The following is a 57671-nucleotide window of genomic DNA, read 5'->3' as shown; positions in this document are numbered from 1 at the left end:
CGCCTGCTCGACGTGGTCACCGTCGACAACATCATCGACATGGCCTACTTCCGCGACTTCCTGCCCCGGGTGGCGGCCAGCGGCTGGGACCTGCGGCTGCACTACGAGGTCAAGTCCAACCTCACCCCCGCCCAGCTCCGGCTCCTCGGCGAGTCCGGCACCGTGCACATCCAGCCCGGCATCGAGAGCCTGGGCAGCCGCGTCCTGGACCTCATGGCCAAGGGCGTCACCGGCGCCCGGAACGTGCGCACCCTGCGCGAGTGCGAGAACCACGCCCTGACCTGCTCCTGGAACCTGCTGTACGGCTTCCCCGGCGAGCGCGCCGACGACTACACGCCCGTCATCGACCAGCTCCCCGCCCTGGTCCACCTCCAGCCGCCCAGCGGCGCCCACCGCATCCAGCTGGAGCGGTTCAGCCCGCACTTCACCGACCCGGACCTCGGCTTCGGCAAGCGCCGCCCGGCCGCGATGTACCAGCACGTATACGACCTGCCCGAGAACGAACTCACCGACCTGGTCTACCTGTTCGACGCCGAGCCGGCGGGCATCGGCGGCCCGGTAGAGCGCCGGCTGCAGGAGGCGGTGGCCGCCTGGCGGGCCGGGCACGCGCACTCCCGGCTGCTGTTCGAGGAGGACGGCGCCCGGCTGCTGGTGCACGACCGCCGGCACGGCCGGCCCCCCGCCACCCACCGCTTCACCGGCTGGCAGGCGGCCGCCCTGCGCCACCTGGAGGACGGCCGGACCGTGCCCGCGCTGCACCGGCTGCTGACCGCCGACGGCCACGGGATGCCGGTGGCGGTCCTGGAAGCATGGGTGCAGGAGGCCTTCGAGCTGGGCCTGTTGTTCCGCGACGGCGCCACCTTCGTCTCCCTGCCGACCTGGGGCGAGCCGGTCCGGCTGCCCGAGGGGGCCGGATGAGCGGGCTGCCCGGCACCGTGCCGCACCGGCGCAGCGGGCGCCGCGTCGAGGCCGCCGTACCGCTGGACCTGAGCGGCGCGGGGCGGGCGACGGCGGAGGCGGTGCGGTTCCTGCGCGAGTGCCAGGGCCTGGGCCTCGGCGTGAGCTGGCGGGCGACGGGCACACCGGCGTACGACCCCCGCATGCTGCGCCACCTCCCTCCGCCCGCCGAACTACCCGGCGATGCAGGCCTGTTGGCGTCCTGGCGGGCCGGCCACGCCCACGGCGCCCTCTACCACCGGCGCGGCCCGGACTTCGTCACGGTCCTGGACCGCCGGGAGCGGGGCACGGCCGTCCGGCTGACCCTGGACCACCCCGCCCTGCACGCCACGTTCCTCCGGCTCCTTGAGCCCACGCCCGTCGCGGCACTGGACGCCGTCGAACAGGAAGCGCTGGGGCTGCTCACGGCCGAGCGGCTGGTGCTCTCCTGCGGCGGCTGGGCGGTGACCCTGCCCCCGCGCATCCGGCAGTGGCCGGTGCCCTGCACCGCCATCTGAACCCCTGCCCGACGCACCCCCCGGCGCGTGGGGGATCGGAAGCGCATCGGAAGCGCGAAACCTGCTCCAGCCCGACGGATGTCGGGCAGAGTGACTGTCGTCATACCGACGGAACAAGCGAGATCCCGGACACCTGCCGGGAGTTGCGAGGACCCATGAACCACACCTACGAGCCGCCGAGCCTCTTACCCGCCGGCGGTAGGGAGCGGACGTTCGCACTGCTCATCGGCGGTGTCCCCTTTCTGTTGATCCTGCTCATGGGCATCGCGCCCCACCTGGGCTCCGAGGACGACGGCGGCTACTCCGGCGGCTACTCGGACGGCTACTCCAGCGGCTATTCCGGCGGTGCCGGCCCGTCGCTCCCGGACACGCCGGCACCGGACATCTCCACGGCGTACGAGACGCCGACCTGGGCGCCCACCGACAGCGCCGACCCCACGGACACCGCTTCCACCCCGGCCGGCACCGGGAGCACCGAGGCGGCCGACGGCCCCGCCGGCACGGTGACCCGTTTCTTCGACGCCGTCAACCAGCGCGACTTCGCGACCGCCTGGGACCTGGGCGGCAAGAACCTCGACGCGTCCTACACCTCCTTCGTGTCGGGCTTCGGGACCACCGAGCGGGACGACGTCACCATCGCGTCCGTCCAGGGCGACACGGTCTGGGTGCAGCTCGTCGCCCGGCAGACCGACGGCACGAGGAAGTCGTACAGCGGCCGGTACACCGTGGCCGACGGTGTCATCACCGACGCCTCCATGACCCCCACCGGCTGAGCAGAGCGGAGCGAGAAGACAATGGCGAGTGACTTCCTCACCGTGCCCGCTCCGGCGCCGGAACCGGGCGGCCCGGGCGCGGCCCGCCCGGCCCCGGACGCGACGAGCAACGCCACCCGGCTGCTGTGCGCGGGCACCTACCTCGACCCGGTCTACCGCGCCGGTGTCATCCGCGAGCTGCTGACCCACCGGTACCGGGTGGTGGCCCCGTCGTACGGCTACGACGCGGTGCCCGTGCTCGCGCACGCACTGGCGGCACGCCGTCTGCAACGCATCCGGCTGGCCGTGCTCGCCGCGGGCGCCGCGGTCACGTTCTTCCTCATGGCCGTCGGCGCGCTGAACGGGTTCACCGCGCTGCTGGCGGTGCTCTGGCTCATGTGGATCACCGCGTTCCTGCGGCGGGTCGTCACCCTGCAGACGCTGACGCGCCGGCTGGCCGCGCCCACCGGGGAGGGACGCCGGGGCCGGGGGTTCGACGGTTCGTACCCGGAACACCCCGAGCTGACGCCCGAGCTGGTGTCCAAGATCAAGCGGGAGCAGACCTCGGACGGCACCGTGATCCGCTACGGCGGTTACAAGCCGTTCGTCGGCGCGGGCGCGCAGGTGCGCCGCTGGTCCAACGCGGAACTGCTGATCGGCGCGCCGCTCGGGGTGTTCGACGGCCGGCCCGGCACGGGCCCGCACCCGGCACCCGGCGCCACCGGACAGGAGCCCAAGCGCAAGGAGGTCGTCCCCTTCACCGTCGAGGAATTGACCGCCTACGTCGCCGACCGCATGACCGCCCGGCTGCGCGCCCAGGCCCGCCCGTCACAGCGGATCGAGGGCCTCGCCGTCGAGCGGAGCACCTTCACCACGGCCGTCACGACCCTCCGGGGCGTGGCCGAGCCGACCCCCGAGCAGCTCGACCGGCTCGACGGCCGGTGGGAGGACGCCCACGACACGGGACGCACCTATCTGTGCATCCGGGTGGGCTCCTGGGACCAGGAGCTGGTCACCACCGCGTTCATCGGCTTCGACCTCAAGGGGAACACCCTGCACACCGAGTTCTACTCGTACGTGCTGGCGCCGGTCCGGGCGAGCTTCCAGCTGGTGGACCGGCTCCCCGCCGCCCTGGACGAGCGGCTGCTGCTCAAGCTGGCCTGGCACACCGTGCGCGGCACGCCCCACTCCGCGGTGCGGTCGGCCGCGGCCAAGGCGGCGGGTGCCCGGCTGCTGCCGCGGCTGCCGTGGACCAAGGAGCGGATCCGGGTGCCGCAGCCGGCCGACAGCAGCGAGTTCGGCCTCGGCCGCTACGCGGACGCCGTGCTCAACCGGGGGGCGGTCACCAGCGTCCGGGAGATGGCGACCAGCCCCCACTTCCACGTCTTCTTCCAGGAGACCGACACCATCAAGTACACGCAGATCGTGGAGCGCCAGTTCCTCCACGTCGTCCGTGACTTCCTGTACGAACACAACGTGGACCTGACGGAGCACGAGGCCCGCCAGACGAACATCCTCAACAACTACGGGCACAACAACAGCTTTGTCAGCGGGGACAACAACACCACCAACTCGGGCACGCAGAACTTCGGCGGCCCGGCCGGCGGTCAGGGGGCGGGAGCCGCATGACGCACACCTCCACGGGCGGCAACAGCAGCGACTACGGAAGCAGGAACGACTTCGGGCGCAACAACAGCTTCGTCACCGGGAACGACAACACCACCAACTCGGGTACGCAGAACTTCCACGTCCCCGCCCCCGCCCGCCCCGTCCGCCCGGAGAAGGGCGACTCCGCCCCGGCCCCGGACCGCCGCCGCAACGTCTTCGTCGTCCACGGGCGCGACGAGGAGGTGCGGCTGCGGATGTTCGACCTGCTGCGCCTGCTCGATCTGCGACCGCTGGAGTGGGAGGACCTGGTCGAGGCCACCGGTAAGACGGCACCCTTCCTCGGCGAGGTCGTCGCCGGGGCCCCCGCGCTGGCCCAGGCGGCCCTCGTGCTGCTCACCCCGGACGACATCGTCCAGCTCCACCCGGACCTGCGCGGCCGGAACGAGCCGCCGTACGAGACCGAGCCCACCGGGCAGCCCCGGCCCAACGTGCTCATCGAGCTGGGCATGGTGCTGATGGCCTACCCGGAGCGCACCCTGATGGTGGAGGTCGGGGAACTGCGCACCATCGCCGACATCGCCGGCCGGAACGTCATCCGGTTCGACGGCACGGAGGCCGCCCTACGCAAGATCGCCGAGCGGCTGAAGCTGGCGGGCTGCGCGGTCGACGACACCCGCTCCGACTGGCTCCAGACCTGGCCGTACCGCCACCTGTCGGCGTACGGCCGCACCGGGCGGGCGACACCGCCGGCCCGCTGAGCCGCGGTACGGGCCCGGTGGTCGTCCACGGTCGGGGGACGGGCCCGTACCGCTTCACGCCCCGCCACCGGGGCGGGGCCGCCCGGGGTCAGACGTGGCGCCGGGCGCCCGCCGCCAGGCCGGCCAGGAACGCGCCGGTCTCCGGCAGGTCGATCCGCCCCAGCTCACCGGGGCGGATCACCACATGCAGCTCGCGGCAGATCCTCCGCTCCCACGAGTGCACGACGAAGGACAGCAGGATCAGCCGCAGCAGGCTGTCCTCGTCCATGTCGTGCAGCCGGGCCAGGCCCGCGCCGGTCAGCGGCATGGTGAGGCGTTCCAGCTGGCCGTGCCGGTGGACGGCGTCCCACAGCCGGTCCAGGCCGAGCCACAGGTCCTGCACCTTGGAGGAGGCGACGCAGTCGTTGCCCATCCGGCTGTAGGCGACGGCGAAGACCAGGTCGGGGCGGGTGCCCAGGACGGCGACCGTGCCGACCGGATACCGGGCCCGTTTGCCCCGCGGCTTGTCCCGCACGCTCTCCCACGCCACCGGAGTCACCCCCGCCAGCGCGGCGGCCAGCTCCGCGTCCAGCCGGCGGGCGTCCCCCGCGTAACGGCGGGCGAGCAACTGGCCCTGCACACTCGCGTCGTTGATGACGACACCGTCGTCGACGACGGTGTCGAAGGTGTCGGTGAACCCCACCACCAGCTGGCCGGGCTGGTCGAAGAGATCGCCCTCCTCCACCACCACCGTCATCCCGGGGCGGCTGAACTCCTGCCGTACGGCGGCCTGCGGGCGGGCCCGGGCCAGCCCCCAGGCCAGGCACAGGGTCACGGAGCCGGCCAGCACCAGCCCGGGGCGGGACACGACGCCCGGGAACAGCTGGCCGGCGAACTGCACGACGGCCGACACCCCGCCGAAGGCCGCCAGCACGCTGCCCGCGAACACCCGCCGCCCCCGCCACGACCGCAGGGGACGGAGCCGCGCGGGCCGGGGCGACGGGCGCGGACCGGTCAATCGCATGCTTGCCTCCAGGGCGTCTTGCTACGCTGACCACACTGTTGACGGGACGTCACGCGGCGGAGGGGGCGAGGCGCGTGCAGACCCGTGCACCGTGCATACGGGTGAGCGTTCTGGGCCCCGTCCGGCTGGACGTGAACGGTACCGCCGTACGCCTCACCCCGCTGACCGCCCGGCTGCTGGCCCGGCTGGTCGCCGCCGACGGCGAGGCCGTCACCGCGCGCCGGCTGTACCTGGACGTCTGGCAGCCGACCGTGGAACTGCCGCACCAGGACCTGCGCAACCGCAACGAGGTGCAGAAACGGATCCTGGAGCTGCGGCGCGCGTTCGACCGGGCCGGCCCGGGACACGGCGCCCGGATCGTGCGCACCGACCGGCTGCCGACCGCGCGCGGCGCCGAGAGCACCTACCGGCTCGACCTGTCCGACGACGAGCTGGACAGCGCCGAGTTCACGCGCCTGGTGGGCGACGCGCTGCGCGCGGCACCGGCCTCGGCCGTCCGGCTGCTCACGGACGCCCTGCGGCTGTGGCGCGGCCGGCCGCTGACCGAGGTGCAGGACGAGGAGTTCGCGCGCGTACCGGCCCGGCGGCTGACCCGGCTCAGGGAGATTGCGCAGCGGGAGCTGATCGCCGGCCACACCGCGCTGGGCCGCTACGACCTCGCCCTCCCGGTGGCCGAACAGGCCGCGCGGGAACGGCCGGAGGACCCCGAGGCCGCCGCCGTCCTCACCCGGCTGAACGCCCGGCTGCGCGAGCGGCACGGCGACGAACTGCTGCGGCACACCCTGCGCGGGCTGCGGGTGGACGTCGTCGTGGTGCGCGGCGACCTGTTCGACCAGGAGGACGCCAACCTGGTCGTGGGGTTCACCGACACCTTCGACACCTCCACCGACGACATCGTCATCAGCCGGGAGAGCGTGCAGGGCCAGCTGGTCGACCGTCTCTTCGAGGGCCGGCACCGGCTGCTGGACGACCACCTGCGCCGCGGGCTCAAGGAGGTCACCCCGCTGGCCACCGAGAGCGTCCGGGCCAAGCCGCGCGGCCGGCGCACCCGCTACCCGATCGGCACGGCCGTGCCGGTCCCGGTCGGCAAGCGCCGGGTCTTCGCCCTCGCCTACTCCCGACTGGGCAACGACCTGCGCGCCCGGTCCGCCCCGGCCGACCTGCGGCTGAGCCTGGAACGCCTGTGGCCGTCGGTCGCCCTGCACGGCTTGTTCAAACCGGTGGCGGTACCGCTGATCGGCGCCGGCCTGGCCCGCCTCGTCGAACTCGACCACACCCAGCTGCTGACGCTGATTGTCGAGACCTTCACCGAGAGCCTGCGCCAGGACCCGGCCGTCTGCCCCGAGCTGCGGATCGTCGTCCGGGACGAGGAGCTGGAGCGGACCGACCTCTCGGCGGTGGAGGCGTTCCTGCGCGGCGCCGACGAGCGGGGCCCGGCGCTGCCGCCGACCGGCCCGGGCTGACCTGTTCACACCCCCAGCAAAGCTCCGCACCCGCTTCCGCCGACAGTCACCGCCCGCTTCCGGAGCGCTTCCGGGCTGCGCCCGCCGTCACCGGGGCGGAAATCGGCGGGTGCGGAAACCGGCGAGCAGAGGGTGAAGCGCGGCCCCGGTGGTCAGGATGGAGGCATGGGATTCCATGTCGACTCCGAGGCCGGGCGGCTGCGCCGCGTCATCCTGCACCGGCCGGATCTGGAGCTCAAAAGGCTCACCCCCAGCAACAAGGACGCCCTGCTCTTCGACGACGTGCTCTGGGTGCGCCGGGCGCGCGCCGAGCACGACGGGTTCGCCGACGTCCTGCGCGACCGCGGGGTCGAGGTCCACCTCTTCGGGGACCTGCTCGCCGAGACCCTGGCGCTGCCCGCGGCCCGCACGCTCGTCCTGGACCGGGTCTTCGACGAGAAGGAGTACGGCCCCCTCGCCACCGACCACCTGCGCGCCGCCTTCGACCGGATGCCCCCGGGCGAGCTGGCCGAGGCCCTGGTCGGCGGGATGACCAAGCGGGAGTTCCTGGCCGCCCACGCGGAGCCCACCTCGGTCCGCTTCCACGTCATGGAGCTGGACGACTTCCTGCTCCGCCCGCTGCCCAACCACCTGTTCACCCGGGACACCTCCGCGTGGATCTACGACGGCGTCTCCATCAACGCCATGAGATGGCCCGCCCGGCAGCGGGAGACCGTCCACTTCGAGGCGATCTACCGCCACCACCCGCTGTTCCGTGACGAAACGTTCCACGTGTGGTCCCGGGGGCAGGCGGACTACCCCTCCACCATCGAGGGCGGTGACGTCCTGGTGATCGGCAACGGCGCCGTCCTGATCGGCATGAGCGAGCGCACCACCCCGCAGGCCGTGGAGATGCTGGCGCACAAGCTGTTCGCGGCCGGCTCGGCGCGCACGATCGTCGCGCTCGACATGCCCAAGCGGCGCGCCTTCATGCACCTGGACACGGTGATGACCATGGTCGACGGCGACACCTTCACCCAGTACGCCGGCCTCGGCATGCTCCGCTCGTACACCATCGAAGCGGGCGACGGCGAGCGCGAGCTGAAGGTCACCGACCACCCCCCGGAGCACATGCACCGGGCGATCGCCGCCGCGCTCGGCCTCGGCGAGATCCGGGTGCTGACCGCCACGCAGGACGTGCACGCGGCCGAACGCGAGCAGTGGGACGACGGCTGCAACGTGCTCGCCGTCGAGCCCGGGGTCGTCGTCGCCTACGAGCGGAACTCCACCACCAACACGCATCTGCGCAAGCAGGGCATCGAGGTGATCGAGATCCCGGGCAGCGAGCTGGGCCGGGGCCGGGGCGGCCCGCGGTGCATGAGCTGCCCCGTGGAGCGGGATCCCGTATAAGATCGCATAGAAATGTCAAAGGTCGTATAGACTTCCACAGTCCCCGTAGTCCTCACCTCTGGAGCGCCCCGACATGGCGACAGTCCCGACCGCCCTCGCCGGCCGCCACTTCCTCAAGGAGCTGGACTTCACCGAGGAGGAGTTCCGCGGCCTGGTCGAGCTGGCCGCCGAGCTGAAGGCCGCCAAGAAGGCCGGGGCCGAGACCCGGTATCTGCGGGGCCGCAACATCGCGCTGATCTTCGAGAAGACCTCGACGCGCACCCGCTGCGCGTTCGAGGTCGCCGCGGCCGACCAGGGCGCCCACACCACCTACCTCGACCCGGTCGGTTCGCAGATCGGGCACAAGGAGTCGGTGAAGGACACCGCCCGCGTGCTGGGCCGGATGTACGACGCGATCGAGTACCGGGGCGACAGCCAGGCCAAGGTCGAGGAGCTGGCCGCACACGCCGGCGTGCCCGTCTACAACGGTCTCACCGACGACTGGCACCCCACCCAGATGCTCGCCGACGTGCTCACCATGACCGAGCACAGCGCCAAGCCGCTGCGGAAGATCGCCTTCGCCTACCTCGGCGACGCCCGCTTCAACATGGGCAACTCCTACCTGGTCACCGGCGCCCTGCTCGGCATGGACGTCCGGATCGTCGCCCCGAAGACCTACTGGCCCGCCCAGGAGATCGTCGACCGCGCCCGCGCGCTCGCCACCGACAGCGGCGCCCGCATCACCCTCACCGAGGACGTCGCCGAGGGCGTGCTGGGCGCCGACTTCGTCGCCACCGACGTCTGGGTCTCCATGGGCGAACCCAAGGAGGTCTGGACCGAGCGGATCGCGGCCCTCGCCCCGTACGCCGTGACCATGGACGTGCTCCGTGCCACCGGCAACCCGGACGTGAAGTTCCTGCACTGCCTGCCGGCCTTCCACGACCTCGGCACCGCCGTGGGACAGCAGATCCACGAGGCCCACGGCCTGGCGTCGCTGGAGGTGACGGACGAGGTCTTCGAGTCCGCCCACTCGGTCGTCTTCGACGAGGCCGAGAACCGGCTGCACACCATCAAGGCGGTGCTGGTGGCCACACTCGCCCGGGAAAGCCTTGCCTGACCCGCCTCACCAGGCCTTATCCTGACCGGCGGCCCGGAGCCACCCCTTCCGCGGCCGTCGCCGCGCCCCTACTACGGGCGCCCGCACCACCAGAAACGAGCACCACCCGCATGCCCGCTCCCCGCATCAAGTCCCCGCACCTGCTCGTCGCCGAATCCGGAGCCGACCGCGAGGGACACGGCCTGAAGCGCACCATGGGCCTCTTCCAGCTCATCTGCTTCGGGGTCGGCGCCATCGTCGGCACCGGCATCTTCGTCGGCCTCTCCGACTCCGTCGCCCAGGCCGGCCCTGCCGTCGTCGTCTCCTTCGTCCTCGCCGCGATCACCTGCGTCTTCACCGCTCTCTCCTTCGCGGAGCTGGGCGGCGCGATCCCGGTCTCCGGCTCCTCGTACTCCTTCGCCTACGCCGGCCTCGGCGAGTCCACCGCCTTCCTCATCGGCTGGTGCCTGCTGCTGGAGTACGGCATCTCCATCTCGGCCGTCGCGGTCGGCTGGAGCCAGTACGTCAACGAGCTGCTGCACAGCCTCACCGGCCTCCAGCTCCCGGCCGCGCTCTCCGCGGGCCCCGGCGACGGCGGCATCGTCAACCTCCCCGCCGTGATCGTCATCGCCCTGGCCTCCGTGCTGCTGGTGCGCGGGGTGCGCGAGAGCGCCCGGGCCACGGCCGCCATGGCCGCCGTGAAGCTCGCCATCCTGCTCGCCTTCTGCGCCATCGGCTACAGCGCCTTCAAGGACGGCAACCTCACCCCGTTCTCCCCGGCCGGCCTCGGCGGCATCGGCGCCGGCACCACCGCCGCGTTCTTCTCCTACATCGGCTTCGACGCGATCACCACCGCCGGCGAGGAGGCGAAGAACCCCCGCCGGGACATCCCCGTCGCGATCCTCGTCTGCATGGGCCTGGTCACCCTGCTGTACTGCGCGGTCGCGCTCGCCGCGATCGGCGCCATCGGCGGCGACCAGGTCGCCGGCCGCCCCGCCGCCCTCTCCTACGTCGTCAACGAGGTCACCGGCTCCGCCGTCGGCGGCGGGGTCATCGCCTTCGGCGCGGTCGTCGCCATCGCCTCCGTGGTCCTCGCCGTGATGTACGGCCAGACCCGCATCCTGATGTCGATGGCCCGGGACGGCCTGATCCCGCGCGTCTTCGAGAAGGTTTCCCCGCGGACCTCCACGCCGGTCGCCGGCACGCTGATCGTCGCGGTCGTCTTCGCCGTCCCCGCGGCCTTCGCCTCCCTCGACGCCGTGATGAACCTGTGCACCATCGGCACGCTGGCCATCATGGCCGTCGTCAACATCACGGTGATCGCCCTGCGCCGCCGCGAACCGGGCCTCGCCCGCAGCTTCCGGGTGCCGCTGTACCCGGTGGCCCCGCTGCTCGGCGTCGGTTTCTGCCTGTACCTGATGTACGAGACCGGCTGGCAGACCTGGCTGCAGTTCGCCGTGTTCCTCGCGGTGGGCCTGCTGGTCTACGGCGTCTACGGCCGCCGGCACTCCACGCTGGCCCGGCCGTCGGCCGGCGAGGTCACACCGGCCGGCGCTGAGCGGGAACCACAGGCAGTCTGAACCACACCGCCTTGCCCGACGGGGTGGGGCGGTGCCCGCAGGACGAGCTGAGGGCGCGGATCAACAGCAGTCCGCGCCCGCCCTCCTGCCAGACGTCGGGCTCCTCGAGCACCGGCCGGGTCAGCTGGCCCGGCGGCGCCGGGTCCGGGTCGTGCACCTCGACCTGGCAGCCGGTCGGCTGCAGCTCCACCACCAGCTCGATCGGGCCGCGCCCGGTGGTGTGCTCCACCGCGTTGGCCACCAGTTCGGCCGTGAGCAGCTCCGCCGTGTCGCAGTCGGCCACGTGCTCCACCTCGGTGAGAGCCGAGCGCACCAGGGCGCGAGCCACCGGCACCGCCGCGGCGGTGTGCGGCAGCGCGATGCGCCAGGAGGCCGATTCGGCAGCGCGTTCGTGCAAGGCGAGTCCGTTCATGGAGCAGGCTGTCCTGCTTTCGACTGTAGGAATGGTACGGGCCCGGCCACCGCGGACGGTCGGGGGGCTTCGCCCGGGAACCTCCCGGCCCCGGTACCGGGCGGCTTACCCAGGCGGCCGGCCGGCCTCGCCCGTCCTGGCCCACTGTTACGCCGCTGTCGACAACCGGTGACGGACGTGACCGAAAACAGCCGGTCGGAGCCTGGTGTGTCGCGCCCGCGTGACGACAGTCACAAACAGGTGATAACTTCATGGGACAGAGCAACGTACGGCACCGCCGCGCTAGGAGGCCGCACGTCATGAGTCCCTTCACCGGCTCCGCCGCCCGCACCGCCGACTGGACGCACCTGCGGGTCCGGATCGCCGACGGGGTGGCCACCGTCACCCTCGCCCGGCCAGAGAAGCTCAACGCCCTCACCTTCGGCGCCTACGCCGACCTGCGCGACCTGCTCGCCGAACTGTCCCGGGAGCGCTCGGTGCGCGCCCTGGTCCTGGCCGGCGAGGGCCGCGGCTTCTGCTCCGGCGGTGACGTGGACGAGATCATCGGCGCCACGCTGGCCATGGACACCGCCCGGCTGCTCGACTTCAACCGGATGACCGGCCAGGTCGTCCGGGCGATCCGCGAGTGCCCGTTCCCGGTGATCGCCGCGGTGCACGGCGTGGCCGCGGGCGCCGGAGCCGTCCTCGCCCTGGCGGCCGACTTCCGCATCGCGGACCCCTCGGCCCGGTTCGCCTTCCTCTTCACCCGGGTCGGCCTGTCCGGCGGCGACATGGGCGCGGCCTATCTGCTGCCCCGGGTCGTCGGCCTCGGCCACGCCACCCAGCTCCTCATGCTCGGCGACCCGGTCCGGGCCCCCGAGGCCGAGCGCATCGGCCTGATCAGCGAGCTGACGGAGGAGGGCCGGGCCGACGAGGCGGCCGCCGCGCTGGCCCGCCGCCTGGCCGACGGTCCGGCCCTGGCGTACGCCCAGACGAAGGCGTTGCTGACGGCCGAGCTGGACATGCCGCTGGCCGCCTCGGTCGAACTCGACGCCTCCACCCAGGCCCTGCTGATGAACGGCGAGGACTACGCGGAGTTCCACGCGGCCTTCACCGAGAAGCGCCCGCCGAAGTGGCGGGGGAGGTGAGGTCCGGTGCGCGTGGCGATCATCGGCGGGGGCCCCGGCGGGCTCTACGCCGCAGCCCTGCTGAAACGCCTCGACCCGACCCGCGACGTCACCGTCTGGGAACGGAACGCCCCCGATGAGACCTTCGGCTTCGGCGTGGTCCTCTCCGACGAGACCCTCGGCGGCATAGAACACGCCGACCCGGTCGTCTACGAGGCGCTGCGGCAGGACTTCGTCCGCTGGGACGACATCGACACAGTGCACCGGGGCACACGCCACCGCTCCGGCGGCCACGGCTTCGCCGCGCTCGGCCGGCACCGGCTCCTGGCGATCCTGCACGAACGCTGCCGCTCCCTGGGCGTGGAGCTGCGGTTCTCCACCGAGGCGCCGCCCGTCGACCGGCTCGCGGCGGACCACGACCTCGTCATCGCCGCCGACGGTGTCCACAGCACCACCCGCGACACCTACTCCCCGGTGTTCCGCCCCCAGGTGTCCGCACACCGCTGCCGCTACATCTGGCTCGCCGCCGACTTCGCCTTCGACGCCTTCCGCTTCGAGATCGCCGAGACCGAGCACGGCGTGATGCAACTGCACGGCTACCCTTATGCGGCGGACTCCTCCACGGTCATCGTCGAGATGCGCGAGGAGGTCTGGCGGGCGGCCGGCTTCGACGAACTCGACGAGCAGGAGTCGGTGGCGCGCTGCGCCAAGATCTTCGCCGAGGCGCTCCGCGGACGCCCGCTGCGCTCCGGCACGTCCGCCTGGACCACCTTCCGCACGGTGGTCAACGACCGCTGGTCGCACGGCAACGTCGTCCTGCTGGGCGACGCCGCGCACACCGCCCACTTCTCCATCGGCTCCGGCACCAAGCTCGCCGTGGAGGACGCCCTCGCGCTGGCCGCCTGCCTCGCGGAACAGGACACCCTGGAGCAGGCCCTCGCGGCCTACGAGGAGGAGCGCAAACCCGTCGTCGCCTCCACCCAGCGGGCCGCCCGGGCCAGCCTGGAGTGGTTCGAGAACCTGCCGCTGTACCTCGGCCAGCCGCCCCGCCAGTTCGCCTTCAACCTGCTCACCCGCAGCCGCCGGGTCACCCACGGCAACCTGCGGCTGCGCGACTCCCGCTTCACCGAGTCCGTGGAGCGCGAGTTCGGCTGCCCGCCCGGCACCCCGCCGATGTTCACGCCGTTCCGGCTGCGCGGCCTGACCCTGCGCAACCGGGTCGTCGTGTCGCCGATGGACATGTACTCCGCCACCGACGGCGTCCCCGGCGACTTCCACCTCGTCCACCTGGGCGCCCGCGCCCTCGGCGGGGCCGGCCTGGTGATGACCGAGATGGTGTGCGTCAGCGCGGAGGGCCGGATCACCCCCGGCTGCGCCGGCCTCTACACCGGCCGGCAGGCCGAGGCCTGGCGCCGGGTCACGGACTTCGTGCACCGCCAGTCCCCGGGTACCGCGATCGGCGTCCAGCTCGGGCACTCCGGCCGCAAGGGCTCCACGAAGCTGATGTGGGAGGGCATGGACGAGCCGCTGGCCACCGGCAACTGGCCCCTGGTCGCCGCCTCCCCGCTGCCCTACAAGCCGGGCGGCCAGACCCCGCGCGAGCTGTCCCGCGCCCAGCTCACCGACCTGCGCGAGCAGTTCGCCGCCGCGGCCTGGCGGGCCGCGCGGGCCGGCTTCGACCTGCTGGAACTGCACTGCGCCCACGGCTATCTGCTCTCCGGCTTCCTCTCCCCGCTCACCAACCGGCGCACCGACGCCTACGGCGGCTCGCCGGAGAAGCGGCTGCGGTTCCCGCTGGAGGTCTTCGACGCCGTACGCGGGGTGTGGCCGGCCGAACGGCCGATGACCGTCCGGATCTCGGCCACCGACTGGGCGGAGGGCGGGACGAGTGCCGAGGACGCCGTCGAGATCGCCCGCGCCTTCGCCGCGCACGGCGCCGACGCCATCGACGTGTCCACCGGGCAGGTGGTGGCCGAGGAGCGGCCGGAGTTCGGGCGGTCGTACCAGACGCCGTTCGCCGACCGGATCCGGCACGAGGTCCGCATCCCGGTGATCGCGGTCGGCGCGATCTCCTCCTGGGACGACGTCAACTCGCTGATCCTGGCGGGCCGTACGGACCTGTGCGCGCTGGCCCGGCCGCACCTGTACGACCCGCACTGGACCCTGCACGCGGCGGCCGAGCAGGGCTACGACGGCCCCGGCGCCGTCTGGCCCGCCCCCTACCGGGCCGGCAGCAGGCGCCCGCAGACCGGCCGCACGGACGCCCCGAAACCACGCTTGTCGCTCGGCGGCTGAGACACCGCGCCCGCGCCGGGCCCGCCTCAGGCCCCCGCGAACTCCGCCCCCGCGTCCCGCAGCCGTTCGTGCAGACCGCGGAAGACCTCCGCCGAGCGGACCCCGGGCCAGTCGGCCGGGAGGAGGTGGGTGGGCAGGCCCGGGTCGCTGTAGGGGAGGTGGCGCCAGGAGTCGAGGGCGAGGAGGTAGTCGTGGTACGCCTCCTCGGGCGGGGTGTCGGCGCGCTCCTCCCAGGCGTGCAGGACCGGCGCGTGCGCCTCCAGGAAACGCTCGTGCTCCTTGGCGATCGCCGCCAGGTCCCACCAGCGGGCCACCGCCTCGGCCGTGGCCGCGAACCCCAGGTGCTCGCCGCGGAAGAAGTCCACGTACGGATCCAGGCGCAGCCGGCGCAGGGTGTGCTCGGTCTCCTCGTACAGGCGGGCCGGGGCGATCCACACCCCCGGGGCCGCCGTGCCGAAGCCCAGGCCGGCCAGCCGGGAGCGCAGCACATGCCGCTTCTGCCGCTCCGACTCCGGGACCGAGAACACCGCGAGCACCCAGCCCTCGTCCGCGACGGGCGCGCCCGCGTAGATGCGCCGGTCGCCGTCGTCCAGCAACTGGCGTGCCTCGGCGGAGAGTTCGTACCCGGCGGCGCCGGACTCCGTGCGGGCAGGCAGCAGCAGCCCGCGCCGTTTGAGCCGGGACACCGAGGAACGCACGGACGGCGCGTCCACGCCGACGGCGGCCAGGAGCCGGATCAGCTCGGCGACGGGCACCGGGCCGGGCATGAAGCGGCCGTACGCGCCGTAGAGCGTGACGATGAGGGACCTGGGGGCGTGCTGCTCGGACACGTTGATCATTTTAGGTCGTCGGCATCACTGCTGGTCACCTCCGGTGCGCAGCCGGAACCGCTGGAGCTTGCCGGTGGCCGTGCGGGGCAGCGCGTCGAGGAAGACGAACGCGCGCGGGCATTTGTACGGCGCCAGCTCGGCGGTGAGGAACGCGCGCAGCGCCTCCGGGTCGCGCCGGGCGCCCGCGCGCAGCACCGTGTAGGCCACCACCACCTGGCCGCGGGCCTCGTCGGGACGGCCGACGACCGCCGTCTCGGCCACGTCCGGATGGCGCAGCAGCGCCTCCTCCACCTCCGGTCCGGCGATGTTGTACCCGGCCGAGATGATCATGTCGTCGGCGCGGGCCACGTAGCGGAAGTAGCCGTCGGCCTCGCGTATGTAGGTGTCGCCGGTGATGTTCCAGCCGTCCCGGACGTACTCCCGCTGCCGCGGGTCGGCGAGGTAGCGGCAGCCGACCGGGCCGCGTACGGCCAGCAGCCCGGGCTCGCCGTCGGGCACCGGCTTGCCGTCGGCGTCCTGGACCCGCGCCTGCCAGCCCGGCACCGGCACGCCCGTGCTGCCGGGCCGGATCCGCTCGTCGGCGGCCGAGATGAAGATGTGCAGCAGCTCGGTGGCGCCGATGCCGTTGATGATGCGCAGGCCCGTGCGGTCGTGCCAGGCCCGCCAGGTGGCCGCGGGCAGGTTCTCGCCGGCCGAGACGCAGCGTCTGAGGGACGTCACGTCGTGCCCGTCCAGCTCCTCCAGCATGGCGCGGTAGGCGGTCGGCGCGGTGAAGAGGACCGAGACGCGGTGCTCGGCGATCGCGGGGAGCAGCTGGCGGGGGCCCGCCTGTTCCAGCAGCAGGGCGCTCGCCCCGACACGCAGGGGGAAGATCACCAGCCCGCCGAGACCGAAGGTGAAGCCCAGCGGGGGACTGCCGGCGAAGACATCGTCCTCATGGGGGCGCAACACATGCCGTGAGAAGGTGTCGGCTGTTGCCAGCACATCGCGGTGGAAATGCATGCACCCTTTCGGGCGACCCGTCGTGCCGGAGGTGAAAGCGATCAGGGCGACGTCGTCGGCCGCGGTGTCCACCGCCGGGTAGGGGCCGCCGGGCGCCGGGCGGCGCAGCAGGTCGTCGGGTGTGTCAGCGCCGTAGGTCGTGATGCGCAGCCCGGGTACCGAGGCCTTCGCCAGGTCGTCCACCACACGGATGTCGCACAGAGCGTGCCCCACCCGGGCGATCCGGCACAGGGTGGCCAGCTCGTGCGGGCGCTGCTGGGCCAGCACGGTGACCGCGACCGCGCCGGCCTTCAGCACCGCCAGCCAGCAGGCGGCGAGCCAGGGCGTGGTGGGGCCGCGCAGCAGCACCCGGTTGCCCGGGACCACACCCAGGGAGCCGGTGAGCACGTGCGCGATCCGGTCGACCCGCGCGCGCAGCTCCCCGTAGGTCCAGACGGCGCCGCCCGGGGTGCGGAACACCGGGCGGGCCGGGTCGGCGTGGTCCAGGAGTTCCGCGGCGCAGTTCAGCCGATCGGGGTAACGCAGTTCCGGCAGGTCGAACCGCAGCTCGGGCCACTCGTGCGGCGGGGGCAGATGGTCGCGCGCGAACGTGTCCACGTGGGCCGAGAGATGCATGGCGGTCCGCCCCCTTGCCGTGACAGATGTCCGGGACAGATGTCCGAACGGGCTACCTGGTGGGCTCGCGCCTTGAGCGTATCGTGTTGGTGACGGCAGTCAACTGCACGCGATAACGTCAGGAGGTGGGGTGCGGAAGGGGGCGAGGAACCGCCTCGGAACGTGACCCCGGAGGGAGGACCGGCCGTGTCCGCATTCTCACTCGGCCCCGAGCAGACCGCCTGGTGTGCCGAGCTGCGCGAGCTGGCCGCCCGGCGGCTGCGCCCGCTCGCCGACCGGGGCGCACCCGGCCGCGTCAACCGTCCGCTCCTCGCCGAACTCGGCCGACTGGGCCTGCTCGCACGGCTGTTCGTCGCCGGAGCGCTCGACCTGTGCCTGATGCGGGAGTCCCTCGCCCAGGCCTGCACCGAGGCGGAGACCGCGCTCGCCCTGCAGGGCCTGGGCGCCCACCCGGTGCACGCCCACGGCACCCCGGACCAGCGCGCGCGCTGGCTGCCCCGGGTCGCCGACGGCAGCGCGGTCGCCGCCTTCGCGCTGAGCGAGCCCGGCGCCGGATCCGACGCGGCGGCGCTGGCCCTCGCGGCCGAGCCCGACGGCGACGGCTGGCGGCTCACCGGCGCCAAGTGCTGGATCTCCAACGCCCCCGAGGCCGACTTCTACACCGTCTTCGCCCGCACCACCCCGGGCGCCGGGGCCCGGGGGGTGACCGCCTTCCTGGTCCCGGCCGGCCGGCCCGGACTCACCGGCAGCGCCCTGGAGATGATCTCGCCGCACCCCATCGGCGCCCTCGACTTCGACGCCGTGCCCGTCACCGCCGCCGACGTGCTCGGCGCACCCGACCGCGGTTTCGCCGTCGCCATGGGCACCCTCAACCTCTTCCGTCCCAGCGTCGGCGCGTTCGCGGTCGGCATGGCGCAGGCCGCGCTGGACGCCACCGTCGGCCACACCCGCCGGCGCGAGGCCTTCCACGGCAAGCTGATGGACCTTCAGGCCGTGTCCCACCAGGTCGCCGAGATGGCCCTGCGCACCGAGGCGGCCCGGCTGATGGTGTACGCGGCCGCGGCGGCGTACGACGCGGGAGCCGCCGACGTCCCCCGGCGCGCCGCGATGGCCAAGCTGCTCGCCACCGAGACCGCGCAGTACGTCGTCGACACCGCCGTCCAGCTGCACGGCGCCCGCGCCCTGCGCCGCGGCCACCTCCTCGAACACCTCTACCGCGAGGTGCGCGCGCCCCGCATCTACGAGGGCGCCAGCGAGGTCCAACGGGGCATCATCGCCAAGGAGTTGTACACCGCCGCACTCAAGGAGGACCGGTGACGACCGAGCGCGTCAACCCGCCCGGGCTGGCCCCGCCCACGGGCTTCTCGCACGCCGTCGTCGCGGCCGGTTCCCGCGTGGTGTTCCTCGCGGGCCAGACCGCCCTCGACGGTGACGGAAAGATCACCGGCGAGACGCTGCCCGAGCAGTTCGAGAAGGCCCTCGGCAACCTCCTCACCGCCCTGCGTGCGGCCGGCGGCACCCCCGCCGACCTCGCCCGGGTCACCGTCTACGCCACCGACGTCGCCGCGTACCGCGCCCATGCCGCTCGACTCGGCCGGATCTGGCGGGAGTCGGCGGGCCGTGACTATCCCGCGATGGCCGTCGTGCAGGTCGTACGGCTGTGGGACGAGCGGGCGCTGGTGGAGCTGGACGGGTTCGCCGTACTGCCGTAGCCCCCCCCGGCACCCTCCGGTCGCACCGCGCGTGACCTGGACCGTTCGGTTTCATGACGCGCCACCGATGGGGTGACGGTCACGTCCGGCGGCCCGGTTGCCCGGTACCAGTGGAGACCCTCGATCCCTGGAACCGGGAGGTACCCCATGCCCCTGCGCCCCGCCCTCGCCACGGCCCTCGGCGCCGCCGCGCTGCTGTGCGCCGCCGTCGGCCCGGCCGCCGCCGACCCCGCCGACCCCGCCGAGCTGGTCACCGTCGACCCGGTCGGCCGGCTCGCGTCCGACGGCACGGTGACGCTGTCCGGCACCTACCGCTGCACCGGCGGCACCGGACCGGTGCTCGTCAGCTCCGCGGTCATCCAGGGCGACCCCGGCCTCCAGCACGGCATCGGCGGCAGCGTCGCCCAGTGCGACGGCGCAGAACACCGATGGGAGCACTCCGGCAAGGCTGCGCCGGAGGTGCTGAAGGCCGGGGCGGCGCAGGTGGAGGCCACCCTCACGGAGCTGCGCCCCTCCGGCATCGCCGTGCTGCCGTCCTTCCACGCGATGTCGCACCAGGACATCGAGCTCGCTCGGAACGACACGCCCTCGCCGTCGCCGAAGAAGCCGGGCAAGAAGTCGCCCAAGACGCCGGGCAAGTCCTCGGCGAAGGCGCCGGGCAAGTCGTCACCGAAGGCGCCGGGCAAGTCGTCGCCGAAGGCGCCGGCCGTGCCCGCTCGCTGATCCGCGACTCCGCCCGCGCCCCTGCTTCAGACGCGGCCGGTCCCGTCCCGGTCCGGCGGAGCCGTCCTCCGCCGGACCACCGGGGCGTCCGGCCGGCGCAGGGCGGCCACGAACTTGTAGCGGGAGCCCCGGTACACCGAGCGCACCCACTCCACCGGTGAGCCCTGCGCGTCCCGCGAGTGCCGGGACAGCAGCAGCATCGGCAGGCCCACGTCGGTGGCGAGCAACTGCGCCTCGCGCGGGGTCGACAGCGAGGTCTCGATCGTCTCGTCGGCCTCGGCGAGATGGACGCCGTACACCTCGGCGAGCGCCGTGTAGAGCGAGGGGTACGTGGCCAGGGACCGGCGCAGGCCGGGGAAGCGCCGTACGGACAGATGGGTCGTCTCGATCGCCATCGGGTCGCCGCCGGCCAGCCGCAGCCGCTCGATGCGCAGCACCTTCTCCCCGATCCCGATGCCGAGCAGGGCCGCCAGCTTCTCGTCCGCGGGCATCTCCCCGATGTCCAGCATCTGCGAGGCCGGGGTGAGGCCCTGGGCGCGCATGTCCTCGGTGTGCGAGGTGAGCTGGAGCGTGCGGTACAGCTTGGGCTGGGCGACGAAGGTGCCCTTGCCCTGGATCCGGTCGAGCCGGCCCTCGCCGACGAGTTCCTGGACTGCCTGCCGGACGGTGGTCCGCGAGGTGTCGAACCGTACGGCGAGCAGACGTTCCGCGGGCATGGCCGAGCCGGGCTGCAGGGCCTCGGCCATGGTGAGCAGCTGTTGCTTGATCCGGTAGTACTTCGGCACGCGCGCGGTGCGGCCGGAGGCCCCCCTGTACGGCTGGGCGCTGCTGACGTCGGTGGTCATGCCTGCCTTCCCGGCTGTGTCGACGGTCTCCCGTTATAGCGACCAACTGCCTTATGGTCTAGTCCAAATGAACGCTCCGGGCGAAAGGGGCGGAATGCGGACGGACGCGCTCCGGTGACTTTCTCGTAACGGCCGGGACCGGCTTTCCGAACCACCCTTGACACTCCAAAAGGTCTAGGCCAAGCTCCACCGTACTGGTCTACACCATTAGTGGCCAGGTCCCGAGCCCTACGTGCAACAGCGTCGTACGCAGGTCACCGCCGAGGGCGTGGGGGGTTAGTGGCATCCCTGAGGAGGGTGGCGTGAAGCGCAAGCTTGCGGCCGCGATCGTGATCGCGGGCATGATGGTCTCCGTGTCGGCGTGCGGCGGGGACGACGGCGACGACAGCGGCAAGAACGCGGGGCCGGACAGCTTCAAGGGTCAGACCCTGACGGTCTGGGCGATGGACGGCTCCACGCCGGACCAGTGGGTCAAGGACGTCACGGCCGCGTTCGAGAAGAAGACCGGCGCCCAGCTGAAGTTCGAGACGCAGAAGTGGGACGGGATCCAGCAGAAGATCACCACCGCCCTGTCCGAGTCCACCCCGCCGGACGTGCTGGAGGTCGGCAACACCCAGACCCCGGCCTACGCGGCCACCGGCGGTCTCGCCGACCTGAACGACCTGAAGAAGGAGATCGGCGCCGACTGGACCCCGTCGGTCTCGCAGTCCTCGGTCTACGACGGCAAGCAGTACGCCGCTCCCTGGTACTTCGCCAACCGCGTCGTCATCTACAACAAGAAGATCTGGGCCAAGGCCGGCATCAAGGACACCCCGAAGACCCGGGACGAGTTCTTCAAGGACCTGGAGGCGATCGGCAAGAAGACCGACGCCGAGCCGATCTACCTGCCCGGCCAGAACTGGTACTTCTTCGACGGCCTGACCATCGGCCAGGGCGCCGACCTGGTGAAGAAGGAAGGCGACACGTACGTCTCCAACCTCGGTGACCCCAAGGTCGCCAAGGCCATGGAGATCTACAAGAAGTACGCCTCCTACTCCAAGGCCCCCAAGGACAAGGACGAGGCCACCCCGCAGCAGGCCGAGGTCTTCGCCAAGGGCAGGACCGGCGCCTTCATCGGCATGGGCTGGGAGGCCGGTACGGCCGTCCAGGCCAACAAGGCCATCGAGAAGGACCTCGGCTACTTCACCATCCCCGGTGAGACCGCGGACAAGCCCGAGGGCGTCTTCCTCGGCGGCTCCAACCTCGCCGTCGCCGAGGGCAGCAAGAAGCAGGCCCTGGCCAAGGAGTTCCTGAAGATCGCCCTGTCCGACCAGTACGAGGGCGAACTGGCCAAGCTCAACGGCGTCATCCCGAACAAGCAGGCCCTGGAGTCCCACCTCAAGGGCAACGCCGTCGCCGAGGCCGCCGCTCCGGGTGCCGCCGTCGGTGGCACCACCCCGCTGATCCCCGAGTGGGGCGCGGTGGAGAACAACCCGAACCCGATCAAGTCGTACATGACGGCCGTGCTGAACGGCAAGTCCCCGGCGGACGCCGCCAAGCAGGTCGAGGGCGAGATCAACAAGCGCCTGGCCCAGCAGAACTGATGACCGCGCCGGGGGCGCCGCACTCGCGCCCCCGGCTCACCTGTGTCGTCCGTACGGCCACGGAAGAGATGGCAACTCATGTCAGTGCAGACCGAAGGCACGGACACGGCCGGTAAGCCCGCTGTCCGCAAGGCCCGGGTGCCGGCCCCGCCGCGCGGTGACAGCCGCACCGGCGGCGCCCCGTCCCGGCGCCGCGCCACCGCCCCCTACCTGCTCCTGCTGCCCGCGCTGCTGGCCACCGTGGTGCTGCTGGGCTGGCCCCTGGTCAAGAACGGCATGCTGTCGTTCCAGAACCTCAATCCGCGCCAGCTCATCCAGCACCTCACCGAGTGGAACGGCGTCGACAACTACCGGGAGGTGCTGAGCGGCGGCGACTTCTGGCACGTCGTCGAGCGCTCCGTCGTCTTCACCGCCGCCAACGTCGTACTGATCATGGTGATCGGGACGCTGGTCGGGCTGCTGCTGGCCCGGCTCGGCACGAAGATGCGGCTGCTGCTCATGGTGGGCCTCGTCCTCGCCTGGGCCATGCCGGTCATCGCGGCCACCACCGTCTACCAGTGGCTGTTCGCCCAGCGCTTCGGCGTCGTCAACTGGGTGCTGGACAAGCTCGGCTGGCACTCGATGGCCGACCACAACTGGCTGCAGACCCAGTTCTCCACCTTCGCCGTGGTCACCCTGCTCATCGTCTGGCAGTCCATACCCTTCGTGGCGATCAACCTCTACGCCGCCACCACCACGATCCCCAAGGAGCTGTACGAGGCCGCCTCCCTGGACGGCGCCGGCTCCTGGCAGGGCTTCACCTCGGTGACCCTGCCCTTCCTGCGGCCGTTCCTGTACGCCACGACGTTCCTCGAAGTCATCTGGGTCTTCAAGGCGTTCGCGCAGATCTTCGCGCTGAACGAGGGCGGCCCCGACCACCTCACCGAGACCCTGCCGATCTACGCCTACGTCGAGGGCGTCGGAAACCAGCACTTCGGGCTCGGCGCGGCGATCTCCTTCCTGACCATCCTGGTCCTGCTCGCCATCACCTCGTACTACCTGCGCATGGTGCTCAAGCAAGAGGAGGACGAGCTGTGAAGCGCTCGCTCTTCGGCCGTATCTGGCCCAACGCGACCGCCGTCGTCCTCTTCGTCGGCTTCGTGTTCCCCGTCTACTGGATGTTCGCCACGGCCTTCAAACCGACCGGCGACATCATCGCCGACGACCCGGTGTGGTTCCCGACGAACGCCACCCTCGACCACTTCAAGAAGGCCGTCGACGCCGACCACTTCTGGACCCTGGTCCTCAACTCCGTCACCGTCACGGTCCTGTCGGTCGTCTTCTCGCTCGTCATCGCCCTGTTCGCCGCCTTCGCCCTGGCGCGGATGCGGTTCAAGGGCCGGCGCGGTCTCATCGTGACGTTCATGCTGGCGCAGATGGCCCCCTGGGAGGTCATGATCATCGCCATCTACATGATCGTCCGCGACAACGACATGCTGGACAGCCTGGTCCCGCTCACCGTCTTCTACACGATGATGGTGCTGCCGCTGACCGTCCTCACCCTGCGCGGCTACGTCGCCGCCGTGCCCAAGGAGCTGGAGGAGTCGGCGATGGTCGACGGCTGCACCCGCCTCCAGGCCTTCGTCAAGGTGATCTTCCCGCTGCTCGCGCCCGGCCTGATGGCGACCTCGCTGTTCGGCTTCATCACCGCCTGGAACGAGTTCCCGCTCGTCCTGATCCTCAACAAGGACGTCGAGAAGCAGACCCTGCCGCTGTGGCTGTCCCAGTTCCAGACCGCCTTCGGCGACGACTGGGGCGCCACCATGGCCGCCTCGTCCCTGTTCGCGCTGCCCATCCTGATCCTCTTCATCTTCCTGCAACGCAAGGCTGTCAGCGGTCTGACCGACGGCGCCGTGAAGGGATGACGCCCCGATGACCACCATCGCCACCACCGCGTCCGGCAGCGGTTCCGCCGCGGGTGACACCCTCACCCGGGACGCCCTCGCGGTGCTGCAGCCGGGGTTCGACGGCACCACCGCCCCGGACTGGGTGCGCCGCCGCATCGGCGAGGGCCTCGCCTCCGTCGCCCTGTTCGGCCGCAACGTCGTCAGCGAGGAGCAGGTCACCGCGCTCACCGGGCAGTTGCGTGCCGAGCGCGACGACCTGCTGGTCGCCATCGACGAGGAGAGCGGCGACGTCACCCGCCTCGACGTGCGCACCGGCTCCTCCTTCCCCGGCAACCACGCCCTCGGCGCCGTCGACGACCCCGATCTCACCCGGGCCGTCTCCCGCGAGCTGGGCCGGCGCCTGGCCGCCTGCGGAGTCACCTTCGACTGGGCGCCCTCCGCCGACGTCAACGCCAACGCCGACAACCCCGTCATCGGCGTCCGCTCCTTCGGAGCGAGCCCCGGCCTGGTGGCCCGGCACACCGCCGCCTGGGTGGAGGGCCTGCAGTCCACCGGGGTCGCCGCCTGCACCAAGCACTTCCCCGGCCACGGTGACACCAACGTCGACTCCCACCACGCCGTACCCCGCATCGACGTCGACGCCGACACCCTGTACGCGCGCGAGCTGCCTCCGTTCCGCGCGGCGATCGCCGCCGGCACCCGGGCGATCATGAGCGCGCACATCCTCGTGCCGGCGCTCGACCCGGAGCGCCCCGGCACCCTGTCCCGGCGCATCCTCACCGAGCTGCTGCGCGGCGAACTCGGCTACCAGGGCCTGATCGTCACCGACGGCATGGAGATGCGCGCCATCTCCGGCACCTACGGCCTGGAGCACGGCGTGGTCCTCGCCATCGCGGCCGGCGCCGACGCCATCTGCGTGGGCGGGGGACTGTGCGACGAGGGCACCGTGCTGAAGCTCCGGGACGCGCTCGTGGCCGCCGTACGCTCCGGGGAACTGCCCGAGGAACGGCTCGCCGACGCGGCGGCCCGGGTCCGCGACCTGGCCGCCTGGACCGTCGCGGCCCGCGACGACGCCGAGAAGACCCCCGCCGACCCGGAGATCGGCCTGGTCGCGGCCCGCCGCGCGCTGACCGTGACCCGCGCGGGCGCCGCCGCACCGGTCACCGCACCTGCGTACGTCGCCCAGTTCAACCCGGCCCCGAACATCGCCGTCGGCGACCAGACCCCCTGGGGCGTCGCCGCCGAGCTGGAGCGGCTGCTGCCCGGCAGCACCGCCGGCTCCTTCACCGGCGAGGGTGCCGGTGCGGCCGTCCTCGCCGCGGCCGAGGACCGCCGGATCGTCGCCGTGGTCCGCGACGAGCACCGGCACGACTGGATGCGCTCCGCGCTCGACACCCTGCTCGCCGCCCGGCCCGACACCGTCGTGGTCGAGATGGGCCTGCCACAGGCCCCGCCGCGCGGCGCCCTGCACATCGCCACCTACGGCGCCGCCCGGGTCTGCGGTGTGGCCGCCGCGGAAGCCGTCGTCGCGGGCTGACCCACGGGCTCACCGGCCGCCCGCCGCAGCGGGCGGCCCGCTCCATCGTGCTCTTTTCCCGGATCCACCGCACTTTGTGTACCAGTTCCAGAGGAATCGCATGCAGACGCCCCACCCGTACCTGCACCGCGCGGCGACCGGCCGCCCCTACTTCAGCACCGACGGCGAGACCTACCTCACCCCGACCCCCCTGCGCGACCTGCAGAAGACCCAGCCGCTGCGCGTACTGTCCGAGGAGGACTTCGCCTTCTGGCAGACGTACGGCTACGTCGTCGTCCGCGAGGCCGTCACGCCCGGCGAGGCCAAGGCCCTGCTCGACTTCGCCTGGGAGTTCCAGGGACTCGACCCCGACCGCCCCGACACCTGGTACGAGGAACCGGAGTTCCGCTCCGAACTCGACCGGCACCTGTTCATCTACGGCTTCGTCGAGGCCTACCACCACCAGCTCCTCTGGGACAGCCGGCAGAACCGGCGCGTCTACGACGCCTTCGTGGACGTCTGGGACAGCCCGGAACTGTGGGTCACCCTGGACCGGCTCAACCTCAACCCGCCCAACATCCGCACCCGTTCCCGCTCCCTGATCGAACCCACCGACGAGGGCTTCGACATCGAGCTGCACTGGGACGTCGACACCACCCTCGCCGTGCTCCCGCAGCGCGTGCAGGGCATCGTCGCGCTCACCGACACCCGCCCCGGACTCGGCGGCTTCCAGTGCGCGCCCGAACTCTTCCGCCGCTTCGAGGAGTGGCGCCTCGCCCAGCCGCCCGGCCGCGACCCGGTCCGCCCGAACACCGACCGCGCCGAGTTCCCGGTGGTCCGCCCCGACCTCCAGGCCGGCGACCTGCTGATCTTCAACGGGCTGCTCGCCCACGGCGTGGCGCCGAACCTCTCCGACAACGCTGTCCGAGCCGTCCAGTACCTGTCGATGATGCCGGCGCTGGAGGAGCACACGGCCCTGCGCGACTCCCGCGTGGAATCCTGGCGCACCCTCGCCACCCCCGACTGGAACGCCACCCTGCTGGGCGACGCCCGCGAGCCCGAAGCCCTCCGCTACGGCCCCGCCGAACTGAACGACCTCGGGCGCAGGCTGCTCGGCCTGGACTCCTGGGCCGGCGCGGAAGGTGCCCGGTGAACCGCGTCTGCCTCACCCTGCCCACCAACCGGCCCTGCTCCGCCACCCTCACCGCCCTGCACGCCGAAGCCGCCTACGCGGCCCGGCACTTCGGAGCCGACGTCCAGCTGCTGATCCTGGACTCCGCCGACGCCGCCACCCGCGCCGGGCACACCCGCACGGTCGCCGCGCTGCCCCCGGAGCCGGGCGTGACCGTCCACCACCTCGACGAGGAAGCCCAGCGGGACTTCCTGCGCCGGGTCATCCGTAAGGCCGGCCTGCCCGGACCGGAGCGCCTGCTCCGCCTGATGCTCCCGCCCGCCGTCTCCTACGGCGCCTGCACGAACCGCGCCTTCCTGCTGGCCGCCGCCCTCGGCTGCGACTCGGTGCACCGCCGCGACTCCGACAGCACCTACCAACTCCACGCCGGCCGACCGGTGTTCCCCGTCCACCACGAACTGCCCTGGCTCGGCCGCCCCGCCGCCGAGGCCGCGGGCGCCGTCACCCGCACCGACCTCGACCCGGCACTGTCCCACCGCCCGGTCTCCCTGGCCGGCGCCTCCTTCATCGGTGAACTCTCCGTCGACATCGGGGAGATACGACGCCTGGACGAGGCCGTCCACCACGACGTGGTCAGCCTCTGGGCCCCCGGCGACTGGCCGGAGGACCGCACTCGCGCGCTGGTCGAGGAGTCCTTCACCGGCGCGGGCACCGCCCCCTTCACCGGCGACCACGCGACCCTCACCGTGGTCGACCCCATGCGCGTGGACATGTGCAACATCGCCTTGGACCGCGCGGTGTACGAGCGCGTCCCCCTCCCACCGGCCACCGACACCATCGGCAGCGACTACTTCCTCCTCCACCTCGTCCATGACGCGGGCCTGCCCGGCATCCTGCACAACCGCAACATCGAGAACTTCCACACCCCCGAACGCCGCACCACCACCGGCTTCCCGGCCTACCAGCGCCGGTTCGTGAAGTTCCTGCTGTCGATGCTCTACTTCCACGACGTGTACGACCGGATGGCCGCCGAGGGCGCGGGCCTGCTGGACGCCCGGCATCAGGTCCGCCCCGACCGGATCGTGGACCTCCTGCGCGAGAGCACGACTCTGGACCGCACGGAGAACGTCTGGCGCCTGGACCGCATCGACACGGCGTACCGCAAACTGGGCGGCCGGTATGCGAAGTTCGTGGACGAACTCGCGTCGGACCGCTCGGAGCTGCTGGACCAGGCGCAGCGGGACATCGAGGCCTTCGCAGACCTGACCGAGGCCTGGCCGGCACTTGTGGAGGCGGCCCGCCCATGAGCGCCCGCACGACGGACCGCCTCACCTACGACCTCACCGGCATAGAGCGCCGATACGACACGCTGCTGAGCGAGTTGCCCGGAACCCGCATCCGCTTCGCCCTCAAGGCCTGCCCCGTCGACGAGGTCCTGCACTGCCTGGCCGCCCGCGGAGCGGGATTCGACGCGGCGAGCCCCGCCGAGATCGAGCAAGCCCTGCACGCCGGGGCCCACCCCGGCCACATCCACTACGGCAACACGGTCAAGTCGGACCACGACATCGCCAAGGCCCACCGCCTGGGTGTCCGCACGTTCGCCACCGACAGCATCGAGGACGTCACCGCCATCGCCGCGCACGCGCCCCGCGCCCGCGTGTTCTGCCGGCTGGCCACCAGCGGGGAGGGCGCCCTGTGGGGCCTGAACCGCAAGTTCGGCTGCGCCCCGGAGGACGCCGTCCGCGTGCTGGCCACGGCCCGGGACGCCGGCCTCGTCCCGGCCGGCCTGTCCGTGCACGTCGGCTCCCAGCAGATGACCGGCGAGGCCTGGCAGCAGGCCGTGGACGCCCTCGCCGAGACCCTGACGGCGCTGGCCGGGCGGGGGATCGTACTCGACCACGTCAACCTCGGCGGCGGCCTGCCCGCGCTCGGTTACCGGGACCGGCACGGCAACCCCCTCCACCCGCCGCTGGACAAGATCCTCACCGTGCTCCGCGAGGGCATGGAACGCCTGAACGCGCTGGCCGCCGCCCCGCTCGGCTTCGTGCTGGAGCCGGGGCGTCACCTGGTCGCCGACCACGGCGTGATCCGCGCCCACGTGGTCCGGCTGACCGAACGGACGCAGCCGGACGGCGGGCGCGCCCGGTGGCTGTACCTGAGCGTGGGCAAGTTCAACGGGCTGTACGAGATGGACCAGGTGACCCACCCGCTGGTCTTCCCGGGGCGGGAGAGCGAGGAGCACGTCCCCGCGATCGTCGCCGGGCCCACCTGCGACAGCGACGACGCCTACGGCGCCGGCCGGTACCCGGTGCCCGTCCCGGCGTCCCTCGCCTCCGGCGACCCGGTCCGGATCCTCTCCGCCGGCGCCTACGCCGGCAGTTACACGACCCTGGGGTTCAACGGCATCCGCCCGCTGCCGACCCTGTGCACCCGTGGCCAGGAAGGACACCACTGACATGACAGGCCTCGTACGGGCCATCACCGAGGCCGACTGGCCCCAGGTCGCCGCCCTGGAGGCCGGGGCGTACGCGGACACCTCGCTCACGGAGGGGGAGGCCCGCCTGCGGTCCCGGGCCTCGGCCGGTACCGGCTTCGTCCTGGACCTCGACGGCCGGATCGCCGGCTACGTCCTCGCCCTGCCCTACCGGCGGTTCCGCTGTCCCGACCTGACCCGCCCGGAACAGGTCGTCCACCACGCCACCAACCTCCACCTGCACGACCTGGTCGTCAGCGCGCCCCTGCGCCGCCGGGGCCTGGGCACCCGGCTGGTCCGGCACCTCACGGACGCGGCCCGCGCCCGGGGCTTCGCGACCATGTCGCTGGTCGCGGTCGCCGGCAAGGAGCCCTTCTGGCGGGCCAACGGCTACCGCCCCCACCCCGAGGCGCGGGTGCCGGCCGGCTACGGCAGCGGCGCGGTGTACATGTCGGCGCAGGTCGCCGCCCTGCGGAAGGCGAGCTGATGACCGCACCCTCCTTCCGGCGCGCCAAGTGGTCGATCGCCGCGCTGTTCTGCTTCCTGGGCTTCCAGTACGGCACCTGGGTGGCCCGGCTGCCCGCGCTGAAGACCCGGCTCGACCTGGGCGCGGGCGAGGTGGGGCTGCTGCTGATGGCCTGCGGGGCCGGAGCGGCGGCCTCCTTCCCGCTGGTCGCCGCCCTGATGCGGCGGCTCGGCTCGCGGCTGCTGTCCCTCGCCTCCGCCGTAGCCCTGATCACCGTACTGGCCGCCCTGTCCGCCGTACCGAACTTCCCGCTGGCGCTGCTCGCCGTGTGCGCCGACGGGGTCGCGGTCGGCTGCCTCAACGTCGCCATGAATGCGCAGGGCGCCGCGCTGGAGCGCGCCCACGGGCGGACCGCCATGTCCCAGCTGCACGCCACGTTCAGTGGCGGGCTGCTCGCGGCCGCCCTGCTGACCTCCGGCGTCACCACCGTGACCGCGTCCGTCCCGGCCCACTTCGCCGTCGCCGGAGCCCTGTTGCTGCTCCTGCTCGGCGGCGCCCGCCCGGGCCTGCTCCCGCACGAGGAGGAGAGCCCGGCCGGGGCGCGGCAGCCGGGGCGGCGCGTCCGTCGCGGCCTGCCCTCCGGTACGACCCTCCTCATGGGCTGCGCCATGGCATTCGGCACCGTCACCGAGGGCGCCATGAACGACTGGTCGACGCTCTACCTGAAGGACGTCGTCAAGGCGTCGGCGACCGTCGCCCCGCTCGGGATCGCGGTCGTCTCCGTGATGATGCTGCTCGCCCGGCTGTGCGCGGACCGCTGGCGTACCCGCTGGGGCGACGGGCGCGTGGTGCGCACCGGCAGTGCGGTGGCCGCCGCGGGTCTGGCCCTCGCCCTGCTCGCCGGGGGAGTGGTGCCCACGCTGCTCGGCTTCGCCTGCGTCGGCCTGGGCGCGGCCGCCGTCACCCCGTGCGTGTACGTGGCGGCGGCCGGCCGCGGCCCGGACACGCTGGCGCTGGTCGCCGCGATGGGTACCACGGGTCTACTGGCCGGCCCCGCGCTGATCGGCTTCGTGGCCGGCGCGGTGAACCTGACCGTGGGCATGGCCACGGTGGCGGCCTCCGCGCTGATCGTCACGGCGACCGCCTTCCGCATCCCGTGGCGCGCCCGCACCCCGGCGCCGGTGGGCTGATCAGTCCGTGGTCGGCGGAGCCAGCCGCGACAGGTAGGCGTGGAACTCGCTCAGGACGCCGCCCTCGCTGGAGGAGGCGTACAGCGTCCCGTCGGGGGTGGTGGACAACTGGTCGACCGCCTGGCCCTTGACGGGCGTGCCGACCGCCTCCCACGTGGCGCCGGACCAGCGGACCAGCTTCGATGCCCCGCTCAGGCCGGCGTACAACCGGCCGCCGTAGTACGCGAACGACGACACGGCGGCCGGGGTGTCCCTGCGGGTCCATGCCGTTCCGTCCCAGTGGCTCACAGCGGAGCCGGAGGCGACCCACACGTCGTTCGGTCCGGTGCTGATCACCTCTCCCAGCATGGTGTCCTCCCCGGAGACCGCCGGGACGGGGACCTCGGTCCAGCGTGTGCCGTCGTAGTGCATGACGAGCCCCTGGAAGTGGCCGCTCGTGCGGCGGTAGCCGGCCGCCCAGATGTCGGTCTCCGAGTTGACGTCGACGGACTCCAACTGGCCCTGGATGCCGGTTAACTTCGTGGTGTTCCAGTTGCTGCCGTTCCAGTGGGTCACCATCGGATACCAGTTGGTGCCCGTCCCGCGGTAGTTGCCCACCGCCCACACGCTGTTCCTGCCGGCCGCTCGGGCGCCGAGCACCTCGGCGTTCTTCGGCTCCGGGTTGAGGTTCGGCGTCCACGTGGTGCCGTCGTAGTGGTTGAACCGGTAGGCGTTCTTGCTGCCGAAGACCCACAGGTCGGTGGGCCCGGTGCCGGCCAGCACGTTGGCCTGGACGTCGGTGGGCATCGTCACCTGCTTCCAGGTGGTGCCGGTCCGCTGCCACAGCCTGGGCGAGTAGGTGCACTCCTCGGTGCACTGGTCGGTGGTCCTGGCGTAGGCGTTCTGACTGTCGAAGGGCAGCAGCGACACCCGTGCGTTGGTGGTGGGCACGGTCAGCGATTCCCAGGTCGGCGCCGCCGCGCTCGCGGGCGAGGCGACGAGGGCCAGGCCGGCCGTGGAGGCCGCGACCAGCACGAGGGCGGCGCGCCGGCCGCCCGAAGTCCGAGTGAACATGATGCTCCCGTGGCGTTCTCTGCAGGTGGATGCGGCCGCGCCGACATCGTGCAGGGGGCGCCTATGAAGCGTCTATGAGGGAGTCACGGACCGCGAGGCCGGGCCGCGACCGGGTGGGCGTCACGCTCTTCGGCGGCCGCCCGGCCCCCGGGACGCGGAGTCCTCCTCCCACGGGGTGTCCGACCGGGCGGCGTCCAGCAGGTGCTCGCCGTACAGGTCCTGCAGCCAGTTGGTCTGGTAGATGGTGTCGAGGTAGCGCTCGCCGAGGTCGGGCGCTATGGCCACCGCGGTGAGGTCCCGGGTGCCGTGCCGGGCCAGCCAGCCCGTCGCGGCGCTGACCACCGACCCGGTGGAGCCGCCGAACAGGAAACCCCGTCTGGCCATGCGGTGACAGGTGCGGATGGTGTCCGCCTCCTCCACCCGGATCACCTCGTCCACGTACGACTCGTCGAGCAGCGGCGGGCGCATGCTCATGCCCAGGCCGGGGATCATCCGGCGGCCGGGCTCGCCGCCGAAGGCCACCGAGCCCACGCTGTCCACGGCGACGATCCGCACCGGCCGGCGCCACTCGCGGAAGTAGCGCCCGCAGCCCATCAGGGTCCCTGCGGTGCCCGTCCCGACGAACAGCACGTCCAGCTGCGGGAAGTTCCCGGCGATCTCCGGGGCCGTCGTACGGAAGTGGGCCCGCCAGTTCCCGTCGTTGGTGTACTGGCTGAGCCACACGTACCGCTCGTCGGAGGCGCACAGCGCGCGCACGTACTCGAGCCGCGTGCCCAGGAAGCCGCCGTTCCCGTCCAGGTCGGTCACCACGTGCACCTGGCTGCCGAGGGCCTCCATCAGCAGCTTCGTCGACAGGTTGCACCGGGGGTCCGTCACGCACAGGAACCGGTAGCCCTTGCTCGCGGCGATCACGCTCAGCGCGACGCCCAGGTTTCCGGACGAGGACTCGACGAGGATGGAGTCCGACGTCAGGCGTCCGTCCCGCTCGGCGCTCTCCACCATCTCGTTCGCGGCCTTCAGCTTGATGGAGCCGGCGAAGTTGAAACCCTCGCACTTGAGGTAGAGGCGGTATCCGAAAATCGACTCCAGATCGACGAACAGACTGCCTTCGTTGAAGGCGTGGGGAGCGGAGATGACGGGCACGGCAGCCTCCTGGTGCCACGGCTGAAGGGCAACGCCCTCAGCCGTACCGGCGCAGGTCGTGGAAGAAGTCGTCGATGAGGCGGAGTTCGCCCGCCCCGGCCACGCGGTCGTAGACGTACTTGCCGACGGCCAGGTCGAGGACGCCGAGGCCGAAGGGCGAGAAGATCACCGGCTGGTCGTGCGGCGGGGCGGCGCGGCCGAGCATCACGTCGTAGAGGGTGCCGTTGAGGAAGTCGCGGTTCCCGGTGCGCTGCTCGACCAGGTGCGGGGAGGTCTCGGCCTTCAGGCAGTGCTCGACGTCGTCCACGAAGTTGGCCGCGGTGAGCAGGACCTCGGGGGCGAGGTCGCGCAGCGACACGTGCAGGACCACGGGGTTGTGCTCGAACCAGCCCGGGGCCGTGACGTGCGGCCGGCCGGCGACGGTGGCGAAGACCACCAGGTCGCTGGAGCGGACCAGGTCCTCGGCGCTGTCGTGGACGGTGATCTGCCCGGTGGCGCCGGCCTGGCGCAGGTAGCCGCGGAAGCCGGCGGTGCTGTCGGCGGACAGGTCGTGCACACCGATCGCGTCGAAGGTCCAGCCGGTGCCGGCCAGGAAGGTGTGGATGTACCGGGCGATCAGGCCCGTACCGAAGAAGCCGACCCGGCGGGGCCGGGTCCGGGTGCGGCTGAGCCAGTCGGCGGCCAGCGCGGCGGAGGCCGCGGTCCGGGTCGCGCTGATGACGGAACTCTCCAGGCAGGCGAACGGGTAGCCCGTGTCGTGGTCGTTGAGGATCAGCACCGCGGAGGCCCGGGGCAGCCCGGTGCCCACGTTGTCGGGGAAGCTGGAGATCCACTTCACGCCGTCCACCTGCGTCGGGCCGCCGATGGAGGCGGGCAGCGCGATGATCCGGGCCGTGGGACGGTCGGGGAAGCGCAGGAAGTACGACGGCGGGTTCACCGAGTCACCGGCGCCGTGCAGCCGGTAGGTGGCCTCCACCAGCTCCACCAGTTCCCGCTCCCGGCCGGTCAGCGCCTGCTGCACCTGCCGGCCGGAGATCACCGCGAAGGTGGGCGCCGGCGCCGGCCGGGGCATGGCCGGCTGGGGGGACGTCGACAGCAGATGGCTCATCGCCGGCTCGCCTCCCCCGTCGGGCAGGAGTCGGCCAGGCGCCGCGGCTCGGCCATGCCGACCAGGACCCGCCGCTCCCCGGTGAACGCCTCTCTGCTGTGCGCGGTGCCGATGTTGTCCACGAGCATCAGGTCACCGGCCTGCCAGGGCTCGCGCCGGGTGTGCTCCTCGTAGGTGGCGTTGAGGAGCTGGACGACGTCCTCGCCGATCGGACTGCCGTCCCCGTAACGGGTGTTGAACGGCAGCGAGTCCGCGCCGTACTCGTCCACCAGGTACTCGCGCACCTCCGGGGCGAGCGTCCACTCGTTGAGGAAGGCGATCTGGTTGAACCAGCACCGCCTGCCGGTGTGCGGGTGTTCCACGACGGCGCAGCGGCGCTGCTCGGTGCGCAGGGAGCCGTCGGGCAGCCAGCGGAAGTCGATGGCGTTCGCGCGGCAGTACCGCTCGATCGCGTCCCGGTCCTCGGTGCCGAACGACTCCGCGAGGGACGCTCCGATCTCGTCGTTGTAGGTACGGGTCAGCAGCCAGCCCTCCTCCTCGAAGCGCTCCGTCAGCTCGGCGGGCAGGGCCTTGAGGATCTCGGCTGCGTCGGCCACCGCCGTCGCCCCGCCCTGCTCGGGCGGCGTCAGGCACGCGAACAGCAGCAGGCCGGGCACCTCCAGCCGGTAGCTCAGCTCGTGGTGCATGCACATCGGCTGGTTGGCCGGCCAGGGCGTGGAGGAGTACAGCCCCGGCCCGTGCGCCTCCCGGGGGGCGAACGCCTCCCGCTCCGGCACGAGTTCACCGGCCAGCCGCGCGAAGACGGCACCGGCCTGGTCGGTGTCCTTCAGGCCGAGGCCGCGCACGAGCAGCGCCCCGTGCTCGGTGACCTGCCCCCTGAGCGCCTCGCGGTAGCGGGCCGCCCAGGCCGCGGCGTCGTCCGGTGGATCGACGCGCAGCATCGCGGGTCTGTCCGGCCGCAGCTCCACGTCGAACGGTGCTGCCAGGGATGAGGACGGCATCTCGGTTTCCTTTCGGTCGCCCGTCGGGTGGGGGTACGGGCCTCAGGCGGAGGCCAGGGGGACGGCCGCGCTCAGCACGGCCCGCGCCGCCTCGGCCGGCCGGGTGCGCAGGAAGTAGTGGCCCCCGTCGGCCAGTTCGTGCAGGTCGACCTGCTCGGCCAGGAGCAGCCAGTCGCGGTGGCGGTCGGCGTGGCCCGCCGTGTGCGGGTCGTCGGCGGCGACGACCACCGAGACCGGCGCGGACAGCCGCACCGGCGGCGGGTTCTCCAGGACCGCCTGGAACCAGTGGTGGGCGCGGACGCAGTCGTGCCGGTAGGCGGCTCCGATGTGCTCGGCGTGCCGCTCGTCGAGTTCGGCGAGTTCCGTGTAGCCGCTGTCCGCGGTCAGCCGCGCCGCGATCTCCGCGTCGCTCAGGCCCGTCAGGTCGGCGACGGCGGCGCTGCGCTCGGCGGCGGTGCCGAGCAGCTGCGCGCCGAGGAACACCCGTGTCACCCGCACACCCCGCTCCTGGAGCCTGCGGGCCGTCTCCAGGGCCGGTGCGGCGCCCGACGAGTGGCCCCACAGCATGACCCGGGCCATCCCGCGCGCCGTGATCTCGCCGGCGACCTGGCCGGCCACCTCCTCGATCGACGCGAACGGTTCACGGTGGGCCGCCAGGTCGTGGCCGGGCAGGTCCACCGCGAGGACCGCGAGGCCGCTGCCCGCCAACGCGGCCGCCATCGGCCGGTAGTTGACGGCGTTGCCGCCCGCGTACGGGAAGCACACCAGCGCGCACTCCGGCGTACCGCCCGCGTCCGACAGGGGCTGGAGCAGCTCCGGGCGCCGCCGGCCGGCGCCGTCGAGGAGGGCGGCCAGGTCGGCGAGGACCGGGTGCCGGGTGATGTCCTTCAGGGAGACGGCCCGGTCGAGCGCGATGCTGAGCTTCACGGCCGTCAGGGAGGTGCCGCCGGAGTCGAAGAAGTGGTCCTTCGGGCCGATCCGGTGCTCGGGCACGCCCAGCAGCTCGGCCCAGGCCGCCGCCAGCCGCCGCTCGGCCGGGCTGAGCGCCTCCCGCTCGCTGCCGTCCCGCTCCGCGCCGCCCCGGCCCGGGGCCGCCCCGGTGTCGGCGGCCTGCTCGGTCAGCGCCTTGCGGTCGATCTTGCCGTTGGCGGTCAGCGGAAGGCTCTCCCGCCAGTGGAAGGCCGCGGGAACCATGTAGGCGGGCAGCGCCGCCGCGAGCGCCTCGCGCAGCACCTCCGGTTCGAGACGCCGGCCGGTGTGGAAGGCGATCAGCTGCGTGTTCCCGCCGCCCCGCTCGGCCACGACCACCGCGCCGTCCCGCACCCCGTCCACCCGCAGCAAAGTGTTCTCGATCTCGCCGATCTCGATGCGGAAGCCGCGGATCTTGACCTGGCTGTCCCGGCGGCCGAGGAACTCCAGCTTGCCGCCGGGGTGCCAGCGGCCCCAGTCACCGCCCAGGTACAGCCGCTCCCCGGGCCGGTACGGGTCGGTGCGGTAGGCCTCCCTGGTCCGCTCGGGGTCGTTGACGTAACCCCGGCCCACACAGACACCGGAGAACGCGATCAGCCCCGGGGCGCCCAGCGGCACCAGCGACAGCTGCTCGTCCACGACGTAGACGCGCACGTTGTTGACCGCGCGTCCCAGCAGCACCCGGTCCGGCACGCCGTCCAGGACCTCGTGGTTGGTGTCGTCGGACGTCTCGGTCAGCCCGTAGGCGTTGAGCAGCCGGATGCCCGGCTGGAGCGCGAACCAGCGCTGGACCAGCTCCCGTTTCAGCGCCTCGCCGGTCACCGACACCCACCGCAGGTCCGGCAGGTCCCGGGGGTGCTGTTCCAGGTACGAGACCACGACCTCCAGGTAGGAGGGCACCAGCTGGGTCACGGTGACCCGGCCCCGCACCAGCGTGTCGAGGAACCGCTCCACGTCCACGACCACGTCCTGGCCGACCAGCACGGTCCGCCCGCCGACCAGCAGGGCGGACACCAGCTGCCACAGCGAGATGTCGAAGCACTGCGGGGCCGTCTGCGCCACCACGGCCCCCTCGCCGATCCCCAGGTCGTCGATCTTGGCGTGGAGGTGGTTGAGCAGGCCCGCGTGCTCGCACATCGCGCCCTTCGGCTCGCCGGTGGAGCCGGAGGTGAAGTAGATGTACGCCAGCTGACCGGGGTCCACCCGCACGCCGGGGTCGTCGTCGGCGTGCGGTTCCGCGTACGCCGTCTCCACCGGCAGCTTCTCGGTTCCGGGTACGTCGGCCAGCGCCTGGTCGAGGGTCCCGGTGCTGCCCGATTCGGTGAGCACCAGCCGGCAGCCGGACCGCGACAACGTTGCCGCGATACGGCCGGCCGGGAAGTGCGGCTCGATCGGCAGGTAGACCCCGCCCGCCTTGAACACCGCCAGCGTCGCCGCCAGCCAGTCGAGGTTCCGCTCGGTGACGACGGCGACCACGTCCTCCCGGCCCAGCCCGCGGGCCAGCAGCGCCCGCGCCAGCCGGTTGGCGCGCGCGTTCAGCTCCGCGTACGTCCACACCTGCTCGCCGTGCACCGCGGCCACCGCCTGCGGATGCGCCCGTACCCGCCGCTCGAACAGCTCGTGCGCGCGGGCGTCCGGCAGCGGCCGGTGCGGTCCCGCCAGCCCTTCCAGCTGCTCGCGCACCTCCTCGGCCGACAGCAGGCTCTGCTGCGCGTGCTCGGCGTCCGGATCGGCCGCCATCAGCCGCAGCGCCTTCAGGTGGTAGCCGCCGATCCGTGCCGCGCTCCCGGCGTCCAGCGCGTCCGTGCGGTACCGCAGGCGCAGCAGCAGCCGTCCGCCCCGGTCGCACCAGCGCACGTGCAGCACCCCGTCCTCGGCGTGGGCCTCCTCGGCGCCCATGGGACCGAACACCACCTCGTACGCCGGCTCGGTCACCCCCAGCTCCCGGGCCAGGCCGGCCACCGGGAACTCCCGGTGGGCCAGTAGCGCCGTCTCGGCGCGCTCGGCGGCCGCCACCAGCGCCCGCCAGGACCCCGGGGGCACGGTCAGGCGGCACGGCAGCGGCTCGCCGCGCACCCCGGCGGTGTACCCCGTCACCAGCTCCCGCTCGCCGGACAACGCGGACAGCACCTTGGCGTGCGCCGCCAGCAGCACCGCGCTGACCGGCAGCCCCGACCGGCGGACCAGCCTGCGTACCGAGGCCGCCACGTCGTCCGGGACCGCCGTCTCCTGCTCGGCCGCTCCCGGCTCCGGCGCCGGGGCCCACCGGGGTACGGCGGTGGCACCACCGGCGGTCAGCACCCGGCTCCAGAACTCCCGGTCCGTCTCCACGCGCGTGTCCATGGGATGGCCTTCCTCAACTCGTGGCAGCCGCGGGGGCGTCGGTCGTGCGCAGGGCCCGGCCGGGGCCGCCCGCCTCGGGCATGTCCACGGCCGGATTGCCGCCCCAGTGCGCGTTCGGGGGGACTTCCTCGCCCTTCATCAGGAAGGAATCGGCCGCCAGCACCGCGTCGTCGCCCATCGTCACGCCGTAGTGCACATGGGCGCCGACGCCCAGCGTGCAGCGCGCGCCGAGCGTGGTGCCGTCGGACTTGAACGTGCCGTCCTCCTGGGAGTGGCACTGGATCTTGCTTCCGGCGTTGAGGGTGCAGTCGTCACCGACGGTGGCCAGGGTGCGTTCGGTCATGTAGCAGCCGTCGTCGAACACCCGGCGGCCGATGCGCACCCCCAGCAGCCTCCAGACCAGGGCCTTGAAAGGAGTGCCGTTGAAGATGTTGAGATACTCGGTCGGCATTTTCCACACGCGCTCGTGCCACCAGAAAATCGGGTGGTAGATGGAACACAATTGGGGAGTGAGTCCGCGGAACGACGTCAGGCAGCGTTCCACGAGGATGTAATACGCGGTGGAGAACGCGAGCGTCACGGCCAGATACAGGGCGATCACCACGTGCCCGACCGCGCCGTACAGGTCCACGGAGACAAGTCCGAACAGGGTGAGCGCGAAGACGTGGAGCCAGCGCACGCCCAGCATCAGGGCCATCGTGCGCAGGTTGTAGCGGTTCTTCGCGGTGAGATGGCGGCGCAGTTCGTCGCCTTTCCGGAGATGGTCGAACCGGGCGTCCCGGTCCACCGAGCGGGGAATCTCGAAACACGGTGAACCGAGCAGTCCCACGCCTTCCCGTACCTCGCCGTCGAGGGGAATCATCACCTTGGTGGCGAGAAGGCAGTTCTCGCCCGTCCTGCCACCCGCGGGATAGGCGATGTTGTTGCCCAGAAAATTGCGCGGCCCGATCGAAACCCGGGACAACCGGAAGGACGTACTGGAGTAATCGGCGTTGATGACGGAGAGTCCGTCGGCCACCATTGTTCCGCTGCCGACCGTGACCATGAACGGGGTTTCGTGCTGCACCTCGGTGCCGAAATTGGAGCCGGTCTGCTCCACCCGTGTCAGGTCGTAGCCGAGCCCGCGGAGATAATGCACGATGTACGAACTGTCGCCGAAGAGCCACGCGAAGAACTTGACGTTCGTCATGCGCGCCGCCGCCCGGTGCAGGCTGTAGTGGAACCCGTAGAGCGGATAAACCCGGTCGGGTTTGACGAACAGACCCAGCAGACGGGGAACGGTGTACAGGGCGACGAGGCCCAGGACGAGGAAGCCGGAGAACAGGGCCAGGGAGACGCCGAGCGCGTCCGGGATCAGTTCCGGCCGGGTCAGCACCGCCGTCTGCGGATCGAGTCGCTTGCCGATCGCCGGGATCCCGGTGAACACCATGTACACCCCGCCGAGGGCGAGCGGCAGGTACAGGAAGAGCGTCTGCAGCAGCGTGAGACCACCGAAGCAGGCCCGGCGCACGGTGCCGCACCTGGCCGGCGCGACCCGCAGGTAGTCGACCTCGGTGGGCTCCGCCGGGGAGCCGTGCCAGTGCTCGCCGTCCGGTACCGCCTGACCGCTGTGCAGCGCGGAGGCATGGCCCAGCTGTGCACCGTCGCCCAGTGAGGTGTCGATGTCCAGAACGGTCTTCTCGCCGACGTACACGTCCCGGCCCAGCGTCACCCGGCCGGTCTGGATCCGGCCCGCGTGGGCCCGGTAGCAGAGGAAGAACGACTCCTTGCGGATCACCGTCCCGGCGCCGATCGTCACCAGGTCGGTGCAGACCGGGACGGAGCGGGAGAGGATCGTGACGCCCTTGCCGATCCGCGCACCCAGGACGCGCAGATACAGCACGTACAGGGGGGTCCCGACGAAGAGCACCATCGGATTGGCGTGCAGCAGCACCTTCACGAACCAGAATCGCAGATACGCCGCCCCCCAGATGGGGAACTCGCCCGGTTTCCAGCGGCCGACGAGCAGCCATTTCGCGAGGACCGGAAAGATACACAGGGCGATGAAACCGATGCCGCCGAACAGCAGCGACCGCACATAGATGCCGACGAACCCGGAACCGGCGGCGATCCACTCGTACCCGCGGGCGGTGACGAATCCTGACGCGAGGGAATACACGAGGAAGATGAGCAGCTGGGCCGTCCCGCACAGCAGATGCCGGGCGCGGCTCGTGCGCGTCACGGGAGCGGCCGGAGCCGGGGGTGCCGGCGACGGTACGGCCGTATCGGCGGCAGCGGCCTGTACGAGGGCCGCCGTCAGGCTCCGGATCGTGGGATGCCGGTAAATGTCCCGCATGGACGGCGAGGGGAGATCCGGGTTCTTCCGCAGGCGCGCACAGAACTGGGCCATCACCAGGGAATTCGCGCCGAGGTCGTTGAAGAAGTGACTCTCCGCTGGAATGTCATCGGACCCGGTGACCTCGGCCAGTGTCTCCGCCAGTTTCCGTTCGGTCTGCACCATGTCGGACCCGGCGCCTTTCAGGGTGAGGGCAGGTTCGTCTGGCCGGGGTATGGGGACCTCGGAGGACTGCTCCACCATTACATCTCCTGAGGACGTACGGATCGCCGATGGCCGGCCGGGCGGCTCCTGTTCGGAAACGGCCGGTTTTCAGTGTGGCCAGGCACACAGCAGGCTGCCACTTCGCATCGATCCGCACGCACGCTCAAAAAGCCCGACGGCTCTCTGTCCCTTGGCATCCGCACCGGGTCCGGGCCCGCCACGGCTCACCCGAACGGCGGCCCCCCACACCGGGGGCGGGCCCCTCTGCACCGGCAGGAACGGGCTGGGCCGGCCGTGCCAGGAGATGCGCAGGGCGTGCCGGGTATGGGGGGCGGCGACGAAGCGCCGGCTGCGGCTCTTGTGCAGCTAGCGCTGACCGTCCTGGGCGAGGGGCGCCGTGGTGATGCCGTGCCGGGTCTCCGGGTGATCTTCGCGCGCCACTGCTTGAGGGCGTCGGCGAGCCGCGCGATCTCGTCGCAGCGGGGGTCTCACGCGCCGGGCACCCCCTGTGCTCCGGGCTGGCGGCCACGGCCGCGTCGAGCCGCTGCTGGAAACAGGCGTGCGCCTCCCGCATCTCCCGCTCGCGGTCGGCCATCGGCGGAGCGAGGGACCCAGGGCAGGTCGCCCACCTGGAGGTCGAAGCCGCCGGCCTCCCCGGTGAACCGACGACAGCAGCCCCTCCAGGTCGGTGCCCGCGCCCGCCACCACGGGGACCGTGGCGTACTCCGCGTCTGTGCCGTCCAGCAGCCTCACCTTGTCCAGCGGCCAGGACCACAGCGCGCACCGGACGTCCATGACCTGCTCCTGCTTGAACCGCCAGTACGGGGAGCCCTCCGCCTCGAACAGGTCCTCGAAGACCTGCTCCTTGGTCATCGGAAGGCTCCGGTCGGCGTTCTCCTTGCCGCGCCCCAGGAAGGCGCACTCCGCCGTGTCCTCCGCCCGGTCGGTGCCCCAGACGTCGATGGGGCCGGCGATCTCCCGCTCGCTCAGCTCCATTCGCTGGGCGACGAGCGTCCACACGAACTCGCCCCGGTCTGCCGCCGCCTGGAGCCGGCCGAGCTGGCTGCCCTTGCCGCCGGTGGTTCCCGGCTTGGCCTGGAGGCTCTTCTTCCACTCCTTGAGCCGTTCGGCCTGCGGCCCGGCGAGCTGGTCGATAGCTTCTTCGCGTCGCCGCTCGCCCCCGCGGCCGCTCCCCAGCCCGGCGCCGGCAGCAGGAACTGGTGGACGGCCCCCTCGGGCAGCGGCTGGGGCGCGCCGTCCTCGGGCGCACGGAACGGCAGCTTCGTCGGCGTCCTCGCGCCGATGGTCCGCTCGCTGTTGACACGGTCGGCCTCGTGCACCTAACGCCGGGCGCCCATCAGCGAGTTGCCGCGCAGCAGGTGCAGCCCGAACAGGGCGCGCGCATCCCGGGGTGCATGGTGTTCAGCCAGAGCGGGAGCTCGGCGAGTTCGAGGCCGGTGGCGTTGAGGCCGATGCCGTAGGCGTTGTACAGGGCGATGTCCGGTATGCGGGCCGTCGCCGCCCTGATCAAGGAACGCCAGGGCTGAAGGTGTCAGTGGGTCTTCCTCACGGGTGTGAGCGACGGCCGATCCCGCACCAGCGCATCGAGCGGTGCCGGCTCACCAGCCCCGGCCGGCATCGTCACGAGGAACAGCGCGCCAGGTCAATGGTGTTCGTGGCGGCCACTCTTCGAGCGCCCACCGGGCCAGTCGACGCGATGATCGGGCACGGACGACCGGGGTAAGCGGGGCTCCGGCCGCAAGCCCCAGAAACGTCCCAGAGGCGCCGCCACCTCCCGTCCCACCTCACGTCCAGGCAGCTCAGCAGGGGTGTGACGGCGCTCTTTCGGAAGATCCTCAGATGTCCCGGAAGATCTCGATCTGCGCGCCGATCGAGTTCAGGCGTTCGGCGAGGTCCTCGTAACCGCGGTTGATGACGTACACGTTGCGCAGTACCGACGTGCCCTCGGCCGCCATCATCGCCAACAGGACGACCACCGCGGGGCGCAGGGCCGGCGGGCACATCATCTCGGCGGCGCGCCAGCGGGTCGGGCCCTCGACCAGGACCCGGTGCGGGTCGAGGAGCTGGAGCCGGCCGCCGAGGCGGTTGAGGTCGGTCAGGTAGATGGCGCGGTTGTCGTAGACCCAGTCGTGGATGAGGGTCTTGCCCTGCGCGGTGGCCGCGATGGCCGCGAAGAACGGGACGTTGTCGATGTTCAGGCCCGGGAAGGGCATGGGGTGGATCTTGTCGATCGGCGCCTCCAGCTTGGAGGGGCGGACCGTGAGATCGACCAGGCGGGTCCGGCCGTTGTCCGCGCAGTACTCCGGCGACCGGTCGTGGTCCAGGCCCATCTCCTCCAGGACCGCCAGCTCGATCTCCAGGAACTCGATGGGGACGCGGCGGACGGTCAGTTCGGACTCCGTCACCACCGCGGCGGCCAGCAGGCTCATCGCCTCGACCGGGTCCTCGGAGGGGGAGTAGTCGACGTCGACGTCGATGTTGGGCACGCCGTGCACGGTGAGCGTGGTCGTGCCGATGCCCTCCACCGTGACGCCCAGCGCCTCCAGGAAGAAGCACAGGTCCTGCACCATGTAGTTGGAGGAGGCGTTGCGGATGACGGTCACGCCGTCGTGGCGGGCGGCGGCCAGCAGGGCGTTCTCCGTCACCGTGTCGCCGCGTTCCGTCAGGACGATCGGGCGGTCGGGGCGGACCGAGCGGTCGACCCGGGCGTGGTACTGGCCCTCGGTGGCCGCGATGTCCAGACCGAACCGGCGCAGCGCGATCATGTGCGGCTCGATGGTCCGCGTGCCCAGGTCGCAGCCGCCGGCGTAGGGCAGCTTGAAGTGGTCCATGCGGTGCAGCAGCGGGCCGAGGAACATGATGATCGAGCGGGTGCGGACGGCCGCCTCCGCGTCGATCGAGGCCATCTCCAGCTCGGCGGGCGGGACGAGTTCGAGGTCGACGCCGTCATTGATCCAGCGGGTGCGCACGCCGATGGAGTTGAGCACCTCCAGCAGGCGGTACACCTCCTCGATCCGCGCCACCCGGCGCAGCACCGTGCGCCCCTTGTTCAGCAGCGAGGCGCACAGCAGGGCCACGCAGGCGTTCTTGCTGGTCTTGACGTCGATGGCGCCGGACAGACGGCGGCCGCCGACCACACGCAGATGCATCGGACCCGCGTAGCCCAGCGACACGATCTCGCTGTCCAGGGCTTCACCGATTCGGGCGATCATCTCAAGGCTGATGTTCTGGTTGCCGCGCTCGATGCGGTTGACGGCGCTCTGGCTGGTTCCGAGAGCCTCCGCGAGCTGCGTCTGTGTCCAGCCCCGGTGCTGCCGGGCGTCACGGATGAGCTTGCCGATGCGTACGAGGTAGTCGTCTGACATGAGGTTGAGGTTATCTCAGATATGAGATGGCGCCCGTTGGGGGGTCCGTTCGGGTGACGCCCGCGCCGACGGGGCCGTGACGGTACGTCAACAGTGCTGGTGGGAAGGCGTATGGCACCCGAAAGATCGGGCAAATCCACTGATGTCGTACGACATGCCGCTCAACTCGGTTACCCCGCCCGGCGTATCAGGAACCCCCGGACGCGTGTCCCCCTCTCCTCCTCTGAAAGGGGGACACACATGAACATCAGGATGCGGCACCTCCCGGTCGCCGTCGCGCTCGTGTTCTGCTCCGTGCTGACCTCGTGCGGCACGGAGCGTGCGGGCGAACCGGCGGCCGGCGCGTCCGCGGCGGGATCGTCCGCGACGGAGGAGACGAGCGACGACCAGTGCCAGGGCGAGGACACGGCCGACGACGACCGGGAAATCCCGGACACCACGAGTGACGACCAAGGGGATGGCGGCCCGGATCTCACGAGCGATGACCAAGGGGATGGCGGCCCGGATCTCACGAGCGATGACCAGGGGGATGGTGGCCCGGATCTCACGAGTGACGACCAGGGGGATGGTGGCCCGGATCTCACGAGTGACGACCAGGGGGGTGGCGGTCCAGACCTCACCACCGACGACCAGGGTGACGGCGGTCCGGACACCACGACCGACGACCCGGGCCCGCCCTGCGGGGCGACGGCCGGCCCGCACCGCTGGTTCCCCATGGCCCGCGACTTCCGGGCGTACCTGAAGGCGGACGGCCGGAAGGCGGACGCCGCCATGGCCGGCCACGTGCTGAGCGTCTACGTCCGCAACCCCGAGGGCACCGACCGTACGGAGGCCTGGGTCCGGGTGACCTACGGGGTGATGGAGCAGGAGGACGCCGACCGCACGGCCAAGGCGTTCGCCCGCTGGCGGTCCTCCGTCTACGGCGACCACGGGCACGTGGGCGTCACCGGACCGGCCAAGACCGACGCCGAAGCGGACTGGTAGGCGGTGGGGCATGACCATCCAGCGCCCATGTACTAGAGTTATCTCGACATCGAGATATCTGCCGAGGCGCACCGTAGCCCGCCACTCCAGTAAGGCATGCCTAACTTAGCCTGACCTCACTGGTTCGGCCAAGCCGGCGTGGCGGCACGATTGACGGTGGTACGCGCACATCAATGAAGGAGACTGTCGTGTCGGCGAACAGCTTCGACGCCCGCAGCACGCTGCAGGTGGGCGACGAGTCGTACGAGATCTTCCGGCTGGACAAGGTGGAGGGCTCGGCCCGCCTGCCGTACAGCCTCAAGGTCCTGCTGGAGAACCTGCTCCGCACGGAGGACGGCGCGAACATCACCGCCGACCACATCCGCGCCCTCGGCGGCTGGGACTCCCAGGCCCAGCCCAGCCAGGAGATCCAGTTCACGCCGGCTCGCGTGATCATGCAGGACTTCACCGGCGTGCCCTGTGTCGTGGACCTCGCGACCATGCGGGAGGCCGTGAAGGAGCTGGGCGGCGACCCGGCCAAGATCAACCCGCTGGCGCCGGCCGAGCTGGTCATCGACCACTCCGTCATCGCCGACAAGTTCGGCACGAACGACGCCTTCAGGCAGAACGTCGAGCTGGAGTACGGCCGCAACAAGGAGCGCTACCAGTTCCTGCGCTGGGGCCAGACCGCCTTCGACGAGTTCAAGGTCGTCCCCCCGGGCACCGGCATCGTCCACCAGGTGAACATCGAGCACCTGGCCCGGGTCGTGATGGTCCGCGACGGCAAGGCCTACCCGGACACCCTGGTCGGCACCGACTCGCACACCACCATGGTCAACGGCCTCGGCGTCCTCGGCTGGGGCGTCGGCGGCATCGAGGCCGAGGCCGCCATGCTCGGCCAGCCGGTCTCCATGCTCATCCCGCGCGTCGTCGGCTTCAAGCTCACCGGCGAGCTGCAGCCCGGCACCACCGCCACCGACCTCGTGCTCACCATCACCGAGATGCTCCGCAAGCACGGTGTGGTCGGCAAGTTCGTCGAGTTCTACGGTGAGGGCGTCGCCGCCACCTCGCTCGCCAACCGCGCCACCATCGGCAACATGTCGCCGGAGTTCGGCTCCACCGCCGCGATCTTCCCGATCGACGACGAGACCCTGAACTACCTGCGCCTGACCGGCCGCTCCGAGCAGCAGGTCGCCCTGGTCGAGGCCTACGCCAAGCAGCAGGGCCTGTGGCTGGACCCGAAGGCCGAGCCGGACTTCTCCGAGAAGCTCGAGCTGGACCTGTCCACGGTCGTCCCGTCCATCGCCGGCCCGAAGCGCCCGCAGGACCGCATCGTCCTCGCCGAGGCCGCACAGCAGTTCGCCAAGGACGTCCTCAACTACGTCGAGGCGCCCGTCGCGCAGACCCCGGACGCCGCCGCCTCCCCGGTCGACGAGGCCAGCGCCGAGTCCTTCCCGGCCTCCGACGCCCCGGCCTACGGCCACCAGGAGAACGGCGCCGGCGCCCCGCAGCACGGTGAGGGCACGGGCGCCGTCCCGTCCAACCCGGTCACCGTGACCGCCCCCGACGGCACGTCGTACGAGCTGGACCACGGTGCGGTGACGGTCGCGGCCATCACCTCCTGCACCAACACCTCCAACCCGTACGTCATGGTCGCCGCCGCCCTGGTGGCCAAGAAGGCGGTCGAGAAGGGCCTGACCCGCAAGCCGTGGGTCAAGACCACTCTCGCCCCGGGCTCCAAGGTCGTCACCGACTACTTCGAGAAGGCGGGTCTGACCCCGTACCTCGACAAGGTCGGCTTCAACCTCGTCGGCTACGGCTGCACCACCTGCATCGGCAACTCCGGCCCGCTGCCGGAGGAGGTCTCCAAGGCCGTCAACGACAACGACCTCGCGGTCACCTCGGTCCTCTCCGGCAACCGGAACTTCGAGGGCCGCATCAACCCCGACGTCAAGATGAACTACCTGGCGTCCCCGCCGCTGGTCGTCGCGTACGCCCTCGCGGGCTCCATGAAGGTGGACATCACCCGTGACGCCCTGGGCACCGACCAGGACGGCAACGAGGTCTTCCTGAAGGACATCTGGCCGTCCGAGGCCGAGGTCAACGAGGTCGTCGCCAACGCCATCGGCGAGGACATGTTCTCCAAGTCCTACCGGGACGTCTTCGCCGGCGACGCCCAGTGGCAGTCCCTCCCGGTCCCGACCGGCAACACCTTCGAGTGGGACGCCGAGTCCACCTACGTCCGCAAGCCCCCGTACTTCGAGGGCATGGGCATGGAGCCGGCCCCGGTGGAGGACATCGCCGGCGCCCGCGTGCTCGCCAAGCTGGGCGACTCGGTCACCACCGACCACATCTCCCCGGCCGGTGCGATCAAGGCCGACACCCCGGCCGGCAAGTACCTCACCGAGCACGGTGTGGAGCGTCGTGACTTCAACAGCTACGGCTCGCGCCGCGGCAACCACGAGGTCATGATCCGCGGTACGTTCGCCAACATCCGCCTGCGCAACCAGATCGCGCCGGGCACCGAGGGCGGCTACACGCGTGACTTCACGCAGGAGGGCGGCCCGGTCTCCTTCATCTACGACGCCTCGCAGAACTACCAGGCCGCCGGGATCCCGCTGGTCGTCCTGGCCGGCAAGGAGTACGGCTCCGGTTCGTCCCGCGACTGGGCGGCCAAGGGCACCGCGCTCCTCGGCGTCAAGGCCGTCATCGCCGAGTCGTACGAGCGCATCCACCGCTCGAACCTCATCGGCATGGGCGTCCTGCCGCTGCAGTTCCCGGAGGGTGCCTCGGCCGAGTCCCTCGGTCTGACCGGCGAGGAGACCTTCTCCATCACCGGCGTCACCGAGCTGAACGACGGCACCACGCCGCGCACGGTCAAGGTCACCACCGACACCGGTGTCGAGTTCGACGCGGTCGTCCGCATCGACACCCCCGGTGAGGCCGACTACTACCGCAACGGCGGCATCATGCAGTACGTGCTGCGCAACCTGATCCGCAAGTAAGCGGCAGCGCCCAGCAGCCGAGGGCCGCATCCCCGACACCGGGGGTGCGGCCCTCGGCCGACGGCACGCCGAGCCGGGCCGTACCGAGTCCACGGCCGCCCTCCCGCGGCGGACCCGGACCCCACCGCCCCCGCGCCAACACAGCGAGCCGCCTTCCCCGCGGCGGGACCGGCCCCGGATCGGCCCCCCGGCCGTCTTGCGACCGGCTTCGTGCCGGTGCTGCGGCCGGACCGGGCCCTCGCCGTCCCGAGACCCCCGCGTCGCTACCGCAGCCGCGACCGGCCCCCGCCGTCCCGCGAGCGGCCCCGCGTCGGCACCGCAGCCGGACCGGACCTCCCGTCGTCCCGTGAGTGGTCCCCGCGTCGGTATCGCGGCCGGGACCGGGCCCCCGCCGTCCTCTGAGCGGCCTCCGCGCCGGTACTGCGGTCGGACCGGCCCCGGATGGGACCCCCGGGCCGTCTTGCGACCGGCTCCGTGCCGGTACTGCGGCCGGACCGGACCGCTGCCGTCCCGAGACCCCCCGCGTCGGCACCGCAGGCCGGGACCGGGCCCCCGCCGTTCTGTTTGTGGTCTCCGCGTCGGCACCGCAGCCGGACCGGACCTCCCGTCGTCCCGTGAGTGGTCCCCGCGTCGGTATCGCGGCCGGGACCGGGCCCCCGCCGTTCCCCTGAGCGGCCTCCGCGCCGACACTGCGGCCGGACCGGCCCCGGATGGGACCCCCCGGCCGTCTTGCGACCGGCTCCGTGCCGGTACTGCGGCCGGACCGCACCCCTGCCGTCCCGAGCCCCCCGCGTCGGCACCGCAGCCGCGACCGGGCACCGACCGTTCCGTGAGTGGTCTCCGCGTCGGTACCGCAGGCCGCGACCGGACCCCCGTCGTCCCGCGCCGGCACCGCGGCCGGATTGGATCCCGTCGTCCCGTGAGCGGCCTCACCGTCGGGGCCGCCCCCGGGGCTCCTCAGTCGCTCAGCAGCTTCGAGAGGTCCGGTATTGCCAGTTCCGCCCAGATCACCTTGCCGTGCGGGGTGTACCGGGTGCCCCAGCGCTCGGCCAGCTGTGAGACCAGGAACAGGCCCCGGCCGCCCTCGTCGGTCGTCGCGGCGTACCGCAGGTGCGGCGAGGTGCTGCTGCCGTCGGCCACCTCGCAGATCAGCGTGCGGTCGTTGATCAGCCGGACGTGGACCGGGTCGGAGCCGTACCGGATGGCGTTGGTGATCAGCTCGCTCAGCACGAGTTCCATGCCGAAGCCCAGCTCGGACAGCCCCCACTCGGCCAGCTGGGCGGAGACCGCGCCGCGCATCCCCGACACGGCGGCCGGATCGCGCGGCACGTCCCAGTCGGCGACCCGGTCGGCCGGCAGCACCCGGGTGCGCGCGACGAGCAGCGCGACGTCGTCCCCGGGCCGCTCGGGCAGCAGCTGCTCCAGCACCGCCCGGCAGCTCTCCTCCGGCGACCGGCCGGGATGGCCGGCCAGGGCCCGGCGCAGCAGCTCCATGCCCTCGTCCAGGTCCCGCGTACGGTCCTCGATCAGACCGTCGGTGTACAGGACGAGCTGGCTGCCCTCGGCCAGCTCCATCTCGGCCGTGCGGAACGGCAGGCCGCCCAGGCCCAGCGGCGGCCCGGCCGGCAGCTCGGGGAAGGTGACGCTGCCGTCGGGGTGGACCAGCGCGGGCGCCGGATGCCCGGCCCGGGCCATGACACACCGGCGCGTCACCGGGTCGTAGATCGCGTACAGGCAGGTGGCGCCGACGATCTGCCCGGCCGTCTCGGGGCAGGCCTCGTCCTGGTCGAGGCGGCCGACCAGGTCGTCCAGATGCTGGAGCAGTTCGTCCGGCGGCAGGTCCAGGGTGGTGAAGTTGTGCACCGCGGTCCGCAGCCGGCCCATCGTCGCGGCGGCGTGCAGACCGTGCCCCACCACGTCGCCGACGGCCAGCGCCACCCGGCCGCCCGGCAGCGGGATCACGTCGAACCAGTCGCCGCTCACCCCCGACTGCGCCGGCAGATAGCGGTAGCCGACGTCCAGCGCGCTCTGCTCGGGCAGCGCCCGGGGCAGCAGACTGCGCTGCAGGGTGACCGCGAGGGCGTGCTCGCGGGTGTAGCGGCGGGCGTTGTCGATGCTGACCGCGGCCCGGGCCACCAGCTCCTCCGCCAGGGACAGCTCGTCCACGTCGAACGGCTCCCGTTTGGAGCGCCAGAAGTTGGCCATGCCCAGCACGACACCGCGCGCCCGGATGGGCGCGGAGATGAGCGAGTGGATCCCGAAGTCCAGGATCTGCCGGGTCCGCTCCGGGTCCTGGGCCCGCCAGCCCTCGGCGGCCGCCAGGTCGGTCACCAGCTCCGAGCGGCCGGCGCCGTAACTGCGGGCCTGCGGGGTGGAGGGCAGGAAGTCGATCAGCCGGCCCTGCTCGTAGAGCGGGTGGTCGTCCCGGATACCGGTGACGGCGACCCGCCGCATGTCCGTGGCCGTCGGAGCCGGCTCCTCGCCGTGCAGGACGGCATCGGCCAGGTCGACGGTGATGAAGTCGGCGAACCGCGGGACGGCGACCCGCGCCAGCTCGTCGGCGGTGCGCATCACGTCCAGCGTGCTGCCGATGCACAGGCCCGCGTCGTACAGCAGCTCCAGCCGCTCCCGGGCGGTCTCGGCGCGGCCGGACACCGCCTGCAGCTCGGTGGAGTCGCGCAGCGTCACGACGGTGCCGCCGGGTCCGCCGGCGCGGTCGGTGGGCCGCTGGTTGACCGCCAGCAGGCGGCCCTTGGCGAAGTGCAGCTCGTCGCTGGCCGGCCGCCCGGAGGCGAGCAGCTCCATCGTCGCCGGGTCCAGATCCGGCAGCTCCCGCACCACGCGTCCCTCGGCGTCGGCGGGCAGCTCCAGCAGGCGCCGGGCCTCGTCGTTGACGAGCAGCAGCCGGCCGTCGGCCCCGATGATGAGCACGCCCTCCCGAACCGAGTGCAGCACGGTGTCGTGGTGCTGGTACATGCGGCTCATCTCGTCCGGCGCCAGGCTGTGCGTCTGCCGCCGCAGCCGGCGCCCCACCAGGGCCGTGCCGCCGGTCGACACCAGGAGCGCGCCGGCCCCGGCGGCCAGGATGATCGGCAGCTGCCGGTCCAGCTCACTGGTGACGTTCTTGACCTTCAGCCCGGCGGAGACCAGCGCGACCACCCTGCCGCGGCTGTCGTCCACGGGCACGATGGCCTGCACCTCGTGGCCCAGCGGGCCGTGCACGCTCTCGGTGTACACCTTGCCGGCCAGCGACGGCTCGATGGTGCCCACGAACCGTCGGCCGATCTTGCCGGGCAGCGGATGGGTGTAGCGGATGCCGTGGGTGTCCATGACCACGATGAAGTCGACCCCCGCGGACTTGCGCCCGGCCTCGGCCAGCGGCTGCAGGATCCGGGACGGCTCGGGGGACCGCAGCGCCTCGAGCAGGCCCGGGGCGTGGGCGAAGGTCTGCGCCACGGCGATGGACCGGTGCCTGGCCTCGGCGGTGGTGTCCCGCTTCGACTGCAGGACGAGAGCGAGGACGGCGCACAGGACGAGCAGCACCACCAGCGCGACCTGGAGCAGGAAGACCTGTCCGGCGACGCTCCGGGGAATCTTGCCGATCACAGTGCGCCATGTGAGACGCCTGTATCGGACAGATGCGTCCGACATGACCGTATTTGTAGCACTGGTGTTTTCTGCGTGGCTATGGTCCGTCCACGGGGTGGACACATCCGGACCGGCACCGGCGGGCCCAGCGGCCCGCCCGCGCCCCCGCGCCGCCGCACCGCGCCGGGGGGTCATGGTGGCCCGCTGACCGCTACGTGCGCGGGCCGCAGCAGCCGGTCTCCGATCCGGTAGCCGGCGCGCAGGACCTCCGCGCAGACCAGCCGCTCGGCGCCCGGGGCCGCATGGTGCACCACCGCCTCGTGGCGCGCCGGGTCGAACGGCTCGCCCTCCTCCCCGAACGCCTGGAGCCCCAGTGAGCCCAGCTGCGTGCGCAGTGTGTCGGCGATGTCCTTCAGACCGGGCGTGAGGGGCTCGTGCGCGCACGCCCGGTCCACGGCGTCCACCACCGGCAGCAGCGCGGTCAGCACGTTGGCGACGGCGATCTCGCGCACGGCCATGCGGTCCCGCCGCACCCGCTTGCGGTAGTTGTCGTACTCCGCCTTGACCCTCTGCAGATCGGCGGTGCGCTCCTGGAGCAGGCGCTCCACCTCACCCGTGCTCGGCGTCCGCGCCCCGTCCATGGTCAGCCCGCCTCCGGCTTGTCGTCGTCGACGATCTCGGCGTCCACCACCTCGTCGTCCCCGCCGGAGGCCGTCGTGCCGCCGGAGGCCGTCGTGCCGCCGGCACCGGGCTGCGCGGCCTGCTCGGTCCGCGACCGCTCGTACAGCGCCGTACCGATCTTCTGCGCGGCCTGCGCGGCATGGTCGAGGGCCTGCCGGATCGCCGCCGTGTCCTCCGACTTGAGCTTCTCCTTCAGCTCGGCCAGCGCCGTCTCGGTCTCGGACTTCGCGTCGGCCGGGATCCTGTCCGCGTTGTCCTTGATCAGCTTCTCGGTGGAGTACACGAGCTGTTCGGCCTGGTTGCGCGTCTCCGCGGCCTCCCGGCGGTTGCGGTCCTCCTCCGCGTGCTGCTCCGCCTCCCGGACCATCCGGTCGATGTCGTCCCGGGGCAGCGCCGAACCACCGGTCACCGTCATCTTCTGTTCCTTGCCGGTGCCGAGGTCCTTCGCCGAGACGTGCATGATGCCGTTGGCGTCGATGTCGAAGGCCACCTCGATCTGCGGCACCCCGCGCGGGGCGGGCGCGATGCCGGTCAGCTCGAACATGCCGAGCTTCTTGTTGTACGCGGCGATCTCCCGCTCGCCCTGGTAGACCTGCACGGTCACCGAGGGCTGGTTGTCCTCGGCCGTCGTGAAGATCTCCGAACGCCGGGTCGGGATCGTGGTGTTGCGCTCGATCAGCTTGGTCATGATGCCGCCCTTGGTCTCGATGCCGAGGGACAGCGGGGTGACGTCGAGCAGCAGGACGTCCTTGACCTCGCCCTTGAGCACACCGGCCTGCAGGGAGGCGCCGACGGCCACCACCTCGTCCGGGTTGACGCCCTTGTGCGGCTCCTTGCCCGTCAGCTCCTTCACCAGCTCCGTCACGGCCGGCATCCGCGTCGAACCGCCCACCATGACCACGTGGTCGATGTCGGAGATCTTGATCCCGGCGTCCTTGACCGCGTTGTGGAACGGTGCCTTGCAGCGCTCCAGCAGATCCGCCGTCAGCTGCTGGAACTGGGCCCGCGTCAGCTTCTCGTCCAGGTGCAGCGGACCCTCCGCGGACGCGGTGATGTACGGCAGGTTGATCGAGGTCTCGCTGGACGACGACAGCTCGATCTTCGCCCGCTCCGCCGCCTCCCGCAGCCGCTGCACGGCCATCTTGTCCTTGGCCAGGTCGACGCCGTAGTTGTTCTTGAACTGCTGGACCAGGTGGTCCACGACCCGCTGGTCCCAGTCGTCGCCGCCGAGGCGGGTGTCGCCGTTGGTGGCCTTCACCTCGATGACGCCCTCGCCCATCTCCAGCAGCGACACGTCGAAGGTGCCGCCGCCCAGGTCGAAGACGAGGACCGTCTGGTCGTTCTCCTTGTCCAGCCCGTACGCCAGCGCCGCCGCCGTCGGCTCGTTGATGATCCGCAGGACGTTCAGGCCCGCGATCTCACCGGCCTCCTTGGTGGCCTGCCGCTGGGCGTCGTCGAAGTAGGCGGGCACGGTGATCACCGCGTCGGTGACGTCCTCGCCGAGGTACGCCTCCGCGTCCCGCTTCAGCTTCTGCAGCACGCGCGCGGAGATCTCCTGCGCCGTGTACCGCTTGCCGTCGATGTCCCCCTGGTCGGGGAACCGCCAGGCGTGGTCGCCCACGTGCCGCTTGACCGAGCGCGCGGTGCGCTCCACGTTCGTCACTGCCTGCCGCTTGGCGACCTCGCCGACCAGCACCTCGCCGTTCTTGGCGAAGGCCACGACCGACGGTGTGGTCCGTGCGCCTTCCGTGTTCGTGATGACCGTGGGCTCGCCGCCCTCCAGGACCGAGACCACCGAGTTCGTCGTACCGAGGTCGATACCGACCGGACGCGCCATCTGCGTTCTCCCTCCTCGTCCTCACCCCGTGCGCCGCACGTGTGACCCACCGGGTTCCCAGTGCACCGGCCCTGCGCGCAGCGGCGGCTCGGGAGCCGTGACGCCCAGTACGACGAGGTACCGGCGGAGCGGCCGGCCCGTCCCGCCGGCCGGGCGGTCCGACCGCTCGTACGCCTGGTCGTAGGCCGCGCGCCGCACCGGGTCGCGCAGCGTCTCGTACGCCGCCCGCACCTCACCGAACCGGGCGGCGGTGACCGCGTCGACCCGGGTGTCGGGGCGCAGCTCCCGGGCCCTGCGGCGGAAGGCCGAGGTGATCGCCCCGACCGCGGCCGAGGGCGGTACGCCCAGCACGGCGTACAGGTCCGGCTCCTCCATCCGGGTCACCTCCTCACCCGCGACCAGCCGTGACTCCGGACCCGGCTTACCTCACCTTCGGAATAAAACTTGAGTTGACCCTTGTCAAGCGTGCCTCCGGCCCACCCGGTCGCCGGTCCTGCCTCGCACGGGCGTTAACACCTACGGTGCCGGGCACCAGCTTCCAGGACAACGGGTGAGAGCGCTCCCACCCGCCACTCCTTCCCCGGATGCACCCAGCCTCCATGGAGGTCCTCGAGTGTCATGTCTATGACGACCAAGCCCCTTCCCTCCTGTTGATCGCCCTGGCCCTGCTCACCGCCCTGCCCGCCCTCGGCCTCATGCTCGCCGCCGGCGGCCCGGCCTCGGCCCACGGCACTCCCGTGAAGCCGGGCAGCCGTACCTTCCTGTGCTGGCAGGACGCGCTCACCGACACCGGCGAGATCACGGCCGTCAACCGGCCTGCAAGGCGGCCCAGCAGACCGGCGGGACCACGCCGTTCTACAACTGGTTCTCGGTGCTCCGCTCCGACGGCGTCGGCCGCACCCGCGGCTTCGTGCCGGACGGCCGGTTGTGCAGCGGTGGCAATCCCAACCTCACGGGCTTCGACCTGGCCCGGGACGACTGGCCGGTGACCCACCTGACCGCGGGCGCCACGGTCGGCTTCTCCTGCAACGCCACTACTCCTGGTCCGGCACCCTCCCGGCGGGCAAGTCGGGGCGGCACATCATCCACATGGTGTGGCAGCGCTCGGACCGCGCGGAGACCTTCTACTCCTGCTCCGACGTCGTGTTCGACGGCGGCAACGGAAAGGTGACCGGCGTCCACGACCCCGGCAACCCCGCCGAGCCGCCGCCCGGCACCTGCACCGCCCCCGGCGCCCGACCGGCAGCTGGCCCGGCGGCTACCAGTCCGAGGTGACGGTGACCAGCAGCGGTGACGTGCCGATGCTCGGCTGGATGGTCGACTGGACCCTGCCGGGCGGCCGGCAGGTGGCCGACCTCCGGAACGGCAACGCCACCTACACCGGACAGGACGTCATGGTTCACAACGCCGGCTGGAACGGCTCGTTGAGCCCGGGTCGGTCGGCGACGTTCGGCTACACCGTCCAGGGCGACGGCGGCGACAGCGCCACCGCCCTCGCGTGTCAGGTCGGTTGAGCCGCTCTGGGCGGACCCGGTGGCTGTGCGCACCGGGTCCGCGAGCCGGGCAGGTGAGGGGGGTGGGTTACCTGCCCGGAGGGAAATGGCCTGCGAAGTGCGTGGCTTGTGCGGCGACTGGCCGCGCGACATCGTTGTCATATGGTCTGTACATGACTCTACCGCCTGAACCGACAACGATGTCAAGCCACTTGGTTAGCCCGACCGGGTGATACCGGCGCGCGCCCGACGGCGCGTACGCGGTCTTCCGTGGTACCGGTGGCACACGCTACTGTCCCTGCGGCTTGTGCGACCTGTGGTGCGCGACCCGTCCGTTAGGAGGAAGGGCCGCGTCATGCGTTTGAGACCCGCGTCCCTGCTGCTGGCCGCGCTCCTCGCGACCGGCGGCACCGCAACCCCCGCCCTGGCGGCGACCGCCGCTTCCCCCGTCCTCGTCAAGGACCCCACCCCGTACGTCGATCCGCTGATCGGCACCAGGAACGGCGGCGACGTCTTCCCCGGCGCCGTCCTGCCGTTCGGCATGCTCTCCTGGAGCCCGGAGAACACCCGCGGCGACGCGACCAGAACCGCTGCCCCGGGCGGCTACCAGTACGACGCCACCCGCATCCGCGGCTTCAGCCTCACCCACATGTCCGGCACCGGATGCGCGGGCGGCAGCGGTGACATCCCGTTCTTCCCGTACGCCGGCGAGGTCACCTCCTCCCCGGCGAGCGACACCAAGGACGCCGTCTACGCCTCCGACTTCCGGCACGCCGACGAGACCGCCGAGCCCGGCCACTACAGGGCCGGCCTGGCCTCCGGCGTCACCGCCGACCTCACCGCCACCGCGCGCACCGGCTCGGCCCGCTTCACCTACCCGGCCGGCAAGCCCGCCTCCCTGCTCGTGCGCACCGCCAACTCCGAGGTGGGCTCGGCGGACTCGACGATCACGATCGACCCGGACACCCGGACCGTCTCCGGCTCGGTCACCTCCGGCAACTTCTGCGGCTACCTCGACCCCGAGGGCCAACGCGCCTACTACACGCTCTACTTCACCGCCCGCTTCGACCGCGCCTTCCAGGCCACCGGCACCTGGCACGACGACCGGCTCGACCCCGGCTCCCTGGAGACCTCCGGCGGCACCGGCGGCTTCACGCACGGCGGGCGGCCGGTCGCCGGGAAGGGCGCCGGCGGATACGTCCAGTTCGCGCCCGGTGACGGCCCGGTGAACGTCAAGGTCGGCATCTCCTACGTCAGCCGGGAGGCCGCCGCGGCCAACCTGGCCGCCGAGAACCCGCCGGGGCGGTCCTTCGACGCGGTCCGGGAGGCGGCCCGGCGGGCCTGGCGGGAGCGGCTCGGGGCCGTCCGGGTCGGCGGCGGCACGGACGCCGAGCGCACCACCTTCTACACCGCGCTCTACCACGCGCTGCTGCACCCGAACGTCATCAGCGACGCCGACGGCAGGTACCGGGGCGCCGACGGCCGCGTGCACACGGTCGACGGCCGCCGGCAGGCCCAGTACGGCACCTTCTCCGGCTGGGACGTCTACCGGGACCAGGTCCAGCTGCTGACGCTGCTCGACCCGCGCACCGGCTCGGACATCGCGCAGTCCCTGTACGAGCTGGCCCGGCAGAACGGCGGCGTGTGGGACCGCTGGCTGCACGGGGCGAACGGCACCCACGTCATGAACGGCG

Annotated in this window: 43 protein-coding genes and 2 pseudogenes (2 of these 45 running past the window's edge); 27 read left to right on the top strand and 18 right to left on the bottom strand. The window is 72.0% G+C overall.

Features of this window, described 5'->3' with window-relative positions:
* The 5 genes from ACIP4Y_RS10575 to ACIP4Y_RS10555 form a co-directional block, all read left to right on the top strand.
* Window positions 1–918 carry the 3' portion of a RiPP maturation radical SAM C-methyltransferase gene (locus ACIP4Y_RS10575; protein ID WP_401390498.1) on the top strand. Its footprint begins 930 nt before the window's first position, so only the last 918 of its 1848 coding nucleotides appear in the window; the start codon falls outside the window, past its left edge; its stop codon occupies window positions 916–918.
* Window positions 915–1454: a DUF5825 family protein gene (locus ACIP4Y_RS10570; RefSeq protein WP_401390495.1), complete on the top strand. Its 540-nt coding sequence runs from the start codon at window positions 915–917 to the stop codon at window positions 1452–1454. The genes ACIP4Y_RS10575 and ACIP4Y_RS10570 overlap by 4 nt, the downstream gene beginning before the upstream one ends.
* 155 nt (window positions 1455–1609) lie before the next feature.
* The gene (locus ACIP4Y_RS10565) at window positions 1610–2227 is read left to right on the top strand and encodes a hypothetical protein (protein WP_401390493.1); all 618 of its coding nucleotides are present in this window, start codon (window positions 1610–1612) and stop codon (window positions 2225–2227) included.
* 21 nt (window positions 2228–2248) lie between these two features.
* Window positions 2249–3835 carry a hypothetical protein gene (locus ACIP4Y_RS10560; protein WP_401390490.1) on the top strand — a complete coding sequence of 529 codons (1587 nt, stop codon included), beginning with the start codon at window positions 2249–2251 and terminating at the stop codon, window positions 3833–3835.
* Window positions 3832–4572 (top strand): TIR domain-containing protein, encoded by a 741-nt coding sequence (locus ACIP4Y_RS10555; protein WP_358641509.1) that lies wholly within the window; start codon window positions 3832–3834, stop codon window positions 4570–4572. Before ACIP4Y_RS10560 ends, ACIP4Y_RS10555 begins: the two co-directional genes overlap by 4 nt.
* Window positions 4573–4660: 88 nt before the next feature.
* On the opposite strand, the gene ACIP4Y_RS10550 is transcribed toward ACIP4Y_RS10555, so the two are convergent.
* Window positions 4661–5575 carry a macro domain-containing protein gene (locus ACIP4Y_RS10550; RefSeq protein WP_401390486.1) on the bottom strand — a complete coding sequence of 305 codons (915 nt, stop codon included), beginning with the start codon at window positions 5573–5575 and terminating at the stop codon, window positions 4661–4663.
* 101 nt (window positions 5576–5676) lie between these two features.
* On the opposite strand from ACIP4Y_RS10550, the gene ACIP4Y_RS10545 reads away from it, so the two are divergent.
* The 4 genes from ACIP4Y_RS10545 (at window position 5677) to ACIP4Y_RS10530 (ending at window position 11082) form a co-directional block, all read left to right on the top strand.
* Window positions 5677–7038 (top strand): macro domain-containing protein, encoded by a 1362-nt coding sequence (locus tag ACIP4Y_RS10545; protein ID WP_401390483.1) that lies wholly within the window; start codon window positions 5677–5679, stop codon window positions 7036–7038.
* Window positions 7039–7203: 165 nt separating this feature from the next.
* Complete coding sequence (locus tag ACIP4Y_RS10540) at window positions 7204–8427, top strand: arginine deiminase (protein ID WP_401390480.1); 1224 nt, start codon at window positions 7204–7206, stop codon at window positions 8425–8427.
* Window positions 8428–8500: 73 nt separating this feature from the next.
* The gene (argF, locus tag ACIP4Y_RS10535) at window positions 8501–9523 is read left to right on the top strand and encodes an ornithine carbamoyltransferase (protein ID WP_358641517.1); all 1023 of its coding nucleotides are present in this window, start codon (window positions 8501–8503) and stop codon (window positions 9521–9523) included.
* Between the two features lie 110 nt (window positions 9524–9633).
* The gene (locus ACIP4Y_RS10530; protein ID WP_401390476.1) at window positions 9634–11082 is read left to right on the top strand and encodes an amino acid permease; all 1449 of its coding nucleotides are present in this window, start codon (window positions 9634–9636) and stop codon (window positions 11080–11082) included.
* Here the strand turns inward: ACIP4Y_RS10530 and ACIP4Y_RS10525 are convergent.
* Complete coding sequence (locus tag ACIP4Y_RS10525; protein ID WP_358641521.1) at window positions 11042–11494, bottom strand: ATP-binding protein; 453 nt, start codon at window positions 11492–11494, stop codon at window positions 11042–11044. The genes ACIP4Y_RS10530 and ACIP4Y_RS10525 overlap by 41 nt on opposite strands.
* Window positions 11495–11793: 299 nt before the next feature.
* On the opposite strand from ACIP4Y_RS10525, the gene ACIP4Y_RS10520 reads away from it, so the two are divergent.
* On the top strand, window positions 11794–12621 hold the full coding sequence (locus tag ACIP4Y_RS10520) for an enoyl-CoA hydratase family protein (RefSeq protein ID WP_401390473.1): 828 nt from the start codon (window positions 11794–11796) through the stop codon (window positions 12619–12621).
* Between the two features lie 6 nt (window positions 12622–12627).
* The gene (locus tag ACIP4Y_RS10515; RefSeq protein WP_401390470.1) at window positions 12628–14895 is read left to right on the top strand and encodes a bifunctional salicylyl-CoA 5-hydroxylase/oxidoreductase; all 2268 of its coding nucleotides are present in this window, start codon (window positions 12628–12630) and stop codon (window positions 14893–14895) included.
* A gap of 26 nt (window positions 14896–14921) precedes the next feature.
* Here the strand turns inward: ACIP4Y_RS10515 and ACIP4Y_RS10510 are convergent, their stop codons facing one another.
* Together ACIP4Y_RS10510 and ACIP4Y_RS10505 are read right to left on the bottom strand one after the other, a co-directional pair.
* Window positions 14922–15734, bottom strand: coding sequence for a PaaX family transcriptional regulator C-terminal domain-containing protein (locus ACIP4Y_RS10510; protein ID WP_401390467.1), 813 nt, complete (start codon window positions 15732–15734; stop codon window positions 14922–14924).
* Window positions 15735–15749: 15 nt separating this feature from the next.
* Window positions 15750–17342, bottom strand: coding sequence for an AMP-binding protein (locus ACIP4Y_RS10505; RefSeq protein ID WP_401390464.1), 1593 nt, complete (start codon window positions 17340–17342; stop codon window positions 15750–15752).
* A gap of 186 nt (window positions 17343–17528) precedes the next feature.
* On the opposite strand from ACIP4Y_RS10505, the gene ACIP4Y_RS10500 reads away from it, so the two are divergent.
* The 3 genes and pseudogenes from ACIP4Y_RS10500 to ACIP4Y_RS10490 form a co-directional block, all read left to right on the top strand.
* The gene (locus tag ACIP4Y_RS10500; RefSeq protein ID WP_401390461.1) at window positions 17529–18659 is read left to right on the top strand and encodes an acyl-CoA dehydrogenase family protein; all 1131 of its coding nucleotides are present in this window, start codon (window positions 17529–17531) and stop codon (window positions 18657–18659) included.
* Window positions 18656–19054, top strand: a complete 399-nt coding sequence (locus tag ACIP4Y_RS10495) for a RidA family protein (RefSeq protein WP_358641533.1) — start codon at window positions 18656–18658, stop codon at window positions 19052–19054. Before ACIP4Y_RS10500 ends, ACIP4Y_RS10495 begins: the two co-directional genes overlap by 4 nt.
* A 147-nt stretch (window positions 19055–19201) precedes the next feature.
* Window positions 19202–19624, top strand: a pseudogene (locus tag ACIP4Y_RS10490) (DUF6299 family protein); the annotation flags it as partial.
* A 179-nt stretch (window positions 19625–19803) separates the two neighbouring features.
* Here ACIP4Y_RS10490 and ACIP4Y_RS10485 read toward each other — a convergent pair.
* On the bottom strand, window positions 19804–20622 hold the full coding sequence (locus ACIP4Y_RS10485; RefSeq protein ID WP_401390457.1) for a GntR family transcriptional regulator: 819 nt from the start codon (window positions 20620–20622) through the stop codon (window positions 19804–19806).
* A gap of 302 nt (window positions 20623–20924) precedes the next feature.
* Between ACIP4Y_RS10485 and ACIP4Y_RS10480 the strand changes: the two genes are divergently transcribed.
* The 9 genes from ACIP4Y_RS10480 to ACIP4Y_RS10440 all read left to right on the top strand — a co-directional run bounded on the left by ACIP4Y_RS10480 (window position 20925) and on the right by ACIP4Y_RS10440 (window position 30868).
* Entirely contained in the window at window positions 20925–22205 is a 1281-nt protein-coding gene (locus ACIP4Y_RS10480; RefSeq protein ID WP_401390454.1) for an extracellular solute-binding protein, read from the top strand.
* A gap of 78 nt (window positions 22206–22283) precedes the next feature.
* Entirely contained in the window at window positions 22284–23282 is a 999-nt protein-coding gene (locus ACIP4Y_RS10475; RefSeq protein ID WP_401390451.1) for a carbohydrate ABC transporter permease, read from the top strand.
* Window positions 23279–24109: a carbohydrate ABC transporter permease gene (locus tag ACIP4Y_RS10470; protein WP_401390448.1), complete on the top strand. Its 831-nt coding sequence runs from the start codon at window positions 23279–23281 to the stop codon at window positions 24107–24109. The genes ACIP4Y_RS10475 and ACIP4Y_RS10470 overlap by 4 nt, the downstream gene beginning before the upstream one ends.
* Before the next feature lie 7 nt (window positions 24110–24116).
* Window positions 24117–25628 carry a glycoside hydrolase family 3 protein gene (locus ACIP4Y_RS10465; protein WP_401390445.1) on the top strand — a complete coding sequence of 504 codons (1512 nt, stop codon included), beginning with the start codon at window positions 24117–24119 and terminating at the stop codon, window positions 25626–25628.
* 100 nt (window positions 25629–25728) lie between these two features.
* A complete protein-coding gene (locus ACIP4Y_RS10460) occupies window positions 25729–26760 on the top strand; it encodes a phytanoyl-CoA dioxygenase family protein (protein WP_401390442.1) in 1032 nt (343 codons plus the stop codon).
* Complete coding sequence (locus tag ACIP4Y_RS10455; protein ID WP_401390439.1) at window positions 26757–28046, top strand: DUF6271 family protein; 1290 nt, start codon at window positions 26757–26759, stop codon at window positions 28044–28046. Before ACIP4Y_RS10460 ends, ACIP4Y_RS10455 begins: the two co-directional genes overlap by 4 nt.
* The gene (locus tag ACIP4Y_RS10450) at window positions 28043–29194 is read left to right on the top strand and encodes a type III PLP-dependent enzyme (protein ID WP_401390436.1); all 1152 of its coding nucleotides are present in this window, start codon (window positions 28043–28045) and stop codon (window positions 29192–29194) included. Before ACIP4Y_RS10455 ends, ACIP4Y_RS10450 begins: the two co-directional genes overlap by 4 nt.
* A 1-nt stretch (window position 29195) precedes the next feature.
* On the top strand, window positions 29196–29699 hold the full coding sequence (locus ACIP4Y_RS10445; RefSeq protein ID WP_401390433.1) for a GNAT family N-acetyltransferase: 504 nt from the start codon (window positions 29196–29198) through the stop codon (window positions 29697–29699).
* Window positions 29699–30868: an MFS transporter gene (locus ACIP4Y_RS10440; protein ID WP_401390430.1), complete on the top strand. Its 1170-nt coding sequence runs from the start codon at window positions 29699–29701 to the stop codon at window positions 30866–30868. The genes ACIP4Y_RS10445 and ACIP4Y_RS10440 overlap by 1 nt, the downstream gene beginning before the upstream one ends.
* Here the strand turns inward: ACIP4Y_RS10440 and ACIP4Y_RS10435 are convergent, their stop codons facing one another.
* The 9 genes from ACIP4Y_RS10435 to ACIP4Y_RS10395 form a co-directional block, all read right to left on the bottom strand.
* Complete coding sequence (locus ACIP4Y_RS10435) at window positions 30869–31921, bottom strand: hypothetical protein (protein ID WP_401390427.1); 1053 nt, start codon at window positions 31919–31921, stop codon at window positions 30869–30871. It lies immediately after the preceding gene.
* A 120-nt stretch (window positions 31922–32041) separates the two neighbouring features.
* Window positions 32042–33064, bottom strand: a complete 1023-nt coding sequence (gene sbnA / locus ACIP4Y_RS10430) for a 2,3-diaminopropionate biosynthesis protein SbnA (RefSeq protein ID WP_358641555.1) — start codon at window positions 33062–33064, stop codon at window positions 32042–32044.
* A 37-nt stretch (window positions 33065–33101) separates the two neighbouring features.
* On the bottom strand, window positions 33102–34172 hold the full coding sequence (sbnB, locus tag ACIP4Y_RS10425; protein WP_401390424.1) for a 2,3-diaminopropionate biosynthesis protein SbnB: 1071 nt from the start codon (window positions 34170–34172) through the stop codon (window positions 33102–33104).
* Window positions 34169–35173, bottom strand: coding sequence for a TauD/TfdA family dioxygenase (locus ACIP4Y_RS10420; protein ID WP_401390422.1), 1005 nt, complete (start codon window positions 35171–35173; stop codon window positions 34169–34171). The genes sbnB and ACIP4Y_RS10420 overlap by 4 nt, the downstream gene beginning before the upstream one ends.
* A 42-nt stretch (window positions 35174–35215) precedes the next feature.
* Window positions 35216–38485: an amino acid adenylation domain-containing protein gene (locus ACIP4Y_RS10415; RefSeq protein ID WP_401390419.1), complete on the bottom strand. Its 3270-nt coding sequence runs from the start codon at window positions 38483–38485 to the stop codon at window positions 35216–35218.
* 13 nt (window positions 38486–38498) lie between these two features.
* On the bottom strand, window positions 38499–41063 hold the full coding sequence (locus ACIP4Y_RS10410; protein ID WP_401390416.1) for a Pls/PosA family non-ribosomal peptide synthetase: 2565 nt from the start codon (window positions 41061–41063) through the stop codon (window positions 38499–38501).
* Between the two features lie 327 nt (window positions 41064–41390).
* Window positions 41391–42044 (bottom strand): hypothetical protein, encoded by a 654-nt coding sequence (locus ACIP4Y_RS10405; protein WP_401390413.1) that lies wholly within the window; start codon window positions 42042–42044, stop codon window positions 41391–41393.
* Between the two features lie 337 nt (window positions 42045–42381).
* Entirely contained in the window at window positions 42382–42555 is a 174-nt protein-coding gene (locus ACIP4Y_RS10400; protein ID WP_401390410.1) for a hypothetical protein, read from the bottom strand.
* 325 nt (window positions 42556–42880) lie between these two features.
* Window positions 42881–44410, bottom strand: a complete 1530-nt coding sequence (locus ACIP4Y_RS10395) for a helix-turn-helix domain-containing protein (protein WP_401390407.1) — start codon at window positions 44408–44410, stop codon at window positions 42881–42883.
* Window positions 44411–44650: 240 nt separating this feature from the next.
* On the opposite strand from ACIP4Y_RS10395, the gene ACIP4Y_RS10390 reads away from it, so the two are divergent.
* Together ACIP4Y_RS10390 and ACIP4Y_RS10385 are read left to right on the top strand one after the other, a co-directional pair.
* The gene (locus tag ACIP4Y_RS10390) at window positions 44651–45394 is read left to right on the top strand and encodes a hypothetical protein (RefSeq protein ID WP_401390404.1); all 744 of its coding nucleotides are present in this window, start codon (window positions 44651–44653) and stop codon (window positions 45392–45394) included.
* A 188-nt stretch (window positions 45395–45582) separates the two neighbouring features.
* Complete coding sequence (locus tag ACIP4Y_RS10385; protein ID WP_401390401.1) at window positions 45583–48378, top strand: aconitate hydratase; 2796 nt, start codon at window positions 45583–45585, stop codon at window positions 48376–48378.
* Window positions 48379–49335: 957 nt separating this feature from the next.
* Here the strand turns inward: ACIP4Y_RS10385 and ACIP4Y_RS10380 are convergent.
* The 4 genes from ACIP4Y_RS10380 to ACIP4Y_RS10365 all read right to left on the bottom strand — a co-directional run bounded on the left by ACIP4Y_RS10380 (window position 49336) and on the right by ACIP4Y_RS10365 (window position 54859).
* The gene (locus ACIP4Y_RS10380) at window positions 49336–52029 is read right to left on the bottom strand and encodes a SpoIIE family protein phosphatase (RefSeq protein ID WP_401390398.1); all 2694 of its coding nucleotides are present in this window, start codon (window positions 52027–52029) and stop codon (window positions 49336–49338) included.
* Between the two features lie 128 nt (window positions 52030–52157).
* Window positions 52158–52607 (bottom strand): nucleotide exchange factor GrpE, encoded by a 450-nt coding sequence (grpE, locus tag ACIP4Y_RS10375; RefSeq protein WP_401390395.1) that lies wholly within the window; start codon window positions 52605–52607, stop codon window positions 52158–52160.
* Window positions 52608–52609: 2 nt separating this feature from the next.
* Window positions 52610–54484 carry a molecular chaperone DnaK gene (gene dnaK, locus ACIP4Y_RS10370; RefSeq protein ID WP_401390392.1) on the bottom strand — a complete coding sequence of 625 codons (1875 nt, stop codon included), beginning with the start codon at window positions 54482–54484 and terminating at the stop codon, window positions 52610–52612.
* 21 nt (window positions 54485–54505) lie between these two features.
* Entirely contained in the window at window positions 54506–54859 is a 354-nt protein-coding gene (locus ACIP4Y_RS10365; protein WP_401390389.1) for a J domain-containing protein, read from the bottom strand.
* A 224-nt stretch (window positions 54860–55083) separates the two neighbouring features.
* Between ACIP4Y_RS10365 and ACIP4Y_RS10360 the strand changes: the two are divergent.
* Window positions 55084–55998: pseudogene (locus tag ACIP4Y_RS10360) on the top strand (lytic polysaccharide monooxygenase).
* Window positions 55999–56332: 334 nt separating this feature from the next.
* Window positions 56333–57671: the start of a GH92 family glycosyl hydrolase gene (locus ACIP4Y_RS10355; RefSeq protein WP_401390386.1), read on the top strand. The gene runs 1931 nt beyond the window's last position; 1339 of the gene's 3270 nt are visible here — the first part of the coding sequence; it begins with the start codon at window positions 56333–56335; the stop codon falls past the right edge of the window.

The sequence above is a fragment of the Streptomyces sp. NPDC088810 genome (assembly GCF_044750305.1).
GTDB lineage: Bacteria > Actinomycetota > Actinomycetes > Streptomycetales > Streptomycetaceae > Streptomyces.
This window is presented reverse-complemented; position numbering and strand designations above follow the sequence as displayed.

Bases quoted from the DNA above. Each gene is read 5' to 3' on its own strand.
- ACIP4Y_RS10510 (WP_401390467.1), bottom strand. From the start codon at position 15,734: ATGATCAACGTGTCCGAGCAGCACGCCCCCAGGTCCCTCATCGTCACG.
- ACIP4Y_RS10540 (WP_401390480.1), top strand. From the start codon at position 7,204: ATGGGATTCCATGTCGACTCCGAGGCCGGGCGGCTGCGCCGCGTCATC.
- ACIP4Y_RS10475 (WP_401390451.1), top strand. From the start codon at position 22,284: ATGTCAGTGCAGACCGAAGGCACGGACACGGCCGGTAAGCCCGCTGTC.
- ACIP4Y_RS10465 (WP_401390445.1), top strand. From the start codon at position 24,117: ATGACCACCATCGCCACCACCGCGTCCGGCAGCGGTTCCGCCGCGGGT.
- ACIP4Y_RS10560 (WP_401390490.1), top strand. From the start codon at position 2,249: ATGGCGAGTGACTTCCTCACCGTGCCCGCTCCGGCGCCGGAACCGGGC.
- ACIP4Y_RS10520 (WP_401390473.1), top strand. From the start codon at position 11,794: ATGAGTCCCTTCACCGGCTCCGCCGCCCGCACCGCCGACTGGACGCAC.
- ACIP4Y_RS10565 (WP_401390493.1), top strand. From the start codon at position 1,610: ATGAACCACACCTACGAGCCGCCGAGCCTCTTACCCGCCGGCGGTAGG.
- ACIP4Y_RS10365 (WP_401390389.1), bottom strand. From the start codon at position 54,859: ATGGAGGAGCCGGACCTGTACGCCGTGCTGGGCGTACCGCCCTCGGCC.
- ACIP4Y_RS10440 (WP_401390430.1), top strand. From the start codon at position 29,699: ATGACCGCACCCTCCTTCCGGCGCGCCAAGTGGTCGATCGCCGCGCTG.
- grpE (WP_401390395.1), bottom strand. From the start codon at position 52,607: ATGGACGGGGCGCGGACGCCGAGCACGGGTGAGGTGGAGCGCCTGCTC.
- ACIP4Y_RS10435 (WP_401390427.1), bottom strand. From the start codon at position 31,921: ATGTTCACTCGGACTTCGGGCGGCCGGCGCGCCGCCCTCGTGCTGGTC.
- ACIP4Y_RS10460 (WP_401390442.1), top strand. From the start codon at position 25,729: ATGCAGACGCCCCACCCGTACCTGCACCGCGCGGCGACCGGCCGCCCC.
- ACIP4Y_RS10390 (WP_401390404.1), top strand. From the start codon at position 44,651: ATGAACATCAGGATGCGGCACCTCCCGGTCGCCGTCGCGCTCGTGTTC.
- ACIP4Y_RS10450 (WP_401390436.1), top strand. From the start codon at position 28,043: ATGAGCGCCCGCACGACGGACCGCCTCACCTACGACCTCACCGGCATA.
- ACIP4Y_RS10550 (WP_401390486.1), bottom strand. From the start codon at position 5,575: ATGCGATTGACCGGTCCGCGCCCGTCGCCCCGGCCCGCGCGGCTCCGT.
- ACIP4Y_RS10410 (WP_401390416.1), bottom strand. From the start codon at position 41,063: ATGGTGGAGCAGTCCTCCGAGGTCCCCATACCCCGGCCAGACGAACCT.
- ACIP4Y_RS10525 (WP_358641521.1), bottom strand. From the start codon at position 11,494: ATGAACGGACTCGCCTTGCACGAACGCGCTGCCGAATCGGCCTCCTGG.
- ACIP4Y_RS10570 (WP_401390495.1), top strand. From the start codon at position 915: ATGAGCGGGCTGCCCGGCACCGTGCCGCACCGGCGCAGCGGGCGCCGC.
- ACIP4Y_RS10555 (WP_358641509.1), top strand. From the start codon at position 3,832: ATGACGCACACCTCCACGGGCGGCAACAGCAGCGACTACGGAAGCAGG.
- ACIP4Y_RS10420 (WP_401390422.1), bottom strand. From the start codon at position 35,173: ATGCCGTCCTCATCCCTGGCAGCACCGTTCGACGTGGAGCTGCGGCCG.
- ACIP4Y_RS10445 (WP_401390433.1), top strand. From the start codon at position 29,196: ATGACAGGCCTCGTACGGGCCATCACCGAGGCCGACTGGCCCCAGGTC.
- ACIP4Y_RS10380 (WP_401390398.1), bottom strand. From the start codon at position 52,029: ATGTCGGACGCATCTGTCCGATACAGGCGTCTCACATGGCGCACTGTG.
- argF (WP_358641517.1), top strand. From the start codon at position 8,501: ATGGCGACAGTCCCGACCGCCCTCGCCGGCCGCCACTTCCTCAAGGAG.
- ACIP4Y_RS10530 (WP_401390476.1), top strand. From the start codon at position 9,634: ATGCCCGCTCCCCGCATCAAGTCCCCGCACCTGCTCGTCGCCGAATCC.
- dnaK (WP_401390392.1), bottom strand. From the start codon at position 54,484: ATGGCGCGTCCGGTCGGTATCGACCTCGGTACGACGAACTCGGTGGTC.
- ACIP4Y_RS10485 (WP_401390457.1), bottom strand. From the start codon at position 20,622: ATGACCACCGACGTCAGCAGCGCCCAGCCGTACAGGGGGGCCTCCGGC.
- ACIP4Y_RS10395 (WP_401390407.1), bottom strand. From the start codon at position 44,410: ATGTCAGACGACTACCTCGTACGCATCGGCAAGCTCATCCGTGACGCC.
- sbnB (WP_401390424.1), bottom strand. From the start codon at position 34,172: ATGAGCCATCTGCTGTCGACGTCCCCCCAGCCGGCCATGCCCCGGCCG.
- ACIP4Y_RS10505 (WP_401390464.1), bottom strand. From the start codon at position 17,342: ATGCATCTCTCGGCCCACGTGGACACGTTCGCGCGCGACCATCTGCCC.
- ACIP4Y_RS10415 (WP_401390419.1), bottom strand. From the start codon at position 38,485: ATGGACACGCGCGTGGAGACGGACCGGGAGTTCTGGAGCCGGGTGCTG.